Source organism: Candidatus Stygibacter australis, assembly GCA_030765845.1.
Taxonomy (GTDB): Bacteria; Cloacimonadota; Cloacimonadia; order Cloacimonadales; family TCS61; genus Stygibacter; species Stygibacter australis.
Map to the genome: position 1 here is coordinate 1 of JAVCDJ010000041.1, position 57,671 is coordinate 57,671.

A 57,671-nucleotide genomic window follows, 5' to 3' on the forward strand; every position below is an offset into this window, starting at 1 on the left:
TAATACCCTATGGTTGTTCAAGCTTAACCCCTTCCATTTTCCTTATCAATATCTTAATACTAATTTCATGATGTCAATATACAATGATGTCAATATACAATGGTTGCCCCCAAAATAGTCAAATGTGCAGCGCCAGTGTACCCACAGGTGCGGCGCAGATGACGACCATTATCAGTGTCAATCTGTGTTCTATGTTTTTTACTTCGTAGAAGTTTGCTGTTTGTAGTAAAACCAACCACCTCCCCAATGTTTTCCCTGTAGGGGATATATATCAAAAAATCAATCCCGCAAACCGGTTAAATAACCTTTACGGGGTAAAGAAAGCTTCGGGAGGTATGATATTTCTACAATTATTTAACGCCTACGGCGTAAGAACACAATAAGTGTAATTCTGAAAGTTCCTATAGTTCGTTTTGTTCGTAATTGTTTTGATGAGCTGTAATGCATGAAAGCTATTCGTTGCTTAAATCTTCTTTTCTCTTACATTGCGTTATTTGAGCAAAACAAAATACATAATGAAATTGATCGACAGTGCCGTCATTAGTTTGTCTTTTGGAAAATTTATCAACCATTTCGGAGGTCATTCGACCATCAGCAAGGTTTCGGTGGGTTTTTAATTTGGCATCTCGATCACAAATTCTACTCCCCCCTCACAATTATTCGCATTGATAGTGCCATTATATTTATTCTCTATTATTTGACGGCAAATTTGCAGACCTATTCCAGTTCCCTCTTTCCCTCGCGTTGTATAGTATGGCTCAAATATCTTCTCCAGGTTTTCTGGTTTTATATGATTCCCTTTATTATAAATTGTGATAGAAATCTGCTCTTTATTGCAGTTCATTCTGATCCTGATCTCTGGAGCAATAATTTTATCCCGCAAGATGGCTTCCTGGGCATTATTAATGATATTTATTATTACCTGATTTAATTCATTAGGATTTCCACTCAATCTACAATTGTCATCCAGCTCTTTGATCAGACTAATGCCACTGCTTTTGAGCATATATGCCAATAGCTTCAAAGCTTTTTCTATCGTCTCCGCCACACTGTATTCCTGCACATATTCAGGCTTAAAGAATTTACTGAAATCATTCACTGTATCTGCCATATAATGAACCTGTTCACCTATCTGCTTCACCTGATTATCCATGAATTCTTCATTAAGCTCATCAAAATGCCATGAATCATCAATTGCCTGCACCAATACCCAGATAACATTTAATGGCTGCTTCCACTGATGAGCAATTGCTGATATCATCCCTCCCATCAAAGACATTCTTGATTGAGAGCTTAAAAGATCATCCTGAGCATTAACTCGCTCAACTACTTTTTCAAAGTCCTTCTGAAGCGATAAATAGGTAGTCTGCAAACCTGACAATGACTCATTCAATTCTGTTATCTGATTGCTCATTGCTTTATTACTTTCATCTAATTCAGTGTTTTGTAACTTATATATCTGAGTTTTATATTTTGCTTCCAGTTCGGCAATTTTTCCCTGAGTATTTTCTTTGTTTATTTTATCTTTCAGTGATAACACTTTTTGAAGATAATCATACGCCTGCTGATAATCTCCCCTTTCTTTATAATAAAGGGAATAGGTTTCGTAGCCAAGAGCCATGTCCCATTGCAGATCATACTTTTCTGCCAGTTTCACAGATTCTTCGATATAGGGCAGAGCTTTGTCTAACTCTCCCATTTTTACAAGAGTTGTGGCAACGGCATTGCACCTCTTGCTGAGAAGATATTTTTCGTTCAAATCTTTACTGAGAGCATAAGACTTTTCCAGATAGGTAAGAGAATCTGTTAATTCTTCTAACTGGTAATAACAAAAGCCGATATTATACAGTGCAGTCGCTTCAGAGGTTTTCTGATCATTTTCGCGAAAATATTCCAGAGAAATGAAGTTAGATTCCAAAGCCTCTTTATACTTTTTCTGCTCAGTTTGAATAATTCCAATATTTACTCTGATGGAATGTTTAGCATTACTGCCAATTTTTTCTGCTATCTGCAGAGCCAGTTGATAATAGTGATATGCTTCATCTAACTCTGTTTTCATCAGGTGGATGATTCCAAGTCCATTATAACAGCTTAACAGGTCAAATTGATCATTTGTTTCCAGAAAATATTCCAGTGCCAGCAGCATATTTTGCAGTGATGAAGTGGCGTTGTTTTGGCTTAAGTCAACGCGAGCTTTCAAAGCATAGGCTGTTCCCAAGGCTTTTGGTATTTTATTTTTGGTACCTGTTCTTAGTAAGAAATTTATCCAGTGCTCAGCTTTTGGAAAATCAGAATTACAAATATAGGCATTCGCAATATTGATCATAGCATTTATTTCCAGTTGTATATCGTTTTGTGCACGCGCTATCTCGAGCACAAGTTTCGCTTGTTTAACACTTTCCAGAGGATCAGTCTGCTGTAAATATTGAGAATAATCCATCAACGCTTTCGTCTTTTCCTCGCCTTCACTAGTGGCTATACGGTCTAAGAATTTTTTTCTTTCCATCTATGTTTTCCTCATTTCCGGCTCATATTCAATTTCAGATAATATTTTACCCTTTTATCTTTGTAATTTTGGCATCTCGATCACAAATTCCACTCCATAATCACAATTATTCGCATTGATAGTGCCATTATATTTATTCTCTATTATTTGACGACAGATCTGCAAACCAATTCCAGTTCCTTCTTTCCCCCGGGTAGTAAAGTATGGCTCAAATATCTTCTCCAGGTTTTCGGGTTTTATATGATTCCCTTTATTATAAATTGTGATAGAAATCAGCTCTTTATTGCAGTTCATTCTGATCCTGATCTCTGGAGCAATAATTTTATCCCGCATTATAGCTTCCCGGGCATTATTTATAATATTTATTATTACCTGATTTAATTCATTAGGATTTCCGCTCAATCTACAATTGCCATCCAGCTCTTTGATCAGACTAATGCCAATGCTTTTTAGCATATATGCCAATAGCTTCAGTGCTTTTTCTATTGTTTCAGCCACACTGTATTCCTGCACATAGTCAGGCTTGAAGAATTTACTGAAATCATTCACTGTCTCAGCCATATAATGAACCTGTTCACCTATCTGCTTCACCTGATTATCCATGAATTCTTCATTAAGTTCATCAAAACGCCACGAATCATCAATTGCCTGCACCAGCACCCAGATAACATTTAAAGGCTGCTTCCACTGATGAGCAATTGCTGATATCATTCCTCCCATCATAGACATTCTTGATTGAGAGCTCAAAAGATCATCCTGAGCATTAACTCGTTCAACTACTTTCTCGAAGTCATTCTGAAGCGATAAATAGGTGGTCTGCAAATCTGACAGTGACTCATTCAATTCTACTATCTGATTGCTCATTCCCTTATTTTTCTTATCTAATTCTGCAGTTTTCAGCTTATATATTTCTGTCTTATATTTCGTTTCAAGTTCTGCCAGTTTCTCATGATTACTTTCCTGAGTCAGTTCTTTATTGAGGTTAAATCTTTTACGAAGATATTCATTTGCTGCCTGAAAATCACCCTTAGCCTCATGGTAACTGGAATAGCTGTTATGAACTGCTAATAAACTAAATTTCAGATCATGTGTTTCCCCAAGCTGTTTCGCTTCTTTTAAATATTCTTCAGCTTTAACCCAATCCTGACTATCGATATATAAATTTGCCAAAGAATTGCAGCATCTGCATAATTCATTATACTGCTTTGTCTTATGATAAAATAAATATGCTTCCTTGAAATATTCCAGAGCCTTCTCAGAATCTCCAAGGTTTCTATGACAAAGGGCGATATTATTCAAAGCTGTCGCTTTCATACTGATCCTGTCATTGTCCTGATAGAATTCCAGCGTCTTCATATTTACTGCTAAGGCTTCTTCAAATTTTCTTTGACCATATAATATATTGCTAATATTAAGTCTTATTGAATGCTGAGCCTCACTTCCCTTCTGTTCAGCAATCTCTAAGGCAAGATTTAGAAAATGATGCGCTTCATCCAGTTCCTCTTTTGCCAGATGAATTAATCCTAATCCATTATAACAGCTTAGTAAATCCATTAATGAATCGGTTTTGATCAGATACTCTAATGCCTTCAGCAGATTCTCCTGAGCGGTTGTCAGATCATCAAGACTAAATGCCAACCGCGCTTTCAGGTTATAGCTGTCTCCCATGGATTTATTATCACCATATTTTTGGCCTTTCTCAAAAAGCTGGTCACTCCAATAGATAACCTGATCAAAATCTGATTTATAGAAATAAGCGGTACAAATATAAGCTAATGCAACTGTTTCCAGATAATTTTCCTGGTGGCTAAGGGCATATTCAAGCACTATTTTAGCTTGATTAGCACTTTCTTCTGCGTCTACCTGACGTAAATATAAACTGTATTCTAATATTTTATCTATTCGCTTCTTACCTTCACTACTTGATATCGCATCTAAAAATTTCTGCCTTTCCATACATCTCCATCTCTATTTCGTTTCGAATTTATTAAATTATCCCATTATAAGCCGTCTGCTACTGCTTATAATACTACTTCAATTCCATAATTGAATAGTAAATATTCTCCCTGTTTTTTTATCAATTATTTATTCTTAGTATTAGTGCTCCTGCTTTTGGTAAAACCTTCACTACTTTGTACTTTATCATTACCCTTTTTGTTTTTCGATTTCTCATCTTTACTTTTTTTCTTTAATTCCAATAATACATCCCGATGCTTTCTACCAGTCATAATTTCCTCCAATTCACTTTTTTATAAAATAGTTTTTTTCTTATCTTTTGTCAATTTAATTATAGTTTAACCCTTCTCAATGTAGGTCAATCATCCCGGATTGACTGATAATAAGAACTTAATCAAGGACGATTAAGCTACAAACAGCACAATTCTCCTCCCAGCTCTGATTACATTACATTAAATCGCACCTTCGTTTACCCCCCCCCAGCTAAGCAGGAGTTTTGAACGGTACTCCGGGCAAGACTTCTGGCGATCAGTTACCACTCCTGTCCGTCCAAAACTACTACTCCGAATACTGTTTCCCTGATGTTCCGGTGCTAATTTTCTATTTCAGCAAGAGTATCTTACTTGTAGCTGTCTGCTTACCAGATTTGATCCGACAGAAATATACGCCTGTGGTACAAGAGCGATTTTGTGAATCTTTCCCATCCCAGATAATAGAGTTAATTTTAGATTTTGTCCCGATTACATCGGGATGAATTATGAATGAGCGAATGCGCTGTCCTTTTGTATTGTATATACTAATCTCTGTGTTCTCTGTGCCCTTTGTGGTGAAAAAAGAAATTGTTGTCTGCGGATTGAAAGGATTTGGGTAACAACTGATGGAAATAGATGCGGGAGCAAGCTCTATAGCATCAGAACCCTCATAGGGATAAATATAAGTGCGCATCATTATATTGCCATCATTGATTTCATCCCAAATATGTCCTCCTCCGGTGGTAATCCAGCTATTTCCAGCAGTATCTGTATCTTTGCCAATCGCAGACAGGTTTGAGAAATAGTGAATTGAAATGAAGAAACAATCACTTGTGTAATCCGGGATAGATACCGGAGAAAACTCAACCATATTCCAGCCAGCATGCAGGTTCTCCGCTTCTTCAATAAACAGACCGATCCTTTCACCTGGTAGTCCGGTACTGCCTTCCAGAATTTCAAATATAGTACGACCAATATCATGAGTTTCAATATAAAAATTTAATTGCGAGATTGATCTTGTATAATTAGCTGGGGGAGTAAATTTTACTGCCATATTTTGGCTAATTCCCACATATAATCCCTCTTCGCATGATCCGTCATCATAAGCCAGTTCCACGGCATCATCACTCAGCACATAAGCTCTGGCTTCATTGCTGAAGGCTCCATCTACGCTATCATACAAGGCAGTGACCACATAATAATTCCAGGACGAAGCAATTGGCTCTTCATCAAGAAAATAGGGAGTATCTATCATTTCACAAGCACCAATATTCTGATAATCCAGACCACTTTCAGTTGATCTCCAGATATTATATCCGGTAATTTCACGTTCACGACTGTTTTGGGGGAACAGGGGCAAACGACGTTCTCCGGCTTCAATATAAGCATGGATATTCCAATTGTAATCAAGACCATAACTGGATAATTCCTCCCAGTTACCTGGCACAAATGCAAAGTAATCTCCTTTTCCTATTACTGCTGGTCCTGCATCTGCTCCGGCAGTATTAGAAAATTCATCAATTGTCACTTCATACCCTATCCAGTACTCTGTATTGCTTTCAATCAGAATCGGTGTATCCAGATCAATCAGGTTCCAGTTGTTTTCGTTAGGGGTATATGGTTGATTTACCAGCTCATTTTGTGCGTCAGGACCACTCCAGATATGAATTATCATTTCCTCTGGCAGATCACCGGTGTAGAACTCAAGCTGAGTGATCTCTCCACCAATATAAGCCCTCATATCACCCGTATCAAAACGGGCTGCTGCATGCAAGGTTCCCCCAAAATCAAGACCAATTGCATTATCATTAACACTATTATCCCATTGAATCCAGCCTTCACCTCCTCCTTCACTGAGAGCATCCCAGCTTAATTCCACCTGCTGGTCAGCATTTGTCACAGCGATCAGGTTTTGTGGTCCAGGTCCAAAATATATTTCCTGCTGGACCCTAAAATTATCAATTTTAAATCCACCGGGTACAACTTCATTTTCTTCATTACTGAGCAGTATAAAGCGTAATTTCACGTTACATCCGGCATACTCAGATATATTGCTGTATTCAAGACCCCAATGTGGAAAAAAAGGCACCCAGGTTTCAGAATTTCCTGTAAAGGCAAAACCTTCGATGTCTGGACTACCCTGTGGATAAGAAATCAGGTACCAGTTTGACCAGTCCTCTCCAGGTATCTGGTAACACTTTTTTACCATTAAATAGTCACAATCCGGAAAAGTACTGTCATCATCAAGCATCAGTTTTATATCTAAATCCCAGAAGAAGTTTCCATTTGCAGGCAAATAGAATGCCGGAGTAGTAATGCTATTATACATTCCGGGCAGGTAAGTATCGGTTTCTTCATCAAAGCATCCCATGGCATGAGTGGGACTGGGAGCTTCGCTGTCTTCATAAATATGCCAGAGATCTCCTGTACTGGTTGCGCCATATTCGGCAACCATTTCACTATCTCCAGAAGCTCCATCACCATTGGATTCAAAAATCCCCGTAGCAGTATCAATTGCTATATCATCAAGCCTGAATCCGAACATACTGGCATCATCTGCCGTATTATAGTTATCATCAGAGGCAAAGGCAAAACGTATTTTCACACTTTCTCCCGCATAAGCGTCTAAATTAAATACTGCTTCTGTCCAATTTACCCACTCCGTGGTGCTGCCCCAGCCGGGAACACCTTGACCTTCACCAAATCCTACTCCAAATGAAAAGAAACTTACTTCATTATATTCCGGCGAACCAGCCAGAACTGACCAGTTTTCTCCTCCATCAGTGGAAATACGCACATTAGCTCCGTCCCAGGCATTGTATCCTGCTCCTCCTCCTCCCGTATCCTGGCAGCATAAGCTGAACCAGAAATGCAATTCAGGATTATCCTCTGCCAAAATCAATTCTGGAGTATTTAATACCAGATAGCGATGATCAGTATAACCACCCAATTCTTCGTCACCCATCCACCAGGAATTACCCTCATAAGCTCCCGTCGTACTTAAATGCCAGAATTCTATCCCGTGCGATATTCCAGTTGCATCAAAAGTTTCCCAGCCTTCAGCTCCGTTCTCAAAATCTTCACTAAAAAGCGTAATAAAATCCCGCGATACATTATACTTACTATGCAGCTGATTTCTCTTTGCTAATTCTAATTCATTTCCCATGCCAGCAAAAAGAATAGCTGAAATAATTATTAACAGTAATACAACATAAATTTTCATAATAACCTCTCTAAATAGCACAAATACTAACTTTTTTATCCAAAGTAAAATATCATTATTCTTTTATCTTTTGTCAAATGAATTATATCCTCACCTGTTTTGAAAAACTTATTTTACTACTTATTCCTATCCAGAAATCCCTTAACAGAACAACTTAGCACTATCTAACAAAAAAATGTGAGTACGTGCTTTGTTGTTGTGGGAGATTGGCGGGATATAGGTCATATAAGTCCTAAATGTCTTATATGACTTATATTAATCTTGACTAATGAGAAGCTGAGTAAAGAAATAGAGATGTGAAGTTAAAGAAAATATAAGAGCAGGGAAATTTATGGCAAAAGATAATATAGAAAAATCAACGGCACTGATCAGGAATCTGGAAGAAACGCAGAAGGGCAGTCAAACCTTACCCAAGGATTATCAATGGCTGCTGGATCTATCAATTGGCAAAAAGGGAATAAATGAGCGTTGCCGGACTTTACTGGATGAATATTATCATCGCTATTCCAATCATAAAGTGGTAACAGAAGACCTGGTGCAGGTGGCATTGAGCGATCTGTGGTTTTATGATCAATGCGCAGAACGTGACCAGGCATTTAAATTGATCCTGGCAATTTTCTCTAATCTCTTACAACAGTATATTGATACTGGGATACTGGACAGGCTGATGCAAACACTGATCCGTTTTGCCGGTAAACTTGCAGAGCAGGATAATCCATGTATGTCAGCAATAAATGAGTGCCTGGAGCTAATCAAAAATATATATCAAAGCGATCCTTATATTGTAGAGCGGAACAGCACTTATATCAAAAACCACTTTAAGGTGGTTTATGAGATAGGGGAAATTGGCGAAAGTTGTGTTAGTTATTGCCGTGAAATACTTCAGGGTGTTTATGCGAGGTGGTTTGAACTGCCTGAGCTGGAAGTATGGTATGCGGAAAAGAAGCAGTTATTTGGGAGTGATTATAGCGATTTAATCAGAGGTATGGGCAGGGAATATATAAAGAGTCAGCGAGACCAGTTAATAAAAATTGATAACTGGGAAGAACTAAGCAAACTGGCGTTTTTTGGAGATATTGCCCAGAAATACCGCAGTATGATAACGAAATTCAATACCAGTCAGGAGAAAATATATTATATTTTATATCTCTTTAAGCTGGAAGATATGTATCAGATGCGCAAAAGCTTACTTATGGATTTGAACAGGATCATGCGAAAAGTGGGAGAAGAGATCCAGGCCAAGGAGATGAAAAAATTCACGGTTGAGATATTTGGTCTATTTAAGGAATTAAAGGATAAGTATCGGGAAACCGTTCTGGATAGTACCTTATCGTTGGGGAAAACGATATTGGGATTAAAGGATCATGATCTAACCCACAAATTTATAGATTTAGTGATAGAACTGGGATTTGTGTCACCGCAGGGTATGAAAATAGATAAAGAGTGGCAGGTGGTGATAGACAGTAATCATATCAAGAATATCAGAATCTGGCTACAACTTGTGGAACTTGATCCAATCAGGATGAACCGGTTATTAAGTGCCTTGATAGTGAATCTGCGGATCGGTGGGATATTTGTTTCAGATACTGATCTTTTTCAGAAGGATATTTCCTGGTTCCTGAATGGAAAAGTGCAAGCGATTTTTAAGCAGGTGAAACAATTAGCCCGGCTGTTCCCCATATATTATAATAAGATCGGAGCTGAGGGCGAATTACGGGAATTAACCACAGCCATAGATGAAATTGGCAGACGCCAGGACAGACTGATGCACTTTTTCAGGAAACAGGTGCACACAGAAAGCAATAATACCAATGTTAATCTGGCATGTAATATCCTGATATACTGGGAGACTGGAGCTATAGCACCAATGGAATCTGCTCTACCGGCAGATGTGCTGAAATTTCTGGATACCAGTAGCGAATATTACATTCATAATCATGAACTGGTGGAACTGCTCAGCAATGAATATGATTGTGATGTGATAGGATTGACGAAGCTGAATCAGCGTAAACTGGAACAATCAATTGAAGAGCATACTCAAATACCAAAAATATATCGTAAAAAAGTATTCTACCTGATCAGGATCTATAATATTCTGGTAGAAAAATATAGTTTTGGAATTACAGATTTGAATAAAACCCTGAGCAGGAGTCACTTTTTTAATAAAGCAGAGATAGACGATCTGCTGCACCTTTTGAATTCTAATAAAAATGAGGAAGCACTGGGAAAATTATTTCTAATGATGAAGAAGCTGATGGGAGTGATATTTGCCGAGGGAAAAACGGAAGCAAGAGAGGATATATATTATAAACGGCATGTTGCAGCGGGAATACCATCAATGTATGGTGAATACAGTGAGCCGAGGTTTGATGCCCTGGGATTGATATTCCGTCTGGAAAAAATAGCTAAAATCCTGCTGGAAGAGATAGAAGCCAGTGTGGATCTTAAGTATTTGACCCATAAAACTTTGAAGCGGGTTTACCGATTATTAAGGCTATATGAGACCGGACTTGAGATGGATGGCATCAGCAATCCAGGATTCAGTTCTAATCTGGAGATGTTCCATTACAGTCTGGAATCCAGTTTCACTCTCGATCAATACCAGAACTTAGTTCAGTTTCTGGCAGAAAACACCAAAGAGATCGTAAAGGAATATTTTTACCGGATATATGAGCAGCCTTTGAAAGAGATCACACATCAATATATTGATACGGAAGATAAAGAAGAAATATTAAAGCAGTCAGATAAGCTTTCTGAGCAGTTTTATCGTGATCTGCTCACTTCGGCATTCATAATCCAGAAACTTGATAATTTCATTATGACACTTTTGAAATCTATTCGTGATGTTGTGCAGGATTATGAAAAGCATCATTTGCCCCTGCTCATGAGCTATGAACCTGATCAGATAGTGAGTCCGCTCTATTTATTAACACCTGAACTGGATAATCCCATATTTCTGGGTTCTAAGGCGTATTTTTTGAAAGTTATGCTCAGCAAGGGTTTTCCTATCCCACCGGGCTTTGTATTATCTACTGAGCTTTTCCGTCATCGACCTTTGGTATTAAGACCGGGAGTACTTCGAGATGATATTTTGTTCAAAATCCGTAAACAAGTTAGTAGATTACAGAAACTTACAGGTAGAATTTATGGAGAACCATCTAATCCACTATTATTGAGTGTGCGATCAGGAACTGCAATTTCCATGCCCGGAGCTATGAACACTTTCCTGAATGTGGGTATGAATGATGAGATTGCCGAAGAGATGAGCAAACAGGAAAATATGGGCTGGACAGCCTGGGATTCTTACCGTCGTCTTTTGCAAAGCTGGGGAATGGCACAACAAATCAAACGTGATGAATTTGATGATATTATTCAAGGCTATAAAGAAGAATTTGGCATTGAAATGAAGCAGAATCTGAGCAAAGATCAGATGAAAACCATTGCTAAAGCCTATAAACAGAAAATCCTGGATTGTGGAAAAAAATTCATTGATGATCCTTATGAACAATTAACTGGGGCGATCGGCTATGTGCTGGATAGCTGGGATTCCAAACGAGCACTGGTTTATCGGGAACAAATGCAGATAGCAAATGAATGGGGGACAGCAGTAGTAGTCCAGCAGATGGTGCTGGGTAATATGAGCGAAAATTCCGGTACAGGGGTGCTTTTTACTCATGATCCATCAAGTAATCAACCGGGCTTGAAACTTTATGGTGAATATACAGTGTGCAGCCAGGGAGAAGATATTGTGGCAGGATTGGTGAACGTTTTGCCTTTGACAAGCAATCAGGCAAAAATCGCCGGAAATGACGGAAGTGAAAGTCTGGAAGCAAAATTACCTTTGATCTATAATCGCTTGAATGAATTAGCGGCTCAGATGATCTATGAGCATGGGTTTAGCCATCAGGAGATAGAATTTACTTTTGAATCTGACCAGCCGGAAGGATTATATATATTACAGACCCGTAATCAGGATATCCAGACTAAACAGGATTTTGAAATATTTTCTCAAAAACGTGAAGAAATGGAATTTGCCGGAAGCGGAATCGGAATTGGCGGTGGAGCCCTGAACGGGATACTGGCATTTGATGATGAAGACCTACAGAAATACCGGGAGCAATATCCTGATAAGGCGATGATCCTGGTTCGTCCTGACACGGTACCAGATGATATTGGAATGATTTTTAAGTGTGATGGCTTGATAACCGGCAGAGGTGGAGCAACTTCTCATGCAGCAGTTACGGCAGTGCGTTTGGGAATTGTGTGCATAGTAAATTGTAAGCAATTAGAAGTTGATGAAGATAATAAATGCTGCAAAATCAATGACAAGAAACTTCGAAGTGGTGATGAAGTAGCAATTGACGGTCATTTTGGAAGTATCTTTGTTGGGAATTATGATGTTCATACTGAGCGGATGGCATATCAGGGATAGGATAATTATTGACAGGAAGTAATAGTATAGCAATAAATAGATATAAAAAATAAAACATTAAGGAGAATTCTGATGGAAAATATCTTAGGAATCAATGGGCTTGGCAGAATCGGTAAACTAACCTTATGGAACCATATCGCCCTTGGTCACTTTGACGGATTTGTTGTTAATGTTGGCAGGGAAGTGGGGAATAGCCTGGAAGATCTGATCAATACACTTGAATCTGATTCTACTTATGGGCATATTGACAGGTTCATTTACGGAGTTTCTGGCAAAAAAGTGGAATTTAAAATCATAGACCGGGAAACGGGGTTTATAACCGTAAACGGTAAACAATTGAAAATCCTACGCAATGCCCGTAATCCTCTGGATATACCCTGGGCAGAAGAGAATGTCCGGCTGGTGGTGGACTGTACGGGAGTCTTTTTAGATCCCACAGTAACAGCAGATGATCCCAGGGGCAGCGTACGGGGGCATCTGGAAGCTGGAGCAGAGAAAGTTATCTGTTCAGCACCCTTTAAGATCAAAAATAAGGCATTAAATATGCCGGATGACAGTAAATTATTTGTTTATGGTGTAAATCATCATGATTATGACCCGGGCCATCATAATGTCCTTTCTGCCGCAAGCTGCACAACTACGGGACTTGCTCACATGATGATGCCTCTTCTGGAAAATGAAGCATCATCTCAAATTGTTACTGCTTCTATGTCTACTATCCATGCTTCCACCAATACACAAAGTATCCTGGACAGCGTTCCTAAAAGCGGGGCTAAAGACCTGAGAAAAAACCGCTCAATAATGAATAATATTATCTTAACATCTACTGGGGCGGCAAAAGCTTTGGAACAGATCTTACCCCAGATCAAAGATATCGGATTTATGGCAGATTCAGTAAGGATACCCACTAATACAGTATCAATGATCAGCCTGAATATTACTTTCCATGAGCATGTGAATGATGCTTCGGAACCCGTAATAACCGGTGATTATTTGAATAATATCTATTCTGAGGCTGCTGATGGGAAACAGAAGGGACTGCTTGTGTACAGTGAGCGTCAGAATGTTTCCAGTGATTTGATCGGTATCAGAGCAGCAGCCGTTATTGAAGGGCATGATACCCACACCAGAACCGGATTTATGAAATTATCCTCTCAGATGCTTAATGAATTGGGGCTGGATTCTACTGATAATATTTCCATGCCTGTAACTCATGCTAAAATATTTGGCTGGTATGATAATGAGTTTGGCAGTTATGTGAATATGCTTGGCAAACTCACAATCCATGTAGATGAAAATATGTAGGAAGATCAGAATATAGATAAATAGATATAGTATAAGTATTAAGGGGGCAGAGAAGAAACAAGGGATAAAAATATTGACAGAACGGCAAGTGAGAAATTACTGACGTTAAAGATAGTTTAAGGGAAGCATATATGGTGTTTAATTCCGAGGATAAGACGGGAATAATGAAGAAAGTAGAGAGCTCTGAACAAGCTCTTGAAAACATAAAAATAAAAGCATTCACTCTCAAGGTGGATGCTTTTTTTGTTGGTGAGAAATGAATACTGAAGAATTAATTCGGTTAAGTCTGGAAGAAGACATTTGTCATGGTGATATCACCACTGATAGTCTAAAGCTTGAAGACAAGCATCTTGCAGCCAGATTAATTGCCAAAGAAAAGGGCGTGATTGCCGGTTTGGATGTTTTTTGCAAGACCTTTGCCCTGGTAGATAGCAGAACAGAGATAGAGCGTCTGAGAGTAGATGGTGATGAAGTGGAAAAGGGAGATGTACTCTGCTTATTGTCAGGCTCATCAGCTTCAATGTTAAAAGCAGAACGTGTAGCCTTGAACTTTTTGCAAAGATTAAGTGGAATCGCTACTCAAACCGCTGCAATGGTAGCCAAGATTGGTGATAACCGGGCAAAATTGCTTGATACCCGAAAAACCACTCCTCTGTTGCGTCAGTTGGAAAAATATGCCGTCAGAACAGGAGGTGGCTATAATCACCGGTTTGGTTTATATGATATGCTGATGCTTAAGGAAAACCACATATTATCTGCAGGTTCCATCAGCAAAGCCGTGGAGTTGGTTCGCAAAAACGATACCAGCCATAAGCTGGAAGTGGAAGTAACAAATCTTCAGGAACTGCTGGAAGCCGTTTCCTGTGGTGTGGATAGGGTGATGCTTGATAATATGAGCCTTGATGATATGAAGCAGGCGGTGACGGAATTTCATGGCAAAGTGGAACTTGAGGCATCTGGAAATGTTAGCTTATCCACAATATCCCAGATAGCAGAGACTGGAGTAGATTTTATCTCCAGTGGTTCTATGACCCATTCTTACAAATCATTGGATATCAGTTTGATATTTGAGGAGGTCAAATAATGCGTAAAGATTTAGAAGTTTTGATTGAGATGCAAAAGTGTGATGATGAGATCACTAAATTACAGGTATTAATAGAAAATCTGCCTAAGCAATTAAGCAATTTAAAGACAAATTTAGCGGAAGCTCAATTAGAGCTGAAAAACCTGAAAGAAGAAATAGAAAATAACAAGAAAGAACAGGATAAGCGTGAACTTTTGATTCGCAGTAATAAAGACATGATGGGAAAATATCAAAATCAGTTATTGACAATTCAAACTAATAAGGAATACAAAGCTTTAAATAAAGAAGTCAGTCATTTGGAAAAGAAGAACGAAGAGCTGGAAGATGAAATTGTAGAATTAATGGAGAGCCAGGAAGATTTACGGACTAATCAGCAGGAAGCCGAAAAGAACTTGAAATCTGCTGAACAGGAACTGGCTGCGAATGAACATCGTCTGGAAAATGAGATAGCTGAAGTGAATAAGAGTATGGAAGTAATTCGGGCAGAACGCAAAGAGCTTGCCAGGGGTCTTCCCGTGCCGATAGTAAAAAAATATGTAACCTTGATAAAAAATAGACATAGGAAAGCATTAGTATATAATTCGGGAAATACCTGCGGAGGATGTGGGTTTATGATACGTCCTCAGGTGATGGTTGAGCTTCATGAAGGAGAAAAGTTAATTTTCTGTGAAAGCTGCAGCCGTATAATTGTGTTAAATAAAGAAGATTGATATAAATCTGTCGGAGAGGATCATATATCTGCTTTACCGCTTGCGGTGAAGAGGAAAGTCCGAACACCACAGGGCAGGATACTTCTTAATTGGAAGTCTTTGCGAAGAGGAGCCAGCTCCACAGAAACAAACCGCCTATATGGTAAGGGTGAAATGGCAGAGTAAGAGCCTGCCAGATTCTGACGTGAGTCAGAATGCTCGGAAAGCCTTATCCGGTGCAATGCCAAATAGGGAAGCAGTCTTCGGACCCGGATCTGCCCGATCCGGTTTGCTTTCGGGTAGGCAGCTTAAGCCGGCAATATGTCCCCGTTGGGAATAGCAATATCCGGCGTAGAGAAATAGATATAGAATCGCTTGTTAGGTGATTTACAGAATTCGGCTTATGACCGTCTCCGACAGTACTAGAGATTAAATTAGGAATTATAATGCAGAAAAGATGGAAAATTGCTGATACATTGACAGCAGCAGAGATTGAAGCACAGAAACATATTACTGAAGAGATGAAGTGCCCTGAAATGATAGCAGAAATGCTCATCAGGCGCGGCTTAAGAACACAAGAAGAAATAGGGTTATTCTTTCAGCCGGAATTAAAATCTATTCATGACCCCTTCCTGTTCAGGGATATGGAAAAAGCAGCTCTCAGGGTTGTAAAAGCTATCAATGATAACGAATTGATTACTATATACGGAGATTATGATGTAGATGGAACCACATCAACCTCTCTTCTCTATCTGGGTCTTAAGAAAATGAATGCCAGGGTGGATTATTACATCCCTCATAGAATGATAGATGGGTATGGATTATCCATTTCTGGAGTTGATCGGTTAAAAGAAAATGGAACTTCCCTGATCATCAGCGTTGATTGCGGAATAAACTCTATTAATGAAGTGGAAACTATCAATGAATTGGGAATGGATATCATCATTACTGATCATCATAATCCCAAAGAGCAATTACCCCGGGCTTATGCAATCATCAATCCCAAGCTGCCAGGTAGTAAATATCCCTGTCTGGAACTGGCAGGTGTTGGCGTAGCCTATAAAATGCTCATGGCAGTATATATCAAGCTGGGTGTGGATACTCATGAAATGTGCAATAAGTATCTTGATCTTGTAGCACTGGGTACAATCGCAGATATCGTCCCACTGGTGGGAGAGAACAGGATATTTGCTTCCATAGGTCTTGAAAGACTTATCAAGAAACAGAATATTGGCTTAAATGCTTTGATCAATCTTGCAGGGTTAACTGAGAAAACATTAAATGCCAGTGATATTGTATTTGGCATTGCCCCCAGGATCAATGCTGCCGGCAGGATGGGTACAGCACTCACTGCTGTAAAGCTAATGGTATCTATTGATGAAAAGGAAAGCCGGGAGCTGGCACAGCAGATCGAGCACCAAAATTCTCTGCGACAGCAGATTGATCAGCGAACCTATAATGAAGCCTGCCAGATAATTGAAGAAAAATACAAAAATATGGATGAAACACTGTTCATAGTGATTTCATCTGATGAATGGCATCCAGGAGTGATCGGTATTGTTGCCTCCAAACTGGTGGAGAAGTATTACCGTCCGGCGGTGATGATCTCATTCAAAGATGGGATTGGCAGTGGATCTGGACGTAGTATTGCAGATTTTGATCTCTTTGAAGCCCTTACTCATGTTGAGGACTGTCTTGATACTTTTGGTGGACATAAGTATGCTGCAGGTTTATCTATTATGGCAGAATATCTGGATACATTTGAAAATCAGATCACTAAATACATGAAATCCAGGATTTCTCCTGACCTGCTGCTACCTCCTCTGAAGATAGATTCCAAATTGGAATTATATGAGATAAATGAGAATTTGCTGGAATGGCTTAACCGGTTTGCTCCCTTTGGACCCGGTAATATGAAACCTGTTTTCTTTACTACCCTGGTCACGATTGTGGGTTATCCCTATTGTGTGGGGAAAAACCATCTAAAATTAAAAGTAATGAAAGATGGTTGTGAATTAGACCTGATCGGATTTAACCTGGGTGATTACCTGCCCTTCCTGAAGAAAGGTGAAAAAATCGATATCGCCTATTCTCTGGAATTTAATACCTGGCAGGGAAGAACCAGTATCCAGGGAAAATTGAAAGACCTGCATTTTGAGAAAGATATTTAATTTACTAATTCTGAGTACCCTTTTTGCCTGTTCAATCAATACGGGCACAAAAAATCTTCAACCGGTGGAATTCACTGAGATATTTGCTTTAAAAACTGATATTAAGATCGAAAAAGCGTGTTATAATTCCATCGAGCAGGTAATATATATCTGGGAATCCAATACAGATAAAATCCACATTTTTAAAGACGGCAAAGAAATAAATACCATTGGTGGAAAGGGATTTGACAAAATCAGTTTTCAGAAACTGGCTGATATTTGCCTGGCACCTGATGGTGACCTTTTTGCTCTGGATAGCTATGATAACAGTTTGAAGAAATTTAATAAAGCCGGAAAAATGACGGGGAAAATGCAAATAAACAGCAATCTTGATCCTCAATTGGTGGTTATTGCCCTTGACCAGAAAATTTATATTTATGATGATAAACGCAATGAAATTGTTGTCCTGGATTATAAGGGCAATGAAATAGCTACCTGGGGAAATCTGCAATTTGGCGATATTGCCAGTCTCGAATTATATAATGACCTTCTGGCTGTATATGACCTTGAGAATGATCAAACTTACTTTTTCAGCACTTATGGACAGTTAGTAGATCAGCATCCCGGACACTGCTATCTGGAGAATGATCAATTATACAGCGTTAAAAGATATTACCTGGAGCATCAGAAGAATATGACAAAATTTGCTGTAAACACAAATCCATGGCAAAAAGTTTTCTTCCAGGCACCTGAGATTATCTTATATGATGGGAAAAAACTAATCTTAGGAAAAATTAGATATGAAAAATATTCAAATTAATAAAATACTGCTGCTGCCATTTCTTGCTGCACTTTTAACAGGAATTGCCAGACTACCAATTCATTTGGGATTTATCAGTTACTGCGGTTTTATACCTCTGCTGTTCTTTTTTGACCGTAAGCCGAGTTATCGGGTGATTAACCAGGGAGCATTTGTATTTAGCTTTGTTTATACCATAACTGCTCTCCACTGGATAACACTGGTTACATTACCTGGTTTTGTGGGCATGATTCTTCTTTTCTATCTTTATTTCTTGATCATTTTTCATTTGAATAATGTTATCTGGATAAGAAATCACAAGTTTCGCTTTCTGGGTTTTCTCCTGCTCTGGCTGGCTTTTGAGCATCTCCTGAACTATGGTCAGTTCAGCTTCCCATGGTTCTATACTGGTTATTCACTGGCTGATTACAATATCCTCCTGCAACCTGCAGAAATTGGCGGTGTGACCCTGATATCACTCTACGTTATACTCACAAATATATTGATATATCAATTTGTAGTAATAGGCAAAAAAAGCCCAATTATCTGGCTGCTGGCAATTCATCTTATCTGGGTGGGATATTCAAATTGGCGTTATCATACCATCAAACTTGAAAACACTCATCGCAGAGCGGGAATTGTCCAGATAAGTATTCCGCAGAATTTAAAGTGGAAAAGTGCTTACAGGGATACCACATTTAATCTTTATGATGAATATATCGGTAAATTATCAGATGAAACTGACATGGCGATATTACCTGAATCAGCAATCCCAGGCTATGTTATGCGCCGTTTCGTATTCAAAAATTTTGTTAATAGAATGGTAAAAAAGCATAAAAAAGCTATTTTCACGGGATTTCCCGATTATATTTATGATGCTGAAAATGATGAAGCTCTATATTATAATTCCTGCAACCTATTTGATTCCACTGGATACGCCTATAAACCCTATTACAAAAAAATACTGGTGCCCTTTGGTGAGAGAATTCCTCTTTTGAATGTGATGCCGGTGCTAAATAGAGTTGAATTGGGTCAGGCAAACTGGGAATATGGCAAAGAATTAAGATATTATGAATATGAGGGTTTGAAATTCACTCCCCAGATCTGTTTTGAAGTTGCTTTTCCTGATATTAATGTTCAGATGGCATCCAATGACCCGGTATTTATAGTTAATCTTACAAATGATGCCTGGTTCTATCATTCTGCCGGTACATATCAACATGCAATGATGACCAGATTCCGGGCAATTGAAACTAGAACTCAGTATTTTCGCTCTGCTAATACAGGTATTTCTCTAATCGTAAATCCCCGGGGAGATATTCTAGCAAAAACGGATATATTTACTCGAGAAACAATAGAAGCAGATATTTATGATTACCAGGGAAAATCGCTTTTTGTCCGGTATTTCCATATTTTTCCGAACATCCTAATAGGACTTTTGGTGCTTCTGCTGTTATGGTCGCTAATAAAAAAAGATTGACTGCAATTTCCAAATATCTAATTTCATCTTAAATTTGTTATGGAAGGAGTATTATGCCTAAGCATTACTATCTCATAGGAGAAGTCGCCAAAATGCTTGGTATTAAAAAGCATACTCTCCGTTACTGGGAAGCTGAATTTCCTAAGCTGAGACCTAAAAAAAATAACAGCGGAAAACGGAATTATACCCTTGAAGATATAGAAACTATCAAAACTATTAAATATTTACTTCATGTGCAAAACTTCAGCATCGAAGGTGCCAGAAAAAAAATGTCATCTCATAGTCCTGTGCCTGAAAATGAACAAATAGAAATCAGCATACCTCCCAGAGAAATCAAAACCATACTCACTTCCAGAATTGAAAAAATCCAGGATATTATCAGTTTGCCTCCCAGATCCTTACAGAAATTTGAAAAAAAGAAAGAATTAAAAGCCAAACTCGGTCAGCTTAGAGCTCTCCTTTCCCAAAAAGAAGAGAAGCAGGAATTGGATCCTGCTTCTACTAATTCTTCCAGTTCGATTAATTCTGATTAATCGTCGTCATCCATTTCATCATCATCGTCATCCATCATTCTGTTTCTCTGATGTCCCATTCCCTTCTTCTCACTCATTTTTTCCTGCATCATCTTTCGGGGATGTTTCATCAGTTCCATTGCCTGCTCTTTTTGTTCAGCAGTTAAGAGATTCCAGCATTTTTCCTGATTATCTATATGCTTGTTTTTCAATTCTTTCTTTAGATCAAAGATGTTATTACTAACTTTTTTTATCTGAGAAAAATTCATTTCTTTCATGGCTACTTGTGCGTCTATTTCCAAAATCTTGATCTGGGCATTGAACTCGATAGCTGTTTTCTGCATTTTGACATGCTGATCTTCCAATTGTTCCTGCTGATCTTCTGTTAATTCCAGTTGATGCATGATCATCATCATTCTATCGCCTGGGTTTCCCTTTCCCTGCATTCCCATTCGGCCTTTATCCATCATGCCCATTCTTCCATTATCTCTGCCTTGTCCTTTCTGACAGTCCATTCCCTGGTTAAAGTGATTCTGAGCAAATACTGCGGTTGCTATCAGCAGTATTGCGGCAATTACGAGTAACTTCTTCATTTTCTTCTCCTTTGAGGTCTTTGTAATCTGTCTTCTGGTGGTCTTCTGAAATCCTTATCATTAAACTCACCTTTTTTTCTCATTTCTATAAGTCTTTTACCAAAAGCCGTTTCCAGCTTAATTTGCCTGTTCAAAGTTTCTTGTCGCAGACTGTCTGCCACTTCTTCATTAAATTCTTCTCCACTCAGATAATCCATAAATTGACTTCTGAAATTCATAAATTCTCGCTTATCAGCTTCTATCTCACCGGGTTTCTGACGCATATGCTCTTTGAAATCATGAAATTCAGGTCTATCAAAAGGTCTTGGTGCATGCGTGCGATGCCAGATGAACATCCCGATAAAGGCAAGATTAAATGCCAGGGAGATCACAATTACAAAAAGTAATATCTGCTTCTTCATTATTCACCCTCCATCACATAACTATATAAACCCGTTTCCCCATAACTCAAATCTGCACTGCTGGTGCTGGTTGAAGCAAACACCTGATTGCTCATCACTATTCCCAGTGCAAAAGCGGCAATGGAAGCTGCCAGAGATAAGCGTTTCCACATGGGCTCAAGTTTTATTATTACTGGAGATAAAGAAGAATTTCTGGCAGCATCAAGAACTCTTTCCCGTAGATCTACCGGAACATCTTCATCCTGGTAGGCTGATAAGAAATCTCTTATCTTGTTGTCTGTCATACTTTCTTTTTCATTATTTTTCATTTTACTTACCTCTATTCTACAGGACAGCAGCCAGAAGGTTATCCTGCAATTTATTTATTCCTTTACTCTCTAAAATCTCATGAAGCTTACGTTTAGCCCTCACCAATCTTGAATCTGTGGCACTTTCACTTTTTCCAATAATTTCTGATATTTCTTTATAACTCTTGCCCTGGAAAAACTGCAACTCGATCAGCAGTGCTTCCTGAGGCTTAAGTAATGCCAGACTTTCCCTGACCAATTTATTTCGTTTTTCGATTACATTCTCTTTTTCATCTACTATCTGAGGTTGATTAAGTTGTCCCATCATAAATTTTAAATCCCGCTTGCGAGCCTTGATCTGATTTAGAGTTTTATTATAGGCAATTCGGTAAAGGTATGATTTCAATGCCGATTCCTGCACTTTTTCAATATTCTGATAAAATGCCATGAATACCTCTTGAAAAAGATCCTCAGCTTCCTGACGCTGCCTTACCATCCTCAGTATCATGTTAAATACCTTCTTGCCTTCTTTTTCCATCAGGTCTTCTAATATTTTTTCTTTCATTTTTCCTGCTCTTTACACCTTAGACACAATTCCCTACACATTCCTGCAAAAAAACATCTTTCAGATAACCTAATAAAATTTACTTCCAGGGCAATTTTTGTCATAATATATAATATTTATAATAATTTACTTGCCATAAATCAAGCAATACAATTTTTTGGCGAGACAGAATATTATGTGGAAGGTGAATTATGTCAAGAGTATGTGATATTTGCGGAAAAAGAGCTTTGACTGGCAATAATAGAAGTCATGCTTTAAACGCTACCAAGAGAAAGTTCTACCCTAATCTTACCAAAATGAAAGCCGATTTCAATGGCGTAATTAAATCCGTCAAAGTTTGCGCGGCTTGCCTTAAAGCTAATAAGGTAAAAAAAGTAGTATAAAGATAAAGACCGCTTGCCGGTCTTTTTCTTTATCACTTATCCAGATTTTTTATAATTCTTATTGACCTTTTACTCAACTTATAAATTTTTATCATATCTTAGTTCTCTCAGCAAGGGGATATTATATCCAAAAACTAAATTTATGGAGATTTGTATGAAGACGATTATCGAACCGATAAAAGTGCCTGAGGATTATAATATCATTTTTGGTATGTCACACTTTATCAAAACCGTAGAAGACCTCTATGAAGCTCTTGTGAACTGCGTTCCTGGTATTCAATTTGGTCTTGCCTTTAATGAAGCCTCCGGTCCCTGCCTCATCCGTAAGGAAGGAACCGATCCTGAACTGATTGAAATGGCAATGCAAAATCAAAAAAGATTACTGGCTGGTCACACATTCCTGATCATTCTCAAAAATGCTTTTCCCATTAATGTTCTCCCGGCGATAAAAGATTGCCGTGAAGTTGTTTCCATTTTTTGTGCCACAGCCAATCCCGTTCAGGTCATCCTGGCAGAAACTGAACAGGGAAGAGCTGTCCTTGGTGTAATTGACGGATACTCCCCCAAAGGCGTAGAGCTTGATAGTGATGTAACCCGGAGAAAACAATTCCTGCGTAATATCGGCTATAAAAGGTCACAATAATTTAATGCGCGCCTTTATAGCTTTGGAATTATCTGATGATCTAAGATCACAGTTTGCTTCCGTCTGCCAGGATTTACAACAGTATAACCAGAAGAATGCCAATTGGGTCATACCAGAAAATCTACATATCACTTTTCAGTTTCTGGGTGATATCTATGAATTTCATCTACCAGAGATCAAGCAGATAATTACGGATAAATTTGCTGATTTTCAACCTATTCAATTATCAAAACCAAAACTGCAATTGATCCCTTCCGGCAAGCCACGCCTGCTTTGGGTTAATTACCAGGCAGAATCAGATGAACTTAAAAGTATTCATAGACATCTGGTTTCTGATATTTCTGATCTGGGATATAAATTAGACAATAAATCTCTTGTTTTTCACGTTACTCTCGCAAGATTCAAAGCTGCTCTGCAAGAGAACTTTACGGCTGCTGCCATGAAGCTCCAGTTAGATCAAATCAGCTTTTCACCAGATAAAGTTACCCTGTTCAAAAGTATTCTTAAACCTCAGGGTCCTATCTACCAACCTCTATTTTCTTTTGCTTTGTAAATATCTAAAGGAGACTATATTATGAATAGCAAAGACAAAAATTCGGCTCTCAAAACCGCAATGAGCCAACTCGAAAAACAATTCGGCGCTGGTACTATTATGAAACTGGGTGAAAAACCCCAAATTGATGTAAATGTGATTCCCACTGGCGCTCTCTGTCTTGATGCTGCCCTGGGAATTGGCGGTATCCCCCGCGGGCGTGTCTCTGAAATCTATGGCCCTGAAGCTTCAGGAAAAACTACTCTTGCTCTCCACGTTGTGGCAGAAGCACAAAAATTGAATGGTATTGTGGCTTTTATAGATGCCGAACATGCGCTTGACCCCATATATGCCAAAAGTATTGGAGTTGATACTGATAATCTGCTCATTTCTCAGCCCGATGGTGGTGAACAGGCACTGGAAATTGTGGAAACCCTGGTTCGGAGTAATGCCGTTGATCTCATTGTAGTTGATTCTGTGGCTGCCCTGGTGCCAAGAGCTGAGATTGAAGGCAGTATGGGTGATTCTCACGTGGGTCTGCAAGCCAGATTAATGTCCCAGGCTCTTAGAAAACTTACCGGTATTATTAGTAAAACCAATACCGCTGTGATTTTTATTAATCAAACCAGAATGAAAATTGGCGTTCCTTCATATATGAACCCTGAAACCACAACTGGTGGAGTAGCTCTCAAATTTTATGCTTCTGTGAGACTGGAAGTCCGTAAAATAGGCTCAATCAAAAAAGTTGGCGTAGCTGACGAAATAGTAGGCAATATGGTTCGCGTCAAAGTTGTTAAAAATAAGTTTGCTCCTCCTTTCAAAAAAGTGGAATTCCCCATTACCTTTGGTTTGGGAATTTCCAAAATTGATATTATCCTTGATCTTGCCATTAAATACAAACTCGTTAATAAAAGCGGTTCATGGTACTCTTGCGGTGAAACAAAACTTGGTCAGGGTGCGGAAAAGGTTAAAGAATTTTTCAACGAAAATCCCGAGATATATCTTGATATAGAAAACAAGATCAAACAGGAATTAGGAATGATCGTGGCTGATGATACTGCTAAAGATAAAACAGAAAAATAATAGAGTTTTTGTCATTGAATTTGATGATCAGATCCGGGGTATCCTCACTTCAAAAGCGCTCCGGAATCTGGGTCTTGATAATAAAATAGAGCTGGAGATTGATCAGGATCTTGCTGATAAAATTAATCAGGAAATAATCTCTATAGTTTGGAATAAATTTCTTAACTGGCTTGCATTTCAGGAACGCTCAATTGCCCAAAGCAGACAATATCTTCTCCATCTGCCTTTTGCTGCAGATATCGTTGAGGTCTTAATTGATAAAGCCAGCAAATATAACTATCTTAATGATGAAAGATTTACCCGATTGCTGATCGAATCGCTCATTGATAGAAAGAAAAGCCTGGCTGAAATTAAAAGTAAACTCTATGAAAAACAGATACCATCTCACTTGATTAATACATTACTTTATGAGATATATGATCAGGAATCTCAAAATAAGGTTCTGGAAAATTTAGTTGAACAGCTTTATTTTCGCTGGAAACTGCCAGACCAGAAAAAAAGAGAAAGAAAAGTTTGCGAATATCTTGCCAAACGCGGATTTGATTATCATGAAGCAAAAAATATTTTTTACAGGATAAAAGATGACCCGAAAAATTACGACCAGTACTCTGATTAAAATTATTCACGATTGTGCTCCTCCAGCCCTTGCCTATGATTGGGATAATGTGGGCTTCCTGCTGGGAGATGCCTCCACTGAGATCAATAATGTACTCCTTTGCCTTGATATTACAGATAGAGTTGTTGATGAAGCGATCCGTATAGGTGCAAACCTGATCATCTCGCATCACCCGCTCATCTTTAAGCCCATTAAAAAAATCACTAATCCGCTCTACATCAAACTCATAAAGAACAATATTTCTGTCATATCTGCTCATACAAATCTGGATATTGCACCCGGTGGAGTAAATTCGCAACTCGCTGAATTATTTGAATTAACGGAACTGCAATCTCTTTCCACTTCTATTGGCAGTGAACTTTATCAGGTATCTGTATATATCCTGCCTTCAAATCAGGAAATCCTCTCACAGGCACTGATCAAAAACGGTGCCCGTAATCTGCATTACTATCCTACCCCTGAGGAGATCAAACTTGAGTTTTTCTGTGACAGCTTCAAACTCAATAAAGTTATTGCCGCTATCCATAAAAATCATCCTTCTCCTGATCCGGTATATGCAGTTAATCCCCAAAATAGAGAAAATGATGTCTATGGCATGGGAGTGATTGGTATATTGCCTGAACCCCTTACTATCTCAGATTTTGCTCATAAAGTCAAAGATGTCCTCTCTTCTCCATTCGTGAGAGTCTGGCTCGCAAATAAAAAACCCGATACTCTTATTCAGAAAATCGCTGTCTGTGGTGGTAGTGGCAGCAGTATGATTTCTTCTGCTTCCAATAGGGCTGACGTCTATCTCTCCGGTGAATTCGGCTATCATTCCCGACTTGATAGTCCCATCCCCCTCATTGAAGCAGGACATTTCCACACCGAATTCCCAGTCCTGAAATATCTCAAAAAACTTCTCGACTCTGCTGATGTTCCCGCTCAAATATTCCCCATCGCCAGTCACGAAACTTCCACCAGCACTCTCTATCTTTAATATTTTTCTACCCTGCCAGTAACATCAATTCTGCACTGTTTATACGTATATCCCATATCTTGATGATTTCCCTGATCCTTACACTCATTTTCTCCATTTTCATCACCAGATGAGCTATTTTTCTCAAAATTACTGATTTTATTTAAATAATTTCTTCCCATATCCAGCAAAATACACACACAGTAGTGCTTTCAGGATTTCCCCAATTCCTTCCCACCCCTAAAAAGCATTAGACCCGGAACAACAAAGCACGTACTCACATTTTTATGTTAGATAGTTCTTTGTTGTTCCACCTTAATACCACCTTATAGGAGATGATTAAACAGATGTTATAGAGTATAAAAACTGAAAATTTGTATAAATTGAACAAGTATATTTGCCAATCTCCCATCAATCATATTGCTTTTCCATATTTTTCTGGTACACTTTCGAGTATCATGGACAATAAAAAACTCATAGCTCTTATATTGAGCCTGATTTGTATGAGTGAATAATATTTAAGAAAAACTATATAATTTATTAATTAGGAATCATATCAATATATAAATAATAATTCTAATTTATTTCTTTTAAATAGCTACATTCAAGGAAACATCACTAAAAATATAGTACTAAGGTTAATAACTAATTTATTGTATAATATTTTAGATATTTAAATAAAGACTATCAAATTATTAATTATAAGTACATCTTCACCTTGTTTATCTTGACAAGAATAATACAAAAATCTTATCAAAAAAAGAAATACAGAGTTAATAAATAAGTGAATTTAGTAATTAAAGAGAATTGGTTTCTTATTATCGTAATCAAGCAGTATATATCTTGCACTAATGAATATTAAAGATGTAAGCAACTTGTTAGTGCAAAGTTAATCTACTATATGAAACCGGTTACGAAGTAGTTATATTAATCTTTGCTAATGAAAAGGTTGTTTATATAGTAAAATAATTGGAGGGAAAAATGAAAAAATTGATTACAATTACCATATTTGTAATCTTGATTTCTACTGTTTATAGTCTCTATGCAGTTCCAGTCTCAGATGGATTCGATTATCCTGTTGGTTATCCAGATGGAGATGGATACAATACAACCGCTGGATGGGGATGGTTGGAATTGACAGATGAGGAAGTATATCATCCTGCGAATGATTTTAATGGAAATGGAGGTAGTGATACAGATTTAGGAGATCCTGTTTATGCTGCATCGCATGGTACTGTTGTTGAGCTTGGTAACTACGGAACTGGATGGGGTAATATTATATTAGTTGAGCATTTGTTACCTGATGGGACGCAAATATGGACTCAATATGCCCATTTGCAAGATATATTTGTTTCAGTTGGTGAAAATGTGGTAAAAAATCAAACAATCGGAACCATTGGAAAAGGATATAATAATGAATATTGGGCACATCTACATTTTGAAGTGCTGAAAGTATATCGTAGCCCTTCAGCGTGGGTGACTGGATGGACAACTGATGAGATCAATCAAAGTTACTACGAGCCTACCGCTTTTATAGATAAAAATAGAGATTTAAGGGATGTGCCTATTCTTAATGAACCTGCTGATCAGGCAGAATTCAATAAAGGTGAAAATGATATTCTCTTTGATTGGACTGATGTATCAGGAGCTTCATATTATGAAATATGGATTGATAATAATGAAGGTTTTGGTTCACCGGCTATAGGATTTAATAATGGAAATAATGACTGGATTGCTGAGGGATTTACAAGTCAAAGCAGTTTCAATTTGACAACCTCTCTGCAAAACCAGCTTGATCAGAATTTATACTATTGGAAAGTTTGGATAGTGAATAGCAATCAGGTTCCTATCACAGGGGATTGGTCGGATGTAAGGCAATTTACCTTATTTGTTCCACTCGATGAACCTACCCTTATCGAACCTGCTGATCAAGCGGAGTTCAATAAAGGTGAAAATGATATTCTCTTTGATTGGACTGATGTATCAGGAGCTTCATATTATGAAATATGGATTGATAATAATGAAGGTTTTGGTTCACCGGCTATAGGATTTAATAATCAAAATAATGACTGGATTGCTGAGGGATTTACCAGTCAAAGCAGTTTCAATTTGACAACCTCTCTGCAAAACCAATTTGATCAGAATTTATACTATTGGAAAGTTTGGATAGTGAATAGCAATCAGGTTCCAGTTACAGGGGAATGGTCAGATATACGAGAGTTTTATTTGTTGAATCAACCCAATGCACCTACCCTTATCGAGCCTGCTGATCAAGCGGAGTTTAATAAAGGTGAAAATGACATACTCTTTGATTGGACTGATATATCAGGAGCTTCGTATTATGAAATTTTGATTGATAATAATGATGGTTTTGTTTCCCCGGCTATAGGCTTTAATAATGACAGTGGAGATTGGTTAGCAAATGGAATAGTAACAAGTAGTCAGTTTACACTGAGTATAGCACTGCAAAATCAGTTAAGTCAGAACACATACTTTTGGCAGGTACACGCTTTAGATTCTAATCAATTGCCTATTTATGATTGGTCTGCTTACCGAGAATTTGATTTACTTGATATTCTTCTTCCAGAAATCAAATTAATTGCCTCGGATGGAACGGTAAATGATAAGTTTGGGGGTTCCGTATCAATTTCAGGTGATAATGTCCTGATCGGTGCTTATTGGGATGACGATAATGGCTCTAACTCCGGATCAGCTTATATATATAATTATGATGGCACATCCTGGGTAGAGCAGCAAAAACTCACGGCATCGGATGGAGATACAGGTGATCGTTTTGGGGCTACCGTATCAATTTCAGGTGATTATGCCCTGATTGGTGCTTATTTTGATGACGATAACGGAGATAATTCAGGCTCTTTATACGTCTATCATTATAATGGCACATCCTGGGTAGAGCAACAAAAACTTACGCCATCGGATGGATATGCAGGTGATTATTTTGGGCATTTCGTATCAATTTCAGGAGATTATGCCCTGATCGGTGCTTCTGGTGATAACGATAATGGCAATAGAACCGGATCAGCATATATCTACTATTATAATGGTGCAGAATGGGTAGAGCAGCAAAAGATAACGGCATCGGATGGAAATGAATGGGATGAATTTGGGGATAAGGTATCAATTTCAGGAGATTTTGCACTGATTGGTGCTAATAAAGATGACGATTATGGCTCTTGTTCCGGATCAGCTTATATTTTCCATTATAATGGTACAGAATGGGTAGAACAGCAAAAACTCACGGCATCGGATAGTGATGTTGATGATCATTTTGGGAATTCCGTATCAATTTCAGGTGATCATGCCCTGATCGGTGCTTGGGGGGATGACGATCACGGTGATTGGTCTGGATCAGCTTATATATACAATTATAATGGTGCAGAATGGGTAGAGCAGCAAAAACTTACAGCTTCAAATGGAGATGAAAGTGATCGTTTTGGATGTTCCGTATCACTTTTAGAAGATTATATTCTGATTGGTGCTAGTTGGGATGAAGATAACGGCAATTATTCCGGATCAGCTTATATCTTCCATTATAATGGTGCAGAATGGGTAGAGCAGCAAAAAATCACAGCATCGGATGGTGGTGTTGAAGACTGGTTTGGGGGCCATGTATCACTTTCAGGAGATTATGCCCTGGTCGGAGCTTCTGGAGATGGTGCCGGATCAGCTTATATATACAATTATAATGATAGTGGCAATACTTTGCAGGCAGATTTCACAGCAGATCAAACAAATATAACATTAGGTGATGCAATACTGTTCACTGACTTATCTACTGGTGACCCAGTTAGCTGGGCATGGGATTTTGAGAATGATGGAGTAATTGACAGTAATGTTCAGGATCCAATATTTACTTATCCGGAACCTGGAGTTTACAGCGTGAGTCTTACTATCAGTAATGAAGAGCAACGTGATAGCGATACAGAAGTCAAGATGGACTATATTAATGTAAGTTTTAATTTGGAAGAAATCAAATTAATTGCCTCAGATGGAGCTTCAAGTGATTATTTTGGGGGTGGCGTATCAATTTCAGGAGATTTTGCCCTGATCGGTGCTAGATATGACGACGATAACGGCTCTGCTTCCGGATCAGCTTATATTTTCTATTATAATGGCACATCCTGTGTAGAACAGCAAAAACTCACAGCCTCTGATGGAGCTTCTAATGATTGGTTTGGGTCTTACGTATCAATTTCAGGAGATTTTGCCCTGATCGGTGCAATGTGGGATGACGATAACGGAGATTATTCTGGATCAGCCTATATTTTCTATTATAATGGCACATCCTGGGTAGAGCAGCAAAAACTCACGGCATCAGATGGAGCTTTTAATGATAGATTTGGTTCTGTATCAATTTCAGGTGACCTTGCCCTGATCGGTGCTTATCAAGATGACGATAACGGCTCTGATTCCGGATCAGCTTATATTTTCTATTATAATGGCACATCCTGGGTAGAGCAGCAAAAACTCATTGCATCAGATGGAGATGCAGATGATAGATTTGGTTTTGGATCAATTTCAGGTGACCTTGCCCTGATCGGTGCTTATCAAGATGACGATAACGGCTCTGATTCCGGATCAGCATATATTTTCCAATATAATGGTGCAGAATGGGTAGAGCAGCAAAAACTTTTGGCATCGGATGGAGCTGCAGATGACCATTTTGGGAGCTCCTCAGTTTCGGGTGACTATGCCCTGATCGGTGCTTCCCGAGATGATGATAATGGCTCTAACTCCGGATCAGCTTATATCTTCCATTATAATGGTACAGAATGGGTAGAGCAGCAAAAAATAACAGCTTCGGATGGTGATGCAGAGGATTGCTTTGGGGCTCCCGTATCAATTTCAGGTGATTATGCCCTGATCGGTGCTAGATACGGCGACGATAATGGCTCTAACTCCGGATCAGCATATATCTTCCATTATAATGGAGCAGAATGGGTAGAACAGCAAAAAATCACAGCATCGGATGGAGATGCAGAGGATTATTTTGGGAGTTCCGTATCAATTTCAAGTGACTATGCCCTGATAGGATCCCCTTCCGATAACGATAACGGCTCTAATTCCGGATCAGCGTATATATACAATTATAATGATAGTGGCATTACTTTGCAGGCAGATTTCACAGCAGAACAAACAAACATAACCGTAGGTGATGTAATACAGTTCACTGACTTATCTACTGGTGAACCAGTTAGCTGGGCATGGGATTTTGAGAATGACGGAGTTATAGACAGTGGTGTGCAGAATCCGGTATGGACTTATGAAGAAGCTGGAATTTACAGTGTAAGTTTAACGATTAGTAATGATACTGATAGTGATAATATCTTAAAGAATAATTATATTACCGTATCTGAAGGTTTAGAAAACCTCGAATGGGTAAAATCTGAGGATAATCCAATACTAACGGTCAATGGAACTGGATGGGAGCACTATTTCGTAAATAATTATGTTTTGGATGATGATGATGAATACAAAATGTATTATACTGCCATGGTTCCTAACTATATGGAAGTCGGTTTAGCTACCTCAAGCGATGGTATAAACTGGACAAAAAGTACTAATAATCCGGTTATCCAAAGAGATGTTCAGAACTGGTCTTCATTTCGTATCAAAATAGGTTCAGTGATTAAGAGAGAGGGGACATATTATGCATTTTATTATGGAGATGATCAAAATTTAAATGCTAATGGTTCAATTGGAGTTGCAACTTCGCCTGATGGAATAAATTGGACTCAATATGAAAATAATCCAATTATTTCTTATACAGAAATACCACCTGGAGATCACGGGATATTGAATCCTAATGTAGTTTATGTAAATGGCATTTTTAAAATGTTTTTTTGCCATTCTTATTATGGCGATTGTTATTATGCCGAATCTGATGATGGATTTAACTGGGAGATAAATAATGATCCGGGCATTTACGTTGGAACTTCAATCCGGCATGACGGAAATCAGTATTATGCGCTAAGATCTTTTGCTGAGGAAGATAGTGTCGGAGTATGGACTTCGAACGATGGTATATCCTGGAATCAGTATTCGATATCTTCATTTCTACCTTATCAAGATTGGCAAATAAGCAGTTATGATACTTCTCAAGGATATTTCTCGTTATTACCTGAGATAGAATCAAATGAACTCAAGCTTTTTTTCAGTTCATATCAGGGAGCATGGGGATATCAGAGAATGGGATTTGCCATCGCAGAAGTAAATTTTGTTAATGACTTAGAAGCAGATTTTATTGCTGATAACACATCCGGACTGGCACCTTTAGAAGTTAATTTCACTGATTTATCTGCAGGCAATATAACAAGTTGGGAATGGGATTTCCAGAATGATGGAGTTATAGACAGTAGTGTGCAGAATCCGGTATGGACTTATGAGGAACCTGGAGTTTATAGTGTGAGTTTGACAGTTTCTAATGATGTGTCACGTGAAAGTTCTACTGAATTGAAAGAGAATTATATAACTGTTTTAAGTCCTGATCCTATACTAAATCTGCCTGAAACAATAACCTTTAATGAGGATGAATCTACAATTCTTGATCTGGAAGATTACATTACATATTACAATCTCGAGGAATTGACTGTAAACTGGAACGGAAATGTCGAAGTCCTGATTAGCAATGAAGGTTTGGTGTTGGACTTTACAGCCTCTCTAAACTGGTTTGGTGATGAAATGATTGCATTCACAGTTAGTACCGATTCATCAAGAGAAAGTGTAACAGATAATCTGGATGTAATTGTCACTCCTGTTAATGATCCACCAATTTTAGAAATCACTGGTTCATTTGAAGCCGAAGAAGATATGCTATCCAGTAGTTATGATTTTGGCACTTTTTGTTCTCAAGTTTGGGGAGAGAATGATATTTTGACATTAAGTGCTGACAATTCGGAACACATCAATGTTCAAATTTTAGACTTGGAAGTAGTTTTTGAATCCAATACACCGAACTGGTTTGGGACTGAGGAAATTACATTTTTCCTTAATGATAATATCTCAGAGAGATTTAGCAGAGAGACATCAACTTTTAGCAGTAAACTAATAAATCAGTTTTCAACAGATGATAACGACTCATTAAGAGATATTGTACAACAGATTATAGAAGTAACAATAAATCCTGTAAATGATATACCTGAGTTAAATATGCCTGAACAACTCTTCCTGGATATCGCTGGAGAGCTGAATATTGATCTAAGCGATTATGCTTTTGATATAGATGATGATGCTTTACTTTATTCTGCCATACCGGGAGATGAACTGGAAGTAGAGATTTTGGGAAACCTGGCAATAATTTCATCTGAAATTAACTGGTCAGGAGCAGAAAATGTGATATTTTATGCAGATGATCAGCAGAGTCGAGCTACTGTCAGTGATACAGTTCTAGTAATAAGAGAGTTTATTGCTTATCCTGTAATAGAAGATATTGTAGATGTACCTGATGATCAGGGAGGAAAGGTGATAGTTTCATTCACAGGGAGCTGTTTTGATACTGACAGTCTGATCGTGCGTCCAGGTGAATCATATCAGGTAGAGTATTTATTTGAAGATAACTGGACAGCAGCTAATTCCACTATTGCTTATGGAGCAGATAATTATTTCGTACAGGTTAATACTTTGCAGGACTCAATGCCTGGATATCCCAATGTATATGATTTTCGGGTTATTGCAGCAATGGAAGAGGGGAACTTTGTAAGTAATATTATGTCTGGTTATTCACTGGATAATATATGTCCGGCAGTGCCGTCAGAGCTGCTCTTTGATTCTGGTTATCTCGTTTGGAATGAATCCGTTGATGAAGATTTTGCTTATTTCAGCATTTATCGGGATGGTGATTTGCTGGATTACAGTACAGAGCCAATAATGAGTATTATCGGAGATTCAGGTGACTATCAGGTTACGGCAGTGGATTGTCATGCTAATGAAAGTGAACTTTCGTCAGCAGTTTCTGGGGGTTATCCCTATGGAGATATTGATCATAACCAGGAGGTGGAAGCTATGGATGCATCACTGGTATTACAGTATTTCTGTTTGATAGTCACAGATTGGGAAGAATGGCAGATTGAGGTTGGTGACGTTGATGGTAACGGTAGTGTGGAGGCTTATGATGCCAGTTTAATTTTACAATTTACTGTTGGTTTCATTGATGAATTTCCAGTAGAAGAGGATAGTAGAAAAAATTAAAAAAACCAAACTATATTATGGGCAGACTTAGGTCTGCCCATTTTTTTTAATCCGATAATTGAATTAGAATACGCTACCAGAAATTGAAATATCAGTTAAAATACAAATGTCATAATTTTCAGATCAAGGGAAAATATGTGATTGATTTGAATCTTAGAGAAACCTTACTTTTCTATTTATTGAGAGTAGAATTTCAGAAAAAGATAGCGTAACTATTTAAATAGAAAAGATTTTTCTTGACATAAAAGTGATGTGTTACAGAAAAGACACAACTTATCTTGAGTTTCTAAAGAACCTTTCGGTTTACTCCGATTTGGAACTGACAGCAAACCACAGGAAAAGTTAACAAAGTCTAAGGATATTTGTGAGTTGTATCCAAGATTAAAATTGACTAAAACTCACAGGAGAAAAGGATGAATATTTACGTAGGAAATTTGGATTATCAGGTCACAAGTGAAGATTTGAAAGAAGCTTTCGGCAATTTTGGCGAAGTAGCTTCAGTTAATGTTATCATTGACAGAGAAACAGGAAGATCAAAAGGTTTTGGATTCGTAGAAATGCCTGATGATACCGCTGCAGAACAGGCTATTACTGGTTTAGATGGCACCCCACTTCTGGGACGCAACCTGAGAGTTAACCAGGCAAAGCCAAGAGAAGAACGCCCAGCAAGGCGCAATCGTTATTAATCAACAATAATCAACCTGCTCAGATTATCTGACAGGTTCAGGTTAATGAAAGGTTCACTTCACAGTGAACCTTTCTTTTTTGTCTGCATTTTAAGTAATGCCGTCTGACGAAACTGAATATCACAATTAAATCTAAAAAAAAGAACAAAATTTTGTGATTATACTTGACTAACTATTTCAAAACTACAGAAAAGTGCCATAGTTAGCTGGAGAGAAACAGGACAAAAATTGACTCCAGCGGAACTGAAGATCATTAAGGAACCAATTGAACTGACCTTTGTTTCGGCAAAGGTTTCTATAACTAATAATTAAAAAATATAAAAGAGGTAGTAATGAAAAGATTAGGAATAATGAAAGAGACTAAGAATCGCTGGGAACGCCGGGTGCCTATGAATCCGCAATCTGTCAAAAAACTGGTGGATAATGGTTATCAGGTGGTGATCCAACCTTCTGAGATCAGAATATATTGCGACGAAGAATATCGTGATGCCGGAGCTGAACTGAGTGATGACCTTAGTAAATGCGATCTGATCGTGGGAGTGAAGGAAATACCAATCGAAAGCCTTATACCGGGCAAGCCTCATCTGTTTTTTTCACACACTATCAAGGGACAGGATTATAATATGCCACTTCTGCAGTACTTTCTGGATAGTAAGAGCACTTTGTTAGATTATGAGAAGATCATAGACGAGAAAGGCAGAAGACTGGTATTTTTTGGCAAGTTTGCGGGAAATGCCGGCATGGTAGATGCACTTTGGGCAGCCGGACAGCGCTACTTTCAGGAATATGGCATCAACACACCTTTTTTGAAAGTAAAACAAAGCTATCAATATGACTCTCTGGAGCAGTGCCTGGCAGAATTAAAAGAAATTGGTGAAGAAATCAAAAGAGATGGATTGCCGGCAGAAATATGTCCCTTTAATATTTGTCTGCTTGGTTATGGCAATGTATCTATTGGTTGTCAGGAAATATTATCAGCTTTTCCAATACGCCAGGTTGAGCCATCAGCATTAGCTGGACTGGAAGTAAATCATAGAGCAGACGAGATGTATCTTTCTATCTTCAAGGAAGAACACCTGGTTGAACGAAAAGACGGAACTGGGTTTGAGTTAATTGATTATTTTGTGAATGGTGATCAATATAAATCAAAGATGGAGAAGTATTTGCCTTATTGTACCATGTATATGAGCGGTATATATTGGGCATCTGGATATCCGGTGTTTCTAAAAAATAGTGAACTGAGTAAATTACAGAGTAAGCAGCCTAAGCTTGTTATGATCGGTGATATTACCTGCGATCTGGAAGGCTCTATTGAAGCTACCCGCAAAGTGACTATGCCAGACAATCCCGTATTTATCTATAATCCAACCACAGATGAACTTACAGACGGTTTCAAGGGCAAAGGTTTTGCAGTATGTGCAATTGATAATCTTCCCTGTGAATTTCCCCGGGAAGCCTCAGATTTCTTTAATTCAGTACTGGAACCATTTGTACCTGCCATGCTCGATAATGATTACGAGAGATCAATAGCAGATTCTACTCTGCCGGAAGAAATAAAGCCTGCCTGTATTGCTCATCAGGGAAAGCTTGAAGAAAATTATCAATACCTTAAAGAATTTTTAAATAGATAAAAGGAGGTAGATTGTGACAGGAAAAGCAACTGCCGGTAACTCAGGAAAATCAGTTCGCAGTGACTGTTTTGTATCCTTGGAACTTACTAAATCCGGGGGTATCGAGATTAATCTTAAAAGCAAAGTGGAAGTGCTTTATGGTGAAAATATCCGTCAGGAATGCCTGAAAGTTCTTAAATTTTATAATATCAAAAATTGTAAGCTGGCAGTGGAAGACAGTGGTGCTTTGAATTTTGTAATTCAGGCACGTCTGGAAGCAGCAATTCGAGAAATTATCGAAACCGATAAAGAATATCTGCCAGAGATGCTGACTCAAAATCTTTATGGTACAAAAAAAGACCGTTATCGCAGAAGCAGACTTTATCTACCGGGCAATACACCCAAACTGGCTATTAATGCCGGATTACATAAACCTGATGGAATCATTCTCGATCTGGAAGATTCTGTTGCTCCTGCAAAAAAATATGAAACACGCTTCCTGGTGCGAAATACTCTAAGAGCTCTTGATTTCTATGGGGCAGAACGGATGGTGAGAATTAATCAAATCCCTGCCGGGCTTGAAGATCTGAAATATTTGTTACCTCATAACGTAAATGTGATACTGATACCTAAATGTGAAGATCCTGAACAGATTGGAGTTCTGGAAGAAGTAATAGGTGAGATGAAAGATAAGCATGATCTGGAACATCCTATCTGGCTGATGCCAATAATTGAAAGTGCTCTGGGCGTGATAAAAGCCTATGAAATAGCAACTGCTTCTCCCTATATAGTTGGACTGGCAATTGGTCTGGAAGATTATACAGCAGATCTGGGTACACAGCGCACCTTGGAAGGAAATGAGACATTTTTTGCCAGATGTCAGGTCGTCAATGCCGCCAGAGCAGCTGGGATCCAACCGATAGACAGCGTGTTCAGTGATGTTTCTAATATGGAGGGTTTGGCGAAGAATGTACAGAATTCCAAGCAGCTTGGTTTTGATGGTATGGGTTGTATTCATCCTCGTCAGATACCTGTAATTCATGAGAATTTTGCTCCTGATGAAAACGAAATTGCCAAGGCAAAGCTAATCGTGAATGCCTATATTATAGCTGAGGAACAGGGACAAGGAGTCGTTTCACTTGGTTCTAAGATGATTGATGCACCTGTTGTGAAACGTGCTCAACGCACTATAGATATTGCACTTAAGCTAAATAAGATAGACGCAAACTGGCGTGATGAATTTCTGAAGGAGGACTAAAAATGGCAGCCGAATTAGTAAAAAACTTTGTAGGACGCACAGTTCCAACTGAAGTAAATGGTAAGAAAGAAGTTCCCTATCTGGGTAATGGAAAATATAGACCAGAAGGTCGCCGTTATGGTCCGCCTATAGTATGCGCCGAAGATTATCCATCTGATGGAAATAAAGTAGTTCCCAACTTAAAAGAAGCATTACAGGCAGCCGGACTGAGAGATGGTATGATTATCAGTACTCATCATCATTTGCGTAATGGCGATCTGGTAGCGAATGAGGTTTTCAAAATCGCCAGTGAGATGAAAATCAAAGACCTGGTCTGGTTCCCTTCGGCTTCTTTCCCCTGCCATGCCGAGGTCATAAAATATTTGGATGATGGCACTATCCATCATATCGAAGGCAGTATGAATGGACCTTTGGGCAGATACTGTTCAGAAGGTAAAATGCGTGGAACAGCTATACTGCGTTCACACGGAGGACGCTATCAGGCAGTGGAAGATGGTGAAGTGGTTATAGATATTGCCGTGCTGGCAGCCCCTGAAGCCGATCCATTTGGTAATGCTAATGGTTTGCATGGACCTTCTGCCTGCGGTGGACTCGGTTTTGGTCTGGCAGATAGTCAATATGCCCATAAATCTATAATAGTAACAGATAATCTGATACCATTCCCCTGCATACCCATGCAGCTTCATGGCAATTATATTGATTATGTGGTGGTAGTGGATAAAATAGGTATTCCTGAAATGATCGTAAGCGGGACTACTCAGATAACTAAAAGCCCTGATCGACTTTTGATTGCAGAACTTACAGCAAAATTCTGTGAAGCTGCGGGACTTATCTATGATGGATTCTGTTTCCAGGCGGGAGCTGGTGGAACTTCGCTTTCCATTGGAATATATATCCATGAAATTCTAAAGAGAAAAGGCTGGAGAGCTCGCTGGTCCATAGGTGGCACCACCAAATACAGCACCAAAATGCTGGAAGAAGGCTCTTTAGAATATATGCTGGATGGTCAAACTTTTGATCATAATGCTGTGGAATCAATGGATAAAAATGATAACCATTACGCAATTTCAGTATTCCACTCTTATGATTATCACAGCAAAGGATTTTATCTGACCATGATGGATTTGGTGGTTTTGGGTGCCACAGAAGTGGATGTTAATTTTAATGGCAATGTGGTTACGCATTCTGATGGTTTGCTGCTGCATGGCATTGGTGGCTGGCAGAACTGCCTGTTTGCCAAATGTACTATTTTACCGATTCCTCTTTTCCGTAACCGGATGCCCGTTATACTTGATCAAGTAACTACTATAGTGGGGCCAGGCAGTATGGTGGATGTGATAGTTACAGAACGTGGTATTGCCATAAATCCTCTGAGAAAGGATTTGATAGATAAAACAAAGCATTCCGGATTGCCAATTAAAACAATTCAGCAACTCAAAGCAGAGGCAGAAGCGATTTGCGGAAAACCTGCTAAACCAGAACTGGAAGACGATATAGTTGCCATTATCAAATGGGTAGATGGCACAGTGATAGATAGCGTAAAAAAAGTAAAAACTAAATAAAACATGGAGGACACAATGGCTAAAAGAACCGTTGTAACAATGCCCGGAGATGGCATAGGAAAAACCGTATTACCTGAAGCGATTCGCGTACTTGATGCAGTAGGATTTGAAGCAGAATATGTTCATGCCGATATCGGCTGGGAATTCTGGTGCAAAGAAGGAAATCCACTTCCCCAGAGAACTTTGGATTTATTAGAAGAACATGGTATCAGTCTTTTTGGCGCTATCACAAGCAAGCCAAAATCTGAAGCAGCAAAAGAATTGTGCTCTACTCAGCAGGATAAGGGTCATGTATATTACAGCCCTATCGTGGGTTTACGTCAGCATTTTCTGCTTGATATCTGCCAGAGACCATGCAAAACATTTAAGGGTAACCCTTTGAACTTTATTCGTCGTGGTGCTGGAGATACAATCGAAGAACCTGAAGTAGATGTGGTTATTTTCCGTCAAAATACCGAAGGTCTTTATGGTGGTGTGGAATGGACAAATCCTCCTGATAAGGTGTATGAAGGCTTGATGACACATCCTAAATTCGTGAAAAATTTTGGCTGGTGCCCCCGCGAAGAGCTGGCGATCAGTACCCGCATTTTCACTAAGAAGTATTCTCAGCGTATTTGCGAACAGGCTTTTGAATATGCCAAGGAATTTGGTTATAAGAAAGTAACACTTTGCGAGAAACCAAACGTGATCCGTGAAACTTCTGGCATGATGCTGGCAATCTGTCGTGAATTAGAAAATAAATATCCAGAAATCACCTTTAATTATACGAATATAGATGCCCAGATGATGTGGATGACCAAGAATCCAGAAACTTATGGTGTGATCATTGCCGGAAATATGTTCGGTGACATCGTATCTGATGGTTTTGCTGGTTTAACTGGTGGATTAGGTTTTGCCTGCAGTGCTAATATTGGCAAAAAAGTGGCTATTTTTGAACCGACTCACGGTTCTGCTCCCAAATATGCTGATTATGAAGTATCCATAGTATCTCCTATCGCTATGGTATTATCTGCCTGCATGATGCTGGATCACATTGGTGAGACAGATAAGGCGATTACGATCAGAAAAGCCGTTTCCAAAGTAGTGGAGGAAGGCAAAGTTCGCACTTATGACATGATGAAAATGAGCGGTAAGCCAGATGTAGTTTCAAAAGGTGCAGCAAGCACTCAGCAGATGACTGATGCTATCATTGCAGCTTTATAAATAGGAGGAATAATGACAGTAAAGGAATTGTGGCCGGAACTGGAATGGATAAAAGATGAGCAATTGCGTGCCCAGACAGAAAAAACCTGGAAAATTGCTTTGGAAAGAAGCGTACTTACGGCAGAAGACCTGATGCGTATTCCTTTCACTTTGCTTTGCGGTCCTGACCTTAAGGTTACTTTTATGGATCATAAACGCAGCGTGGTGCATATTGCCAAAGATGCTGGTGAGATAGTTAATAACTCATATCATGGTGAATTGCCGGTTGATATGGACGTACTGATAGCTGGTGCCATTCTTTGTGATGTGGGCAAGCTGGTGGAATATGTTCTGGATGAAAATGGCAAAGCGGTGCAGGGCTCTTATGGCAAATATCTGCGTCATCCATTCAGTGGAGTATCACTGGCAGAAGAATGTGGTGTTCCAGCCCCTGTTTCTCACATTATAGCAGCTCACGCTGGCGAAGGTGATATGATCAAGCGCACTACCGAAGCATACATTGTTCATCATGCTGATTTCATGACCTTTTTACCCTTTAAAAGCAGATTGCAGGTTTAGGAGGACGTATGAGTTTAACCCTTATAGAAAAAATCCTGGTTAATCACAGTGATAAAACTGATGTGAATCCTGGTGATATTGTAGATATCTTTATAGATGCCCGAGTAGCACGTGATTTTGGCGGAGCTAATGTAGTAAAGAATATGCAGGATAATAACCTGACATTAGCTGATCCTAAACTCACAATGTTCACCTTTGACTGTAATCCCGGCGGCAGCGATCAGAAGTATGCTGTTAATCAGCAGATATGTCGTGTTTATGCTCGTGAGCAGGCCCTAAAAGTGTTTGATATTAACAGCGGTATCGGAACTCATATTCTCATGGATAAGGGTCTTGCTTATTCTGGATCCACAGCAATCAGCACAGATTCTCATGCCAATATTATGGGTGCCGTAGGTGCTTTTGGTCAAGGTATGGGTGATAAGGATATTGCCGCAGCCTGGGCAAATGGCAAGGTATGGTTCAAAGTTCCCAAATCGGTAAAACTCACTATAAAAGGCAAACGCCCAGCGAATATTGCAGCAAAGGATATTGCGCTTAATCTGCTGGCAGAATTTGGTGCAAATACTCTTCTGGGATACGCTGTGGAAATTTATGGTGAAGATATTGATAAACTCACTCTGGATGAACGCATCACAATCTCCAGTATGGCTACAGAGATGGGCTGCATTGCAATTCTCTTCACGCCTAATGAAGAAATTATGAAGTTCTCATCTAAAATGGCAGGTAGAAAGCTGGAACTTGTGGAAGCAGATAAAAATGCTGACTATGACCAGGTTCTGGAGCTGGATTTCAGTACTTTTGTGCCTCGTACATCTCAGCCTGGTAAACCGCATGACACGGTTGCTGTAAAATCACTTGATAAAATTAAAATAGATAGTGCCTTTATTGGCAGTTGCACAAATGGCAGAATAGAAGATCTGCGGGAAGCTGCTGTAATTTTGAAAGGTAGAAAAGTAGCTCCAGGCGTTGTGCTTAAGATAGTTCCATCCACAGATGATGTCTGGAATCAGGCACTTCAGGAAGGATTGATCAAGATATTCAAAGATGCTGAAGGTCTGGTGGGTAACGCTGGTTGTGCTGGTTGTGCTGCCGGGCAGATAGGTCAAAATGGCGCTGGTGAGATCACTATCTCTACTGGCAATCGTAATTTCCCTGGCAAACAGGGGAAAGGAAGTGTATATCTGGCTTCTCCAGCCACTGTAGCAGCTTCTGCTGTAGCTGGCTATATCACAACTCCAGATTGTATTCCTGATCATCCGGCATTGTTTACTCAAACTGCTTCCCAGGCTCAAGCAAAGACAACTCATGATACGGAGAAGAAAACGGCTAAACCCGAACAGATTGAAGGACGTGTCTGGTTCATCCAAGAAGATAATATTGATACTGACATGATCTTCCATAATCGCTACCTCACCATTACTGACCTGGCTGAAATGGGACAATACACCTTTGATAATCTGGCTGGATATGAAGATTTTGCCAAAAAATCAAAACCCGGTGATATTGTTGTTGTGCAAAAGAATTTTGGTTCGGGCAGCAGCAGACAGCAGGCAGTGGATTGCTTTAAATCACTGGGAGTTCAGGCGATTATAGCTGAATCCTTTGGTTCAATTTATGAGCGTAATGCCATTAATGCTGCCTTCCCGATCATGACATATAATGATATCGCTATACTTGATCTCAAAGATGGCGATATGATCAAAGTAGATTTTACCAGTGGTAAGATCACTAATAAAACTAATAATAATAGTATTCAGGCAGAACCATTCTCTGATGTGCAAATGGAAATCTACCATAAAGGTGGAATCTTCGGATAAAGGAAGGAGAAATTATGGGAAAGACTTATGTAGAAAAAATATTTGGTGCCCAGACGGGTTCAATAGTATTTGCCAAACCTGATCTGGTGCTCACACACGATAATACTGCCAGTATTGCAAACACATTCAAAAAGATGGGTGGTACTAAGGTTGCTGATCCTAACCAGCTTCTGGTTGTACTGGATCATAATGCTCCACCCACTACTGATAAACTCGCTAACCAGTATCAGGCAATACGTGACTTTGTAAAAGTTCAGGGTATCAAGAAATTTCATGATGTTGGTGATGGTATTTGTCATCAGGTGATGAGCTATCATGCCAAACCAGGAATGATCATTGTTGGTTCAGATAGTCATACCTGCACCGCAGGAGCTTTTAATACAATGTCTGCCGGAATTGATAGAACTGAATCTGCAGGACTCTGGAAACGTGGTGAAACCTGGTTTCGCGTACCTGATTCCATCAAGATCAATCTCACTGGCTCACTTTTAAAAGGAGTTTTTGCCAAAGATATCTCGCTGTGGATAATCGGTATGATAGGTTCTGCGGGAGCTAATTACTGCTCTATCGAATATCATGGTGATGGTGTGAAAACCCTCACTATTTCTCAAAGAATGACCCTGGCAAACCTGGCTTCAGAGATGGGTGCAAAAAATGCTGTATTCCCTCCAGATAAAGTACTGGCAGACTTTCTGAGTGTAGATACTATCGAAAATGGCACCTGGGCAGATCCTGATGCCACATATATTCAGGAAATTAATATCAATCTCAGCGAGGTATTCCCGCTGGTTGCCTGCCCACATCACGTAGATAATGTGAAAGCGCTTTCAGAAGTTGAACGTACCCCGATTCATCAGGCTCTTATTGGCACCTGCACAAATGGTCGTCTGGAAGATATGCGCATTGCTGCCCAGATATTGGATGGCAAGAAGATCCCGAAAGGCTTCCAGCTCCTGGTATGCCCGGCATCAAAAGAAATCTATCTTCAGGCTATGGAAGAAGGACTCATCGCCAAAATGATGAATGCCGGTGCTGTGATCCTCAGCTCTTCCTGCGGTCCCTGCCTGGGAACTGGTCAGGGAATTCCTGCTGATGGTTATAATATATTATCAACTGCTAACCGTAATTTCCTGGGACGCATGGGTAATAAAAAGGCTTTTGTTTATCTGGCTTCACCTGCAGCAGTAGCATATTCAGCTCTTAAGGGTGCAATCACTGATCCTCGCGGGTTCAAAGCTAATGATAAATTCCCTTATCAGCATGAACAATCAGACACCGTTACAATTGCAGAAACAGATAATCGCAGATTAGGCACTACCTGGAATTATGCCGATGTGGATAACCTGAATACTGACCAGATGTTTGCCGGGAATCTTACCTACAAAGTGCTCAGCTCAGATCCCGAAGCTATCATGCCCTATCTTTTCATAGATTTCGATCCTAATTTCACCAGGAATGTGCAATCCGGTGATGTATTGATAGCTGGTGAAAACTTTGGCTGCGGTTCATCCCGCGAGCATCCTGCCGTAGGACTTGCTCATGCCGGAGTGAAAGCTGTTATCGTGAAATCAGTTAACCGGATTTTCTATCGTTCTTCAGTTAATCAGGGTTTACCTATTATTGTTCTGCCCGATGTGGTTGATGCCTATAATCCTGGTAATGAAGTCAATGTTGATCTGGAAAAAGGGCTGGTTATTATTGCTGGAAAGGAATTCCCCTTCCCACCACTACCCCCGGCTCTGCTGGAAATATTCCAGGCAAAAGGTCTGGTAAACTGGATAGTTAATAATTAAACATATAAAAGCAAAAAGCCCGGAATTCCGGGCTTTTTCTTTATTTTCTCTAATCCCAACTAAGTTATCGAGTTAAGATGATGTACTCATCAGATTGACTTGAGCACGACCATTATTCCCTCCCAGTCTTAAGTCAATCTGCTTCGCATCTTAACTCAATACCTCCCAGCCAGAAAAAATTTATTTACACTTTTTTCAGGATATTGTTTTTTTACTCTGTGAAATTAGAATAGGAAAAATTTATGGACATATTAAAAAAGTTGATTAATGAATTATTAAAAGAATGGCAGGGAGGTAATTCACCCGGATTTGCCATTTCTATCATTAGTAAAAAATCTTACTTTGATTCATATTATTACGGCTGTGCCTCTCTGGAACACTCTATCCCTATTGATCAGGATACCATCTTTTATCTCTGTTCACTTTCTAAACAGCTTACTGCTGCCTGCCTTGCTTTCCTGATCGAGGAAAATAAAATATCCCTCTCTAATCCTCTCAGAAAATTTTTCCCAGAATTACCCGCTGGCGTTTACGACCCCATCAATATCGGTCATCTCGTTCATATGACAAGCGGAATACATGAATGGTATGATATGATGGAATTTTCCGGCAGTTATAATGATGAATATCCCTGGCGAAAATCAATTATTTCACTACTTGCAAGACAGAAAAAACTAAGCTTTACCCCCGGTGATCGTTTTTCATACTGCAACACGAATTATTCACTGGTGACACTGATCATCGAAATGATCACCAGCAAAAGCCTGACAGAATTTGCCCGACAGATGATCTTTGAACCCCTGAACATGAATTCCACCTTCTTTTGTGAAGATAATAGCCGGGTAATTCCTCATCTTGCCGCAGGCTATTACAGGATTGCCAATACAAATAAAATTGCTGATAAATTGCCTCCCTTGATCGGTGCCGGAGGAGTATATTCTAATCTTCCCGATATGACCACCTGGCTTCAGACCATTCTTAATCAAAAGTGGCAACCTTACATTTTTAAAACTTTGTTTGAACCCAATCTGCTCAATAATGGCAAGCCTAATCCTTATCTGATGGGATTCAAAAACCACTATTATCATGATCATTTCATCCTTGATCACGGTGGAGCAGTCCCCGGTTTCTTTACCCATATCTCTTATTTACCTCACCAGAATTGCGGGTTTGTCTGGCTGGCGAATCACAGTAATTTCAAACCGGATCAGTTCACAAATGCTTTGCTCAGCTATCTGGAAACCGAATTCAAACCAGTTAATAATTCAATCGGAAATTCAATCCCTCAGCTTGATGATCCTGCCAAATATTCAGGTAATTATATCTACCTGGATGATGAGAAATCTCTTACATTGACCGCAGAGAATAGCTACCTGCATATTGAAGGAAATCCAAACGAATTTCAGCAGCAGCAGGATAATGTCTTTGTGAATGTCAACGACAACTCTAATTTCATCATAATTGAAGAATATCACCAGCTTGTTATTTTGCGTATTATCTCAGAAAATGACGATAAATTTCTTCTTAAAACTCTGAATCTTCCCAGACTGAAGGATTATAAGCAGTTCTTTGGAAGTTATTACAGTCCAGAACTGGATGTTACTTATTCACTCACTTATTGCAAAGATAAACTTTATATAGATGCCGTGAAAAGATTTTCTGGTACTGACCTTATTCTCATTGCTTCAGATGTTTTTCTTAGTCCCATAAAAGGATTTAAACTTCGCTTTCAAAGAAATAATAAACAGAAAATTATTTCCTTTATTCTGGACAGCTCCCGTTCACAGAATTTCACCTTCCACAAAATCCTCGGCACCAATTTCTAAACAACCCGCAATTTCTCTTTAATAAATAGCATATTACATATTATTACCGCTTAATATATGTTAAAGTGGTATTTAGTAGCTAATTGTATTTAATCCACTCCATTCAGAGTTTGCCAGAAGGTGTTCCTGCAAAGCTCCAAAATCATTAAAATCCCCACTACAAAACTGTTTCAGCTTCTTTACAGCTATAAAGTGACCTTCCAGAGGAACAACTCAACCCGGCATAACATAAAAATGTTATGCCGGGTTGAGTTGTTCCTCTGGAAGTCTGGTAATAGTCTACAAATAATAGAAAGTAGGGATTGGCAATTTTCAGTTGAATATCTGTGATGAGGTATAAAGGTTGACATTTATTTTAGGGGAAAAAGTGATGTAATTTATGAAAGAGATATTAAAAGAGCATTTGGAGTCAGGGGTAGTACAATTATCTGATAGTGCCGGTATCGTGGCATTTTTTGGTGATGGTAAGATGCTGATGTGTGCGATGACGAGTGATATATCAGCATACCTGGCAGTATATTTTGGTGATGATATCGATGATAAGAACATCGGTGAATTATTAGAGCAATGCGATAAAATAGGCTACTGGGAGACTGATAGGATATTTTCAGCATTACTGGGATATAAAGCCCTTGAGCAGAAGTATAATCCACCTTTTAATCGAATAATAAGATATTATGATGATTATCAATACCTGGGATTAAATTTCGTAAAAATACCCTTTATCAAAGTAGAAAGCACAACAATAAATGACTTTTTTTATATTGGGCCTTTCAGGAGCCGTTATTTTGTACATGATGTGATAGATGCCTCTGCGGAATATTTTAAAACGCCGTCCTGTCCAGGAGACTCCTTTCCCTGCGAATTACTTGAAGCGAAAAAATGCACGGGATACTGCATCCAGAATCAAGAGCAGCTGGCAGCGGATCTAACAAAGTATTTTCTGCAGCCAAAACAAGAGAATCTGGATATACTCACTAAGGAAATTGATACTTTACTGGATGGTTTTTTATTCACCAAAGCAGAAGCAGTGAAGCATCAGAAGAAATTATTAAGTAATTTTTATCATCAGGTTGCTTTTCTAATAGTTACCAAGCATTTGAATTTAAAATATGAATATGATGGCAAAAACATAGAGATAGCTAATGGTTTGCTCAAGCGGATAGATGGCAGAATACTGGAGCGTGTAAACCAGAAATATCAGTTAAATGAATTATTTGCTATAGATAAATCTGAGCTGGATGAGAGATGGGTGATCTATAATGAAGTGAGTAGCAAAATACCTGAAAAACTGCTTGAGTGTTATGAAACCACACAGCAGCAGTTGAGTAAATATTTGTTAAATAAGGAATAGGAATGGAGAGGAGCAAGAAAATAAATTTGTTAATAGTTGATGATGATGTAAGCACGGCCCGTAGCCTGCAATTGATGATCAGCAAGAAATATGAAAATATCAATGTTGAAACAGCTAATGGAGGATTTGCAGCCATGCGACGGATACGTCAGGGTGGGATAGATGCAGTATTGACCGATGTGGCAATGCCTGATATGAATGGTTGTGACTTATATAGAAAGATCATGGAGACTAATGATAATATCCAGGTGATCATGATGTCAGCCTATTATGATCCATCTCATTCAGTGGTTAAAGCTAAATTGGAAGGACTTAAGGACGTGGTTCCCAGTCTGGAGCTGATAGAGAAAAAGGATCTTGTCGAACAGATATTTAAAAAAATAGAAGAGCACTTTTTAAAATAAAGGGAGTACATAGCTGCTGATGTGAAATTACTTGCAATAGTTCTATTTATCCTGTTGATATTGCCCTGTTATTCAGAAGTATTGAATTATGATAATATCTACGTAACTTATCATGGTTCAGACGGTAAAATAGCCTCGGAACTAGGTAGGCAATTAGCAGCAGATATTGGCGACTTTCAGAAACAGACGGGACATTACCCAGAGCTTAAAACCCAGATCATAATAGCAAAAGACCATGCAGAATACCAGAGTTTTGTGGAAAGCAGTGGTGGAATCCAGGAATTTTCTCAGGCAATATTCAGGAGAAGCACAAATACGATCTATATCCGCAATCCCAAAGATAACCTGCGATTTAATCAGTTGAATAAGATATTACTGCACGAATATATCCATAGTTTTGTGTTTCACTATTTCAGGAATGCTCCTTTATGGTTCCACGAAGGTATGGCAGTATATTTCAGCAATGATTTTGGCAGTAACCGGGAACTAGGTCTGGCAAGGGATTACCTTTTTGGCAATACCAGACCATTATCACAGATGAGGACGAATTATCCGCGAAACCGGATAGAGTGGGAATCGTTTTATGCCAAGTCAGCTTTAGCGGTACGTTATCTGTATCAGAACAAAAAAGAACAATTTTACCGCATGTGGGATCTGGCAGAGGAAAATCATAGTTTTAATTCTGTATTTCTAAGAAGTATAAAATATACGGCACTCGATTTTTCCTTATTTTTTGAGGAGTATTGTGCTTCACATTTTCGATCTGAGATCATCCTTGCACTCAGTGGAATGATCTGGCTGTTGTTCCCCTTATTGTTCATTATTGGCTATTTACGCCGTCAGCATAAAATACGACAAAAACTAGCAGCAATGGAAGCAGAGGAAATGGAGCAGGAAGCGGAATTGATTGAAATATATGAGAATGGAGTTGACGAGGAAGATTAGAAGATTAAAATAGTATTATAAAATACAGGAGCAGCCATGGAGGAATTTGACAAGCTGGTGCAGATAGTTGCGGATTTACGTAATCCAGAAGCAGGATGTCCCTGGGATAAAATCCAGACCCATAAAAGTCTTGTACCTAATTTTATAGAAGAGCTTTATGAAAGCATAGAAGCGATAGAAGCAGGGGATATGGAAGATCTACGGGAAGAACTGGGAGATCTGATGCTGCATATTGTGATGCAAAGCAGGATAGCAGAAGAAGCTGGAAATTTTAAGATGGGTGAAGTTCTGCAGAGCATCAATGAGAAATTGATCCGTCGTCATCCACATATATACGCTGATGAACAGGTGGAGGATGCCAAAGGAGTGAAATTGAACTGGGAGCAAATCAAGCTGAAAGAGAAGACACATCGCAAATCAGCTCTGGAAGGCGTTCCTCTGGGTATGCCCAAACTGATAGTAGCTCAGAGGATGCAGGAAAAGGCAGCTGCAGTAGGCTTTGATTGGGATAATCACCACCAGGTATTTGATAAACTTTCTGAAGAAATTGCAGAATTAAAGGAAGCTATCGAAGAAGAAGATCCTGTTCATATTGAGGAAGAGTTGGGAGATTTGCTTTTTACAGTGGTGAATTTAAGCCGCAAGCTGGGAATTGATGCGGAGATGGCATTATCAGGCACAAATCGCAAGTTTGAAAGACGGTTTATGCAGGTCGAAGAAATTTATAATGGAAAAAAAACAAAGATGCATGATAGCAGTCTTGAGCAGTTAGATGAAGTTTGGAAAACAGTTAAAGATACTGAAAAATAGTACTTCCAATACAATAAAGCTGTATTTTATAATTGGAAGTTTACTGATATTGATCAGTTTTCTGGTATTTACCAATCTCTTGAGCAAAGATATTCAAAGAGATGTATCAGTGGTACCTGATCTTTATGCTCAGTTTATTGGTTTGCCAGACAATGTAAATCTGGAGAATTTCCTGACAGATTATTTTATGACAGAGATCATCCCTTTTATAGATTACCCCATAATCTTTTGTGATAGTTTACGGGTACCTTTTTCCTGGGAAAATATCAATGTGGAGATGCGTAATTTTGAATCATTAGATCAGGCAGATAAGGATAAACTTCATAAGATGGTAAAGCGTCTTCATAACCGGGGAAGTTATACATTGCTATATCAGAACCGAAGAAAAGATAATCTGATCGGCTACGTATATTTTGGGGAAACTAGTTCCATGAAGCAATTGCGATATATGCCTTATGTGGCAAGTATATTCGTGGTGATATTTATTGCAGTGGGAGCATTTGCCTTGGGATATATGCGCAGAAATGAGAAGAATCAGCTCTGGATCGGACTGGCAAAAGAGACTGCACATCAATTTGGCACACCCACGTCATCACTTGTGGGCTGGCTCAGCATCATGCGTAGTAGACTGGAAACGGCAAGTAATCCAGAAGAATCGAAAGAGCTTCTGGAATATATAGACCATATTGAGACGGATGTGAACCGACTTCAGAACGTAGCTTCCCGGTTTGGTAAAGTGGGCTCCACCATAAAACTGCAGAATACAATTTTGGATGCGATAATAGAGGAAACAGTAACTTATTTTCGCTCACGAGTACCGCAGGACAATAATAAGATAAGTATATATTATTTTAGTGAAATACACGGTGTGGTATTAAAGATAGATAATGATCTGATCAAGTGGACGCTGGAGAATATGATCAAAAATGCTATTGATGCCATGACCGGCAAAGGTGGTAAGATAATACTTACATCAGTGGTTAGGGAAGGCAATGTGATGATCAGGATAAGTGATGAAGGTAAGGGTATAGCAAGAAATATGTTCCAGCGGGTATTTCTGGCAGGGGTAACCAGTAAAGAACGGGGCTGGGGACTCGGCTTGAGCCTGGCAAAACGAATTATCGAAGAATATCATCAGGGAAAGATCAGAATTGTGCAAAGCGAATTGAAAAAAGGTACTACCTTTGAGATATTATTACCAATAAAAGATCTGGAGGCATAATGTATTTATTATCCAGACAGCAGATGTATGATTGTGATCGATATACAATCAATGATGGCATACCGGGCAAAGAATTAATGGAAAATGCCGGCAGGGGCAGTGCAGAATACATTAGAGATAATATTCTGAGTGCTGGTGAAATAATAATTTTCTGTGGAAGCGGTAATAATGGGGGAGACGGATTTGTAATAGCCAGATATCTGTGCAGCTGGGATTATAAAGTAACGGTAATTTTAACTGGTAAAACTGAGAAGATGACATCAGAAACTCTGGAAAACTATCAGAGTTGCCTGGATATGAATATCACAATGAAAACCATCGGCAGCTATGAAGATTGGCAGGCTTTGCAAATAAATATCACCAATTTTTCTCTGGTTATAGATGCAATCTTTGGAATTGGTTTTAAGGGAAACCTTCGAGGCTGGATAGTGCAATTGATAGCAGAGATAAATGATAGATCAAAGCTGACAGTTGCAATAGATATTGCCAGTGGGGTTGATGCCGATAATGGGGCAGCCCGGTCAGCTATACAGGCAGATCATACTCTAACTGTGGCAGCAATAAAATATGGCTCGATTATGGAAGCAGGTAAATGGCATTCGGGAAAGATCACAGTTATTGATATTGGCATTCCTCAGGAAGTGATCAGCGGGAAAAGACCGAAAAGTGTGCTTATTGATGCCGGATCCGTAATATTACCAGAGCGAAAAGGATATTACCATAAGGGTAATTATGGCAGAATTGCAATAATTGCGGGGTCACCAGGCTATTCAGGAGCAGCAGTGCTCTCCTCCAGGGCTGCTTTGCGCAGTGGAGCAGGATTGATCACGCTTTTTCATCCCCAGGGAATGGAATTGATCTTTGAAACCCAACTATTGGAAGTGATGACCAGAGTAATACCAGAAAAATCAGAGGAATTAACCAGGCAGTTAGAGAATTTTGAAGCTGTATTATTTGGACCAGGAGTTGGTCAAAGCAAAGAGGCAGAAACTATTCTGGAAATGCTGGTAAAAGAGTGGAAAAAACCGCTGTTAATAGATGCTGATGGTCTGAATCTGTTAAGTTTCCGGAAAGACCTTTTGCCACGGCTTATGGATAGAGATGTGTTACTCACTCCACATATTGGTGAATTCTCTCGATTAACAAGAATAAGTACTGAAGACATTCTTTTAAATCCAACTGAGATTCTTATGACCTTCTGTCAGGAAAATAGACTTAAGGTGCTATTGAAAAGCTCTACCAGTATTTTCTGCGATGGAGAAAAGCTGGTGTTTTGTACTGCGGGTAATGATGGACTGGCAACTGGAGGTAGTGGAGATGTACTTAGTGGGATTATCATCAGTTTTATCGGTCAGGGGTTGAGTGTATCAGATGCTGGAACAGCGGCTTCCTGGGTGCTTGGTGAAACAGCAGAAAAACTGGCATCGAAGCGAGAGACAAGGTCTATTATACCTTCTGATATAATTGAAAATCTGTTTACTATTTAAGATTTATCGGCTTCAATTTCGAATTTTTTTAGCCTTCTACTAAGTGCATGTCGTGAAATACCCAGAAGATCAGCAGCATTCTGATGATTATATTGAGTTTTTTCTAGAGCGATCAGGATCAGTTGTTTCTCATGTTCATCAAGTTTCAGGCTTTTATCAGCGATCAAATCAGCTTGAGCGGGTAGATCAAATTTATCATCAAGCAGGAAATGCTGAGGTTGAAGATTACCTCCTTTACTTAAAATAAATGCCCTTTCTATGAGGTTCTTGAGCTCACGAACATTACCAGGAAAACTATATTGCTGCAATTTGTGGATAGCTGAACGAGTGATTTCAGGTTTAGGAAGATTCATCTCTCCTGCCAATTGATTGATAAAGTAATCAATTAAAGGAGGAATATCAGATATTCTTTCCCGCAGGGGAGGGATATGAATTTCCACGGCATTTAATCTATGCACCAGATCAAGCCGAAATCTTGAGCTTTTCACCAATTCTTCTACGTTTCTATTTGTGGCAGATATAATTCTGAAATCATAGCTGTATTCTTTTTGGTCACCAATCTTTTTGATCTTTTTACTTTCAATTGCCCTGAGCAGTTTTGCCTGTAATTCAATAGGCATATCCCCTATTTCATCCAGGAATATTGTCCCCTGGTCTGCCAGTTCAAAATAACCTTTCTGATCTGAGATAGCACCGGTAAAGGAACCCTTCTTGTGTCCAAAGAATTCACTTTCTAAAAGAGATTCGGGTATTGCGCTGCAATTTACCGGGCAAAAGTTATTATCCTGTCGTGGGCTGGCATAATGTATCAAACGGGCAATAATCTCTTTACCACATCCACTTTCACCCGTGATCAATACATTGGAATTCTTAAATTTTGCTGCTGTCATCGCCAGTTCATAAACTTTCTGTAATGCTTCGCTGTTGCCGATCAAGTCATATTCTACCTGTTTCTTAAGCTCTCTACTGAGTAATGAATACTGGCTTTCCACCTTCTTGAGCTTGCGTGAAACTTCCAGAAATTTTCTTGTCCGCTCTATTGCCAGCTTGATATCAATATGGCGGAAGGGTTTTTTGAGAAAGTCACAGGCACCCAGACGCATGGCTTCAATCACTGTGTCCATATCTCCATGTCCAGTGACCATGATCACTTCCAGTTCAGGATAGTTCTTTCTTACCTTTTTAAGAACCTGAATTCCACTCATTTGAGGAAGCCTGATATCTAGAATGAGAATATCTACAGAATTTGATTTCAAGTAATTGAGAGCATTTTCCGGCAGTTCCTCGGCTGATGCCTGAAAATTCATGCTTTCTATAAATTCTATCAGTTCTTCATTGAAACTGGGCTCATCATCAAGTATCAAGATTTTCATTTTACTGTTTTGCATCTTGCTTTTCCCTTGATTGCGAAATAGGTAAGGTTACAATTGCCTTTGTTCCTTTACCTTGAATACTTTCTATTTCCAGATTTCCATCCATGTCTTTTACTATTCCATAAGAAATTGAAAGTCCTAATCCCGTTCCCTCTCCCGGCTGCTTGGTTGTAAAGAAGGGATGGATCACCTGATCGATAATATCGGGTGCAATTCCTTCCCCATTATCTGATACTATCATTAATATCTGATTTTCATGAAGACTAGTAGTTACTTTTATCTCACCCTTATTATTATTGATAGCATCCCGTGCATTACTGACCAGATTTAGAAGCACCTGCTCCAAACGGAAAGGATTGCCAAAAACAGGCAGAGATTGGGGATCCAAATCTATCTTTAATTCAATCCCATGATTACGATATTGCTCATAGAGAAGATTGATAGCATCATTTACGGGTTGATTAAGATCAAAAACTTCACTATTACCTTCCTTTTGCTCCCGGGAAAATGTTTGAATATGCTGAATAGTATTTTTCATGCGGAAGATGTTCTGGAAGATCTTCTCCATTTTTTTCTGGAGATAATCTCTATTCAAGCTATCAGATTTGATATGCGCAAGAACATTATCCATTGTGAAGGAGATAATATTGAGCGGTTGATTTATTTCATGAGCAATTCCGGCTGCGAGTTCACCCAATGAAGCCAGTTTGGATTGCTGAATTATTACTTGCTGCTGCTTATTTCTTTTTTCCACTTCTTCTCTAATTCTGTCTTCAAGCTCGGAGTTGATCTTATTAAGTTCTGAAGTTCTTTCCTCAACAAGCAGTTCAAGATGATTACGATACTTTTCCAGCTCCTGTGAGGTTCTATGTTTAAATAGAGCAATCTCTATAGTAGCATATAATTCGCGTTCTTCAAATGGTTTCACCAGATAGCCATAGGGATAGGTATATTTTGCATTCTGGATTGTCTTATCATCAGAATATGAAGTCAAAAACACAACCGGAAGGTCAAATTTATCCTTAATAATTGCTGCCGCCTGGACGCCTGACATTTCACCACGTAATCTAATATCCATCAGTATCAAATCCGGTTTCAACCCTTCTATTGCAGTAGTTACTTTTTCACCCCAGGCTTCAATTCCGCATACACTGTAATTCAATTTTTCGATAGAAAGCTTGATGCTTTCTGCAATGATCCTTTCGTCTTCAACAATAAGAACTTTTACAATATCCATCAGGTAGAAATCCCCGGGAAGGTGATAATAAACTCAGTACCGTTATCTGAGCCAATTTCAACTTTTCCCTCTAATTGATCTTCACTGAGCAGATATACAAGTCTCATGCCCAATGATCTGGTTTTATTTACATCAAATCCCTCTGGCAAACCGATACCATTATCTTTGATCTTTAGTATATACCCGCTAAATAAATCGTGGGTCATATTAATTATCACTTTTCCATGTTCTCGGTCAGCAAAGGCATACTTAAGTGAATTTGTAATTATTTCGTTAATAATCAATCCACAAGGAATAGCAATATTTACATCCAGCAGAATATCTTTGAGATCAAATTCAAAATCGATTTGACAGGGAGGAGTAAAGGTATTCATTAAAAGACTGGTGAGACTTTGCACATAATCCTGAAAATCTATCCTTGCCAGATCATCAGAACGGTATAGCTTTTCATGGATAAGCGACATAGATTTCACACGGTGATAGCTGTCATCAAAGATTCCCACAAGAGTTTCATCATCAATGTAATTTGCCTGCATCTTTAAAAGACTGGAGATCACCTGCATATTGTTTTTTACCCGATGATGGATCTCTTTCATCATCACATCTTTTTCTTCCAGTGAAAGCTCCAGTTTTTCCTGATATTGACGACGATCACTGACTTCCTTTTGTAATGACTCATTTAATCTGGTTAATTCCGAAGTTCTAAGTGCTACTCTTTGTTCTAATTCAGATTTAATTTTTTTCAGCTCATTTTCAGTGCGGGTGCGCTCTCTAACCTCGACCTTTAAAGCTTTATTAACATTGGATTTGGATGCATTCACCCAGACCATTAATACAACTAAAACTGCAAGCGAGATCATCCCCATCCACATTCTGGATTTCTGAAGATTTAAAATTGTATTCTGCTTCTTGAGCAGTTCTACTTCATATCGTTTTTTCCCTACTTCAAACCTGGTTTGCAAGTCAGCAATATTCAATTCATAATTAAGATCAGAGTATTTTTTATGAAATTCCAGGGCTTTTTTATAATCTCCCGTTTGAGTATAAAGCTCTGCCAGACGAAAATAGATCTCTTTTATTAAAAAATCTTCACCTAAACCTTGAGATAATTCCAGGCTCTGCAAAAAGCTTTTTACTGAATTATCATAATTACTTAAGATAAGATAAAGGTTTCCCAGATTATAAAGAGAAGTAATTATCCCAATCATATTTTCATCGCTTTTTTCCAGATTCAATGATGTGATATTTTTCTTGATTGCTTCATCATAATTTTTATTGATCTCAGCAATCACTGCCAGGTTATTTTCCAGGGAAGCAAGACCAGTAACATGATTGTATTTATTTGCCATATCCCTTGCTTGAAGGTAAGTTTCTTTTGCCTGCTTTATTTTACCTGAACGCATTTGAATATTACCAATACTGATCAATATTTCAATCTGACTTGAGAAATCTTTGATCTCGTTATAAATCTTCAAGGCTGCGTTGTAATCTCTTAATGCCAGTTCATATTTTCCCATTTTCCCATGCAGATAGCCTCGAAACCCCAAACCATCGGCATATTCCCATCTATTTTTCCCCTGATCAGCATTTTCCAGAAGCAGATTGATATTCTTTTGTGCTTCAGCAAAATCTCCCAGTTTAAAATATGCCATGGAAAGGTTATGACGGATCAAACCCTGCCGCCAGACGAGTTGATTAGCATCCTCTATATCTAGCGCTTGATAATAATAATCAAGGGCCTGTTCGTAATTAAAGAAATGAAAATATACATTACCAATTTTGATCAACTGGTCTGATATTGATTTAACATCGCCTTCCTGTTTTTGCAATTCATAAGATTTTACGGCATATTCCAAAGCTTTTTCTT

General features: G+C 38.8%; 42 protein-coding genes and 1 other RNA gene (1 of these 43 running past the window's edge). 31 read left to right on the top strand and 12 right to left on the bottom strand.

Going from position 1 to position 57,671, the window contains the following annotated elements:
- Positions 1-613: 613 nt before the first annotated feature.
- From RAO94_02440 to RAO94_02455, 4 genes are all read right to left on the bottom strand, one after another.
- Positions 614-2,506, bottom strand: a complete 1,893-nt coding sequence (locus tag RAO94_02440) for a tetratricopeptide repeat-containing sensor histidine kinase (GenBank protein MDP8321191.1) — start codon at positions 2,504-2,506, stop codon at positions 614-616.
- Between the two features lie 54 nt (positions 2,507-2,560).
- Positions 2,561-4,462, bottom strand: coding sequence for a tetratricopeptide repeat-containing sensor histidine kinase (locus RAO94_02445; GenBank protein MDP8321192.1), 1,902 nt, complete (start codon positions 4,460-4,462; stop codon positions 2,561-2,563).
- Between the two features lie 125 nt (positions 4,463-4,587).
- The gene (locus tag RAO94_02450) at positions 4,588-4,734 is read right to left on the bottom strand and encodes a hypothetical protein (GenBank protein MDP8321193.1); all 147 of its coding nucleotides are present in this window, start codon (positions 4,732-4,734) and stop codon (positions 4,588-4,590) included.
- Between the two features lie 328 nt (positions 4,735-5,062).
- The gene (locus RAO94_02455; GenBank protein ID MDP8321194.1) at positions 5,063-7,936 is read right to left on the bottom strand and encodes a T9SS type A sorting domain-containing protein; all 2,874 of its coding nucleotides are present in this window, start codon (positions 7,934-7,936) and stop codon (positions 5,063-5,065) included.
- A 331-nt stretch (positions 7,937-8,267) separates the two neighbouring features.
- Here RAO94_02455 and RAO94_02460 point away from each other — a divergent pair, with 331 nt between their 5' ends.
- The 9 genes from RAO94_02460 (at position 8,268) to RAO94_02500 (ending at position 20,408) form a co-directional block, all read left to right on the top strand.
- Positions 8,268-12,368 (top strand): PEP/pyruvate-binding domain-containing protein, encoded by a 4,101-nt coding sequence (locus RAO94_02460; protein ID MDP8321195.1) that lies wholly within the window; start codon positions 8,268-8,270, stop codon positions 12,366-12,368.
- Positions 12,369-12,440: 72 nt separating this feature from the next.
- Positions 12,441-13,673 (top strand): glyceraldehyde 3-phosphate dehydrogenase NAD-binding domain-containing protein, encoded by a 1,233-nt coding sequence (locus RAO94_02465; protein MDP8321196.1) that lies wholly within the window; start codon positions 12,441-12,443, stop codon positions 13,671-13,673.
- Between the two features lie 256 nt (positions 13,674-13,929).
- Entirely contained in the window at positions 13,930-14,757 is an 828-nt protein-coding gene (gene nadC, locus RAO94_02470) for a carboxylating nicotinate-nucleotide diphosphorylase (protein MDP8321197.1), read from the top strand.
- Positions 14,757-15,467 carry a C4-type zinc ribbon domain-containing protein gene (locus RAO94_02475; GenBank protein ID MDP8321198.1) on the top strand — a complete coding sequence of 237 codons (711 nt, stop codon included), beginning with the start codon at positions 14,757-14,759 and terminating at the stop codon, positions 15,465-15,467. Before nadC ends, RAO94_02475 begins: the two co-directional genes overlap by 1 nt.
- Positions 15,468-15,479: 12 nt before the next feature.
- Positions 15,480-15,865: RNase P RNA component class A (rnpB, locus tag RAO94_02480), an RNA gene on the top strand.
- Positions 15,866-15,892: 27 nt separating this feature from the next.
- Entirely contained in the window at positions 15,893-17,617 is a 1,725-nt protein-coding gene (gene recJ, locus RAO94_02485; protein ID MDP8321199.1) for a single-stranded-DNA-specific exonuclease RecJ, read from the top strand.
- Entirely contained in the window at positions 17,601-18,416 is an 816-nt protein-coding gene (locus tag RAO94_02490; GenBank protein MDP8321200.1) for a hypothetical protein, read from the top strand. Before recJ ends, RAO94_02490 begins: the two co-directional genes overlap by 17 nt.
- Positions 18,397-19,875 (top strand): apolipoprotein N-acyltransferase, encoded by a 1,479-nt coding sequence (lnt, locus tag RAO94_02495; protein MDP8321201.1) that lies wholly within the window; start codon positions 18,397-18,399, stop codon positions 19,873-19,875. The genes RAO94_02490 and lnt overlap by 20 nt, the downstream gene beginning before the upstream one ends.
- 53 nt (positions 19,876-19,928) lie before the next feature.
- Positions 19,929-20,408 (top strand): MerR family transcriptional regulator, encoded by a 480-nt coding sequence (locus RAO94_02500; protein ID MDP8321202.1) that lies wholly within the window; start codon positions 19,929-19,931, stop codon positions 20,406-20,408.
- On the opposite strand, the gene RAO94_02505 is transcribed toward RAO94_02500, so the two are convergent.
- From RAO94_02505 to RAO94_02520, 4 genes are read right to left on the bottom strand one after another with little or no spacing between them, the layout of a single operon-like run.
- On the bottom strand, positions 20,405-20,980 hold the full coding sequence (locus RAO94_02505) for a hypothetical protein (protein ID MDP8321203.1): 576 nt from the start codon (positions 20,978-20,980) through the stop codon (positions 20,405-20,407). The genes RAO94_02500 and RAO94_02505 overlap by 4 nt on opposite strands.
- Complete coding sequence (locus tag RAO94_02510) at positions 20,977-21,381, bottom strand: hypothetical protein (GenBank protein MDP8321204.1); 405 nt, start codon at positions 21,379-21,381, stop codon at positions 20,977-20,979. Before RAO94_02510 ends, RAO94_02505 begins: the two co-directional genes overlap by 4 nt.
- The gene (locus RAO94_02515; GenBank protein MDP8321205.1) at positions 21,381-21,689 is read right to left on the bottom strand and encodes a hypothetical protein; all 309 of its coding nucleotides are present in this window, start codon (positions 21,687-21,689) and stop codon (positions 21,381-21,383) included. The genes RAO94_02510 and RAO94_02515 overlap by 1 nt, the downstream gene beginning before the upstream one ends.
- A gap of 16 nt (positions 21,690-21,705) precedes the next feature.
- Positions 21,706-22,233 carry an RNA polymerase sigma factor gene (locus tag RAO94_02520; GenBank protein ID MDP8321206.1) on the bottom strand — a complete coding sequence of 176 codons (528 nt, stop codon included), beginning with the start codon at positions 22,231-22,233 and terminating at the stop codon, positions 21,706-21,708.
- 191 nt (positions 22,234-22,424) lie between these two features.
- On the opposite strand from RAO94_02520, the gene rpmB reads away from it, so the two are divergent.
- The 6 genes from rpmB to RAO94_02550 all read left to right on the top strand — a co-directional run bounded on the left by rpmB (position 22,425) and on the right by RAO94_02550 (position 26,469).
- On the top strand, positions 22,425-22,616 hold the full coding sequence (gene rpmB, locus RAO94_02525) for a 50S ribosomal protein L28 (GenBank protein ID MDP8321207.1): 192 nt from the start codon (positions 22,425-22,427) through the stop codon (positions 22,614-22,616).
- Between the two features lie 154 nt (positions 22,617-22,770).
- Positions 22,771-23,259 carry an adenosine-specific kinase gene (locus RAO94_02530; protein MDP8321208.1) on the top strand — a complete coding sequence of 163 codons (489 nt, stop codon included), beginning with the start codon at positions 22,771-22,773 and terminating at the stop codon, positions 23,257-23,259.
- Between the two features lie 4 nt (positions 23,260-23,263).
- On the top strand, positions 23,264-23,812 hold the full coding sequence (thpR, locus tag RAO94_02535) for an RNA 2',3'-cyclic phosphodiesterase (GenBank protein ID MDP8321209.1): 549 nt from the start codon (positions 23,264-23,266) through the stop codon (positions 23,810-23,812).
- A 21-nt stretch (positions 23,813-23,833) separates the two neighbouring features.
- Positions 23,834-24,874, top strand: coding sequence for a recombinase RecA (gene recA / locus RAO94_02540; protein MDP8321210.1), 1,041 nt, complete (start codon positions 23,834-23,836; stop codon positions 24,872-24,874).
- Complete coding sequence (locus RAO94_02545; protein ID MDP8321211.1) at positions 24,843-25,490, top strand: RecX family transcriptional regulator; 648 nt, start codon at positions 24,843-24,845, stop codon at positions 25,488-25,490. Before recA ends, RAO94_02545 begins: the two co-directional genes overlap by 32 nt.
- Complete coding sequence (locus RAO94_02550; GenBank protein MDP8321212.1) at positions 25,456-26,469, top strand: Nif3-like dinuclear metal center hexameric protein; 1,014 nt, start codon at positions 25,456-25,458, stop codon at positions 26,467-26,469. Before RAO94_02545 ends, RAO94_02550 begins: the two co-directional genes overlap by 35 nt.
- Here the strand turns inward: RAO94_02550 and RAO94_02555 are convergent.
- Positions 26,466-26,630, bottom strand: a complete 165-nt coding sequence (locus RAO94_02555; protein ID MDP8321213.1) for a hypothetical protein — start codon at positions 26,628-26,630, stop codon at positions 26,466-26,468. The genes RAO94_02550 and RAO94_02555 overlap by 4 nt on opposite strands.
- Before the next feature lie 799 nt (positions 26,631-27,429).
- On the opposite strand from RAO94_02555, the gene RAO94_02560 reads away from it, so the two are divergent.
- From RAO94_02560 to RAO94_02635, 16 genes are all read left to right on the top strand, one after another.
- Positions 27,430-34,656, top strand: coding sequence for a PKD domain-containing protein (locus RAO94_02560; protein MDP8321214.1), 7,227 nt, complete (start codon positions 27,430-27,432; stop codon positions 34,654-34,656).
- 413 nt (positions 34,657-35,069) lie between these two features.
- The gene (locus RAO94_02565; GenBank protein MDP8321215.1) at positions 35,070-35,342 is read left to right on the top strand and encodes an RNA-binding protein; all 273 of its coding nucleotides are present in this window, start codon (positions 35,070-35,072) and stop codon (positions 35,340-35,342) included.
- A 332-nt stretch (positions 35,343-35,674) separates the two neighbouring features.
- Complete coding sequence (locus tag RAO94_02570; GenBank protein MDP8321216.1) at positions 35,675-36,973, top strand: bifunctional lysine ketoglutarate reductase /saccharopine dehydrogenase family protein; 1,299 nt, start codon at positions 35,675-35,677, stop codon at positions 36,971-36,973.
- 13 nt (positions 36,974-36,986) lie between these two features.
- The gene (locus tag RAO94_02575; protein ID MDP8321217.1) at positions 36,987-38,210 is read left to right on the top strand and encodes an aldolase/citrate lyase family protein; all 1,224 of its coding nucleotides are present in this window, start codon (positions 36,987-36,989) and stop codon (positions 38,208-38,210) included.
- A gap of 2 nt (positions 38,211-38,212) precedes the next feature.
- Positions 38,213-39,772 (top strand): citrate lyase subunit alpha, encoded by a 1,560-nt coding sequence (locus tag RAO94_02580; protein MDP8321218.1) that lies wholly within the window; start codon positions 38,213-38,215, stop codon positions 39,770-39,772.
- Between the two features lie 15 nt (positions 39,773-39,787).
- The gene (locus RAO94_02585; protein MDP8321219.1) at positions 39,788-40,975 is read left to right on the top strand and encodes an isocitrate/isopropylmalate family dehydrogenase; all 1,188 of its coding nucleotides are present in this window, start codon (positions 39,788-39,790) and stop codon (positions 40,973-40,975) included.
- A 12-nt stretch (positions 40,976-40,987) separates the two neighbouring features.
- Positions 40,988-41,533: an HDIG domain-containing protein gene (locus tag RAO94_02590; GenBank protein ID MDP8321220.1), complete on the top strand. Its 546-nt coding sequence runs from the start codon at positions 40,988-40,990 to the stop codon at positions 41,531-41,533.
- Positions 41,534-41,541: 8 nt separating this feature from the next.
- Positions 41,542-43,353 (top strand): aconitase/3-isopropylmalate dehydratase large subunit family protein, encoded by a 1,812-nt coding sequence (locus RAO94_02595; protein MDP8321221.1) that lies wholly within the window; start codon positions 41,542-41,544, stop codon positions 43,351-43,353.
- 14 nt (positions 43,354-43,367) lie between these two features.
- Positions 43,368-45,146 (top strand): aconitase/3-isopropylmalate dehydratase large subunit family protein, encoded by a 1,779-nt coding sequence (locus tag RAO94_02600; GenBank protein MDP8321222.1) that lies wholly within the window; start codon positions 43,368-43,370, stop codon positions 45,144-45,146.
- 242 nt (positions 45,147-45,388) lie between these two features.
- Positions 45,389-46,972 (top strand): serine hydrolase domain-containing protein, encoded by a 1,584-nt coding sequence (locus tag RAO94_02605; GenBank protein MDP8321223.1) that lies wholly within the window; start codon positions 45,389-45,391, stop codon positions 46,970-46,972.
- A gap of 379 nt (positions 46,973-47,351) precedes the next feature.
- Positions 47,352-48,326 (top strand): hypothetical protein, encoded by a 975-nt coding sequence (locus RAO94_02610; protein ID MDP8321224.1) that lies wholly within the window; start codon positions 47,352-47,354, stop codon positions 48,324-48,326.
- Between the two features lie 2 nt (positions 48,327-48,328).
- Positions 48,329-48,730: a response regulator gene (locus tag RAO94_02615; protein MDP8321225.1), complete on the top strand. Its 402-nt coding sequence runs from the start codon at positions 48,329-48,331 to the stop codon at positions 48,728-48,730.
- A 21-nt stretch (positions 48,731-48,751) separates the two neighbouring features.
- A complete protein-coding gene (locus RAO94_02620; GenBank protein MDP8321226.1) occupies positions 48,752-49,675 on the top strand; it encodes a hypothetical protein in 924 nt (307 codons plus the stop codon).
- Positions 49,676-49,711: 36 nt separating this feature from the next.
- On the top strand, positions 49,712-50,485 hold the full coding sequence (gene mazG, locus RAO94_02625; GenBank protein ID MDP8321227.1) for a nucleoside triphosphate pyrophosphohydrolase: 774 nt from the start codon (positions 49,712-49,714) through the stop codon (positions 50,483-50,485).
- Positions 50,448-51,707: a HAMP domain-containing sensor histidine kinase gene (locus RAO94_02630; protein MDP8321228.1), complete on the top strand. Its 1,260-nt coding sequence runs from the start codon at positions 50,448-50,450 to the stop codon at positions 51,705-51,707. Before mazG ends, RAO94_02630 begins: the two co-directional genes overlap by 38 nt.
- Positions 51,707-53,194, top strand: a complete 1,488-nt coding sequence (locus RAO94_02635; GenBank protein ID MDP8321229.1) for an NAD(P)H-hydrate dehydratase — start codon at positions 51,707-51,709, stop codon at positions 53,192-53,194. The genes RAO94_02630 and RAO94_02635 overlap by 1 nt, the downstream gene beginning before the upstream one ends.
- Here RAO94_02635 and RAO94_02640 read toward each other — a convergent pair.
- The 3 genes in view from RAO94_02640 to RAO94_02650 are tightly spaced (at most 1 nt apart) and all read right to left on the bottom strand, a layout consistent with a single transcriptional unit that may run on beyond the window.
- Positions 53,191-54,567, bottom strand: coding sequence for a sigma-54 dependent transcriptional regulator (locus RAO94_02640; protein ID MDP8321230.1), 1,377 nt, complete (start codon positions 54,565-54,567; stop codon positions 53,191-53,193). The two genes, RAO94_02635 and RAO94_02640, sit on opposite strands and share 4 nt — an antisense overlap.
- A 1-nt stretch (position 54,568) precedes the next feature.
- Positions 54,569-55,804 (bottom strand): ATP-binding protein, encoded by a 1,236-nt coding sequence (locus RAO94_02645; protein MDP8321231.1) that lies wholly within the window; start codon positions 55,802-55,804, stop codon positions 54,569-54,571.
- Positions 55,804-57,671, bottom strand: partial view of a tetratricopeptide repeat protein gene (locus RAO94_02650; protein MDP8321232.1) — the 3' portion only. It continues 478 nt past the right edge of the window; the window shows 1,868 of its 2,346 coding nt (coding positions 479-2,346); its start codon lies off the right edge, out of view; it ends in the stop codon at positions 55,804-55,806. Before RAO94_02650 ends, RAO94_02645 begins: the two co-directional genes overlap by 1 nt.

Excerpts from the sequence above, each read along its gene's own strand:
- rpmB (MDP8321207.1), top strand. The coding sequence starts at position 22,425 with ATGTCAAGAGTATGTGATATTTGCGGAAAAAGAGCTTTGACTGGCAAT.
- RAO94_02440 (MDP8321191.1), bottom strand. The coding sequence starts at position 2,506 with ATGGAAAGAAAAAAATTCTTAGACCGTATAGCCACTAGTGAAGGCGAG.
- RAO94_02550 (MDP8321212.1), top strand. The coding sequence starts at position 25,456 with ATGACCCGAAAAATTACGACCAGTACTCTGATTAAAATTATTCACGAT.
- RAO94_02590 (MDP8321220.1), top strand. The coding sequence starts at position 40,988 with ATGACAGTAAAGGAATTGTGGCCGGAACTGGAATGGATAAAAGATGAG.
- RAO94_02635 (MDP8321229.1), top strand. The coding sequence starts at position 51,707 with ATGTATTTATTATCCAGACAGCAGATGTATGATTGTGATCGATATACA.
- RAO94_02580 (MDP8321218.1), top strand. The coding sequence starts at position 38,213 with ATGGCAGCCGAATTAGTAAAAAACTTTGTAGGACGCACAGTTCCAACT.
- nadC (MDP8321197.1), top strand. The coding sequence starts at position 13,930 with ATGAATACTGAAGAATTAATTCGGTTAAGTCTGGAAGAAGACATTTGT.
- RAO94_02605 (MDP8321223.1), top strand. The coding sequence starts at position 45,389 with ATGGACATATTAAAAAAGTTGATTAATGAATTATTAAAAGAATGGCAG.
- RAO94_02465 (MDP8321196.1), top strand. The coding sequence starts at position 12,441 with ATGGAAAATATCTTAGGAATCAATGGGCTTGGCAGAATCGGTAAACTA.
- RAO94_02615 (MDP8321225.1), top strand. The coding sequence starts at position 48,329 with ATGGAGAGGAGCAAGAAAATAAATTTGTTAATAGTTGATGATGATGTA.
- RAO94_02450 (MDP8321193.1), bottom strand. The coding sequence starts at position 4,734 with ATGACTGGTAGAAAGCATCGGGATGTATTATTGGAATTAAAGAAAAAA.
- RAO94_02545 (MDP8321211.1), top strand. The coding sequence starts at position 24,843 with ATGATACTGCTAAAGATAAAACAGAAAAATAATAGAGTTTTTGTCATT.
- RAO94_02455 (MDP8321194.1), bottom strand. The coding sequence starts at position 7,936 with ATGAAAATTTATGTTGTATTACTGTTAATAATTATTTCAGCTATTCTT.
- RAO94_02445 (MDP8321192.1), bottom strand. The coding sequence starts at position 4,462 with ATGGAAAGGCAGAAATTTTTAGATGCGATATCAAGTAGTGAAGGTAAG.
- RAO94_02530 (MDP8321208.1), top strand. The coding sequence starts at position 22,771 with ATGAAGACGATTATCGAACCGATAAAAGTGCCTGAGGATTATAATATC.
- RAO94_02585 (MDP8321219.1), top strand. The coding sequence starts at position 39,788 with ATGGCTAAAAGAACCGTTGTAACAATGCCCGGAGATGGCATAGGAAAA.
- RAO94_02630 (MDP8321228.1), top strand. The coding sequence starts at position 50,448 with ATGAAGTTTGGAAAACAGTTAAAGATACTGAAAAATAGTACTTCCAAT.
- RAO94_02510 (MDP8321204.1), bottom strand. The coding sequence starts at position 21,381 with ATGAAGAAGCAGATATTACTTTTTGTAATTGTGATCTCCCTGGCATTT.
- mazG (MDP8321227.1), top strand. The coding sequence starts at position 49,712 with ATGGAGGAATTTGACAAGCTGGTGCAGATAGTTGCGGATTTACGTAAT.
- RAO94_02600 (MDP8321222.1), top strand. The coding sequence starts at position 43,368 with ATGGGAAAGACTTATGTAGAAAAAATATTTGGTGCCCAGACGGGTTCA.
- RAO94_02595 (MDP8321221.1), top strand. The coding sequence starts at position 41,542 with ATGAGTTTAACCCTTATAGAAAAAATCCTGGTTAATCACAGTGATAAA.
- recJ (MDP8321199.1), top strand. The coding sequence starts at position 15,893 with ATGCAGAAAAGATGGAAAATTGCTGATACATTGACAGCAGCAGAGATT.
- RAO94_02520 (MDP8321206.1), bottom strand. The coding sequence starts at position 22,233 with ATGAAAGAAAAAATATTAGAAGACCTGATGGAAAAAGAAGGCAAGAAG.
- RAO94_02555 (MDP8321213.1), bottom strand. The coding sequence starts at position 26,630 with ATGGGAAGAAATTATTTAAATAAAATCAGTAATTTTGAGAAAAATAGC.
- RAO94_02565 (MDP8321215.1), top strand. The coding sequence starts at position 35,070 with ATGAATATTTACGTAGGAAATTTGGATTATCAGGTCACAAGTGAAGAT.
- RAO94_02570 (MDP8321216.1), top strand. The coding sequence starts at position 35,675 with ATGAAAAGATTAGGAATAATGAAAGAGACTAAGAATCGCTGGGAACGC.
- RAO94_02515 (MDP8321205.1), bottom strand. The coding sequence starts at position 21,689 with ATGAAAAATAATGAAAAAGAAAGTATGACAGACAACAAGATAAGAGAT.
- RAO94_02645 (MDP8321231.1), bottom strand. The coding sequence starts at position 55,804 with ATGGATATTGTAAAAGTTCTTATTGTTGAAGACGAAAGGATCATTGCA.
- RAO94_02640 (MDP8321230.1), bottom strand. The coding sequence starts at position 54,567 with ATGAAAATCTTGATACTTGATGATGAGCCCAGTTTCAATGAAGAACTG.
- RAO94_02460 (MDP8321195.1), top strand. The coding sequence starts at position 8,268 with ATGGCAAAAGATAATATAGAAAAATCAACGGCACTGATCAGGAATCTG.
- lnt (MDP8321201.1), top strand. The coding sequence starts at position 18,397 with ATGAAAAATATTCAAATTAATAAAATACTGCTGCTGCCATTTCTTGCT.
- RAO94_02505 (MDP8321203.1), bottom strand. The coding sequence starts at position 20,980 with ATGAAGAAGTTACTCGTAATTGCCGCAATACTGCTGATAGCAACCGCA.
- RAO94_02610 (MDP8321224.1), top strand. The coding sequence starts at position 47,352 with ATGAAAGAGATATTAAAAGAGCATTTGGAGTCAGGGGTAGTACAATTA.
- RAO94_02500 (MDP8321202.1), top strand. The coding sequence starts at position 19,929 with ATGCCTAAGCATTACTATCTCATAGGAGAAGTCGCCAAAATGCTTGGT.
- RAO94_02475 (MDP8321198.1), top strand. The coding sequence starts at position 14,757 with ATGCGTAAAGATTTAGAAGTTTTGATTGAGATGCAAAAGTGTGATGAT.
- thpR (MDP8321209.1), top strand. The coding sequence starts at position 23,264 with ATGCGCGCCTTTATAGCTTTGGAATTATCTGATGATCTAAGATCACAG.
- recA (MDP8321210.1), top strand. The coding sequence starts at position 23,834 with ATGAATAGCAAAGACAAAAATTCGGCTCTCAAAACCGCAATGAGCCAA.
- RAO94_02560 (MDP8321214.1), top strand. The coding sequence starts at position 27,430 with ATGAAAAAATTGATTACAATTACCATATTTGTAATCTTGATTTCTACT.